Annotated in this window: 38 protein-coding genes and 1 riboswitch (2 of these 39 running past the window's edge); of the genes, 15 read left to right on the top strand and 23 right to left on the bottom strand. The window is 69.3% G+C overall.

Features of this window, described 5'->3' with window-relative positions:
- The 6 genes from A3OK_RS0118995 to A3OK_RS23075 form a co-directional block, all read right to left on the bottom strand.
- Positions 1-2,504 carry the 5' portion of a sensor histidine kinase KdpD gene (locus A3OK_RS0118995; protein ID WP_019906481.1) on the bottom strand. Its footprint begins 241 nt before the window's first position, so only the first 2,504 of its 2,745 coding nucleotides appear in the window; it begins with the start codon at positions 2,502-2,504; its stop codon lies off the left edge, out of view.
- 26 nt (positions 2,505-2,530) lie between these two features.
- On the bottom strand, positions 2,531-3,136 hold the full coding sequence (locus A3OK_RS0118990; RefSeq protein ID WP_019906480.1) for a K(+)-transporting ATPase subunit C: 606 nt from the start codon (positions 3,134-3,136) through the stop codon (positions 2,531-2,533).
- Positions 3,137-3,226: 90 nt separating this feature from the next.
- On the bottom strand, positions 3,227-5,338 hold the full coding sequence (kdpB, locus tag A3OK_RS0118985; RefSeq protein ID WP_019906479.1) for a potassium-transporting ATPase subunit KdpB: 2,112 nt from the start codon (positions 5,336-5,338) through the stop codon (positions 3,227-3,229).
- Between the two features lie 49 nt (positions 5,339-5,387).
- Entirely contained in the window at positions 5,388-5,573 is a 186-nt protein-coding gene (locus A3OK_RS23080; protein WP_019906478.1) for a hypothetical protein, read from the bottom strand.
- Positions 5,574-5,575: 2 nt separating this feature from the next.
- A complete protein-coding gene (kdpA, locus tag A3OK_RS0118975) occupies positions 5,576-7,291 on the bottom strand; it encodes a potassium-transporting ATPase subunit KdpA (RefSeq protein WP_019906477.1) in 1,716 nt (571 codons plus the stop codon).
- 26 nt (positions 7,292-7,317) lie between these two features.
- Positions 7,318-7,407: a K(+)-transporting ATPase subunit F gene (locus A3OK_RS23075; protein ID WP_019906476.1), complete on the bottom strand. Its 90-nt coding sequence runs from the start codon at positions 7,405-7,407 to the stop codon at positions 7,318-7,320.
- A 739-nt stretch (positions 7,408-8,146) separates the two neighbouring features.
- Between A3OK_RS23075 and A3OK_RS0118955 the strand changes: the two genes are divergently transcribed.
- Positions 8,147-8,557, top strand: coding sequence for a hypothetical protein (locus A3OK_RS0118955; RefSeq protein WP_019906474.1), 411 nt, complete (start codon positions 8,147-8,149; stop codon positions 8,555-8,557).
- 196 nt (positions 8,558-8,753) lie between these two features.
- Here A3OK_RS0118955 and A3OK_RS0118950 read toward each other — a convergent pair whose 3' ends face one another.
- On the bottom strand, positions 8,754-9,452 hold the full coding sequence (locus A3OK_RS0118950; RefSeq protein ID WP_019906473.1) for a GNAT family protein: 699 nt from the start codon (positions 9,450-9,452) through the stop codon (positions 8,754-8,756).
- Positions 9,449-10,102, bottom strand: a complete 654-nt coding sequence (locus tag A3OK_RS0118945) for an FMN-binding negative transcriptional regulator (protein ID WP_019906472.1) — start codon at positions 10,100-10,102, stop codon at positions 9,449-9,451. Before A3OK_RS0118945 ends, A3OK_RS0118950 begins: the two co-directional genes overlap by 4 nt.
- Positions 10,103-10,197: 95 nt before the next feature.
- On the opposite strand from A3OK_RS0118945, the gene A3OK_RS0118940 reads away from it, so the two are divergent.
- Positions 10,198-11,724, top strand: a complete 1,527-nt coding sequence (locus tag A3OK_RS0118940) for a PLP-dependent aminotransferase family protein (RefSeq protein WP_196805452.1) — start codon at positions 10,198-10,200, stop codon at positions 11,722-11,724.
- Positions 11,725-11,971: 247 nt separating this feature from the next.
- On the opposite strand, the gene A3OK_RS0118935 is transcribed toward A3OK_RS0118940, so the two are convergent.
- Together A3OK_RS0118935 and A3OK_RS0118930 are read right to left on the bottom strand one after the other, a co-directional pair.
- The gene (locus A3OK_RS0118935) at positions 11,972-13,117 is read right to left on the bottom strand and encodes an alpha-hydroxy acid oxidase (protein ID WP_019906470.1); all 1,146 of its coding nucleotides are present in this window, start codon (positions 13,115-13,117) and stop codon (positions 11,972-11,974) included.
- Between the two features lie 85 nt (positions 13,118-13,202).
- Positions 13,203-14,879 (bottom strand): L-lactate permease, encoded by a 1,677-nt coding sequence (locus A3OK_RS0118930; RefSeq protein WP_019906469.1) that lies wholly within the window; start codon positions 14,877-14,879, stop codon positions 13,203-13,205.
- A 259-nt stretch (positions 14,880-15,138) separates the two neighbouring features.
- Here A3OK_RS0118930 and A3OK_RS0118925 point away from each other — a divergent pair, with 259 nt between their 5' ends.
- The gene (locus A3OK_RS0118925) at positions 15,139-15,921 is read left to right on the top strand and encodes an FCD domain-containing protein (RefSeq protein WP_019906468.1); all 783 of its coding nucleotides are present in this window, start codon (positions 15,139-15,141) and stop codon (positions 15,919-15,921) included.
- A gap of 282 nt (positions 15,922-16,203) precedes the next feature.
- Here A3OK_RS0118925 and A3OK_RS0118915 read toward each other — a convergent pair whose 3' ends face one another.
- Positions 16,204-17,211, bottom strand: coding sequence for a helix-turn-helix domain-containing protein (locus A3OK_RS0118915; protein ID WP_245259385.1), 1,008 nt, complete (start codon positions 17,209-17,211; stop codon positions 16,204-16,206).
- Between the two features lie 266 nt (positions 17,212-17,477).
- The gene (locus A3OK_RS23070) at positions 17,478-20,321 is read right to left on the bottom strand and encodes a calcium-binding protein (RefSeq protein ID WP_019906466.1); all 2,844 of its coding nucleotides are present in this window, start codon (positions 20,319-20,321) and stop codon (positions 17,478-17,480) included.
- Between the two features lie 263 nt (positions 20,322-20,584).
- On the opposite strand from A3OK_RS23070, the gene A3OK_RS0118905 reads away from it, so the two are divergent.
- Entirely contained in the window at positions 20,585-21,031 is a 447-nt protein-coding gene (locus A3OK_RS0118905; RefSeq protein ID WP_019906465.1) for a cupin domain-containing protein, read from the top strand.
- Between the two features lie 9 nt (positions 21,032-21,040).
- On the opposite strand, the gene A3OK_RS0118900 is transcribed toward A3OK_RS0118905, so the two are convergent.
- From A3OK_RS0118900 to A3OK_RS0118870, 7 genes are all read right to left on the bottom strand, one after another.
- Positions 21,041-22,534, bottom strand: a complete 1,494-nt coding sequence (locus A3OK_RS0118900) for a PepSY domain-containing protein (RefSeq protein ID WP_019906464.1) — start codon at positions 22,532-22,534, stop codon at positions 21,041-21,043.
- Positions 22,528-24,729 (bottom strand): TonB-dependent siderophore receptor, encoded by a 2,202-nt coding sequence (locus tag A3OK_RS0118895; RefSeq protein ID WP_081631216.1) that lies wholly within the window; start codon positions 24,727-24,729, stop codon positions 22,528-22,530. The genes A3OK_RS0118900 and A3OK_RS0118895 overlap by 7 nt, the downstream gene beginning before the upstream one ends.
- A gap of 298 nt (positions 24,730-25,027) precedes the next feature.
- Positions 25,028-25,229, bottom strand: a riboswitch (cobalamin riboswitch).
- Positions 25,230-25,325: 96 nt separating this feature from the next.
- Complete coding sequence (locus A3OK_RS0118890) at positions 25,326-27,731, bottom strand: TonB-dependent siderophore receptor (RefSeq protein ID WP_245259384.1); 2,406 nt, start codon at positions 27,729-27,731, stop codon at positions 25,326-25,328.
- 251 nt (positions 27,732-27,982) lie between these two features.
- On the bottom strand, positions 27,983-30,001 hold the full coding sequence (fhuB, locus tag A3OK_RS0118885) for a Fe(3+)-hydroxamate ABC transporter permease FhuB (RefSeq protein WP_019906461.1): 2,019 nt from the start codon (positions 29,999-30,001) through the stop codon (positions 27,983-27,985).
- A complete protein-coding gene (locus A3OK_RS0118880; protein ID WP_019906460.1) occupies positions 29,994-30,923 on the bottom strand; it encodes an ABC transporter substrate-binding protein in 930 nt (309 codons plus the stop codon). Before A3OK_RS0118880 ends, fhuB begins: the two co-directional genes overlap by 8 nt.
- Positions 30,913-32,202, bottom strand: coding sequence for an MFS transporter (locus A3OK_RS0118875; protein WP_019906459.1), 1,290 nt, complete (start codon positions 32,200-32,202; stop codon positions 30,913-30,915). The genes A3OK_RS0118880 and A3OK_RS0118875 overlap by 11 nt, the downstream gene beginning before the upstream one ends.
- 41 nt (positions 32,203-32,243) lie before the next feature.
- Positions 32,244-33,311, bottom strand: coding sequence for a siderophore-interacting protein (locus tag A3OK_RS0118870; RefSeq protein WP_019906458.1), 1,068 nt, complete (start codon positions 33,309-33,311; stop codon positions 32,244-32,246).
- 619 nt (positions 33,312-33,930) lie between these two features.
- On the opposite strand from A3OK_RS0118870, the gene A3OK_RS0118865 reads away from it, so the two are divergent.
- Positions 33,931-34,710, top strand: a complete 780-nt coding sequence (locus A3OK_RS0118865; protein WP_019906457.1) for a GNAT family N-acetyltransferase — start codon at positions 33,931-33,933, stop codon at positions 34,708-34,710.
- Between the two features lie 77 nt (positions 34,711-34,787).
- Here A3OK_RS0118865 and A3OK_RS0118860 read toward each other — a convergent pair whose 3' ends face one another.
- Genes A3OK_RS0118860 through A3OK_RS0118850 form a run of 3 tightly spaced genes read right to left on the bottom strand, consistent with a single transcriptional unit; the run spans position 34,788 to position 48,891 of the window.
- A complete protein-coding gene (locus tag A3OK_RS0118860) occupies positions 34,788-38,900 on the bottom strand; it encodes a non-ribosomal peptide synthetase (RefSeq protein WP_019906456.1) in 4,113 nt (1,370 codons plus the stop codon).
- A complete protein-coding gene (locus A3OK_RS0118855) occupies positions 38,901-48,635 on the bottom strand; it encodes a non-ribosomal peptide synthetase (RefSeq protein ID WP_019906455.1) in 9,735 nt (3,244 codons plus the stop codon). It lies immediately after the preceding gene.
- 40 nt (positions 48,636-48,675) lie between these two features.
- A complete protein-coding gene (locus tag A3OK_RS0118850; protein ID WP_019906454.1) occupies positions 48,676-48,891 on the bottom strand; it encodes an MbtH family NRPS accessory protein in 216 nt (71 codons plus the stop codon).
- A gap of 197 nt (positions 48,892-49,088) precedes the next feature.
- Between A3OK_RS0118850 and A3OK_RS0118845 the strand changes: the two genes are divergently transcribed.
- From A3OK_RS0118845 to A3OK_RS0118815, 8 genes are all read left to right on the top strand, one after another.
- Entirely contained in the window at positions 49,089-50,471 is a 1,383-nt protein-coding gene (locus tag A3OK_RS0118845) for a lysine N(6)-hydroxylase/L-ornithine N(5)-oxygenase family protein (protein ID WP_019906453.1), read from the top strand.
- 54 nt (positions 50,472-50,525) lie between these two features.
- Complete coding sequence (locus A3OK_RS0118840) at positions 50,526-51,386, top strand: ATP-binding cassette domain-containing protein (protein WP_019906452.1); 861 nt, start codon at positions 50,526-50,528, stop codon at positions 51,384-51,386.
- 53 nt (positions 51,387-51,439) lie between these two features.
- Complete coding sequence (locus A3OK_RS0118835) at positions 51,440-51,652, top strand: hypothetical protein (RefSeq protein ID WP_019906451.1); 213 nt, start codon at positions 51,440-51,442, stop codon at positions 51,650-51,652.
- On the top strand, positions 51,649-51,849 hold the full coding sequence (locus A3OK_RS0118830; RefSeq protein ID WP_019906450.1) for a DUF3606 domain-containing protein: 201 nt from the start codon (positions 51,649-51,651) through the stop codon (positions 51,847-51,849). The genes A3OK_RS0118835 and A3OK_RS0118830 overlap by 4 nt, the downstream gene beginning before the upstream one ends.
- 264 nt (positions 51,850-52,113) lie before the next feature.
- Positions 52,114-52,620, top strand: coding sequence for a hypothetical protein (locus A3OK_RS24185; RefSeq protein WP_155912071.1), 507 nt, complete (start codon positions 52,114-52,116; stop codon positions 52,618-52,620).
- Between the two features lie 345 nt (positions 52,621-52,965).
- Positions 52,966-53,703, top strand: a complete 738-nt coding sequence (locus tag A3OK_RS23065; RefSeq protein WP_019906449.1) for a helix-turn-helix domain-containing protein — start codon at positions 52,966-52,968, stop codon at positions 53,701-53,703.
- A complete protein-coding gene (locus tag A3OK_RS0118820) occupies positions 53,636-54,913 on the top strand; it encodes a terminase family protein (RefSeq protein ID WP_051093050.1) in 1,278 nt (425 codons plus the stop codon). The genes A3OK_RS23065 and A3OK_RS0118820 overlap by 68 nt, the downstream gene beginning before the upstream one ends.
- A 67-nt stretch (positions 54,914-54,980) precedes the next feature.
- Entirely contained in the window at positions 54,981-56,159 is a 1,179-nt protein-coding gene (locus tag A3OK_RS0118815) for a phage portal protein (protein WP_019906447.1), read from the top strand.
- Between the two features lie 36 nt (positions 56,160-56,195).
- On the opposite strand, the gene A3OK_RS0118810 is transcribed toward A3OK_RS0118815, so the two are convergent.
- Positions 56,196-56,633 (bottom strand): DUF4440 domain-containing protein, encoded by a 438-nt coding sequence (locus A3OK_RS0118810; protein ID WP_051093049.1) that lies wholly within the window; start codon positions 56,631-56,633, stop codon positions 56,196-56,198.
- A gap of 196 nt (positions 56,634-56,829) precedes the next feature.
- On the opposite strand from A3OK_RS0118810, the gene A3OK_RS0118805 reads away from it, so the two are divergent.
- A complete protein-coding gene (locus A3OK_RS0118805; protein WP_019906445.1) occupies positions 56,830-57,363 on the top strand; it encodes an HK97 family phage prohead protease in 534 nt (177 codons plus the stop codon).
- On the top strand, positions 57,360-57,671 hold the 5' portion of the coding sequence (locus A3OK_RS0118800; protein WP_019906444.1) for a phage major capsid protein. It continues 996 nt past the right edge of the window; the window shows 312 of its 1,308 coding nt (coding positions 1-312); its start codon is at positions 57,360-57,362; its stop codon lies off the right edge, out of view. The genes A3OK_RS0118805 and A3OK_RS0118800 overlap by 4 nt, the downstream gene beginning before the upstream one ends.

Below are 57,671 nucleotides of genomic sequence, written 5' to 3'. Positions count from 1 at the left end.
TCCGGCGGCAGGCCCTCGCCCTCGTCGATCACCTGGAGACGGAGGCTGCCCCCCTCGGCCCTCGCGCGCAGCGTCACGGTGGAGCCGTCGGTGGCGTATTTCGCGGCGTTGTCGAGGAGGTTGACCAGGGCCTGCTCGAACAGGACCGGGTCGAGGCGCAAGGCCGGCAGGTCCGGCGCGATGTCCACCGCGACCCGGTGGCCGGACAGGATCTTCTCCATGCGCCGCAGGGCGGTATCGGCGATCTCGGCGACATCCTGAAGCCCGACATTCGGCGTCACCGCGCCGGCTTCGAGACGCGTCATGTCGAGGAGGTTGACGATGAAGCGGTTCAACCGCTCGGCCTCATCGATGATGGTGGCGGTGAGCTCGACCTTGGCGGGCGGGTCGAGGGCCTCGTCGAGGTCGCGCAGGGTGCTGGCCGAGCCGAGAATGGCGGCGAGCGGCGTGCGCAGGTCGTGCGAGATCGAGGTGAGCAGGGCCTGGCGCAGGCGGTCGGTCTCGGCGGCGCGCTCGGCCCGGTCGAGATCCTCCACGAGGCGGACGCGCTCGATGGCGAGGGCGCCCTGGTCCGACAGTGAATCGAGGAGGCGCCGGCCCTCGGGCGTGAGCAGCGGCCCGGTCCCGTCGGCGTCGAGGCCGATCACCGCGATGGTACCGCGCCCGGTGCGCATGGGCAGGAACAGCCGCCGCGCGCCGGGCAGGGTGTCGGCCCCCCTCCCCGCCGGCCGCTCGTTGTCGAAGGCCCATTGCGCGGCGGCGATGTCGGCCTCGTCGAGGAAATCCTCCGGCGGGTAGCCGGCGCGGACCGTCAGCGAGCCTGCCTCCGGCATCAGCAGCAGCACGCGGACCTTCAGCATCGCCGCCGCCTGGAAGGCCGTGGCCCAGAGCACGTCGTCGAGGGTGCCACAGGCGGCGAGCTTGCGGCTGAAGCCGTAGAGCCGCTCGGTGTCGCGGGCGCGGGCGCGCGACAGCACCGCTTCCTTGCGCGAGCGTGCGGCGAGGTTGGAGACCAGAACCGCCACCAGGGTGAACAGGCAGAAGGCGGCGATGTTGGTCGGGTCGGTGATGGTGAGGGTGTAGACCGGTGGCAGGAAGAAGAAGTTGTAGGCGAGCGAGGCCGCCACCACGGCGACGAGGGAGGGGCCGAGCCCGTAGCGCACCGCCACCGCGAGCACGGCGGTGAGGAGGACGAGATCGGCGTTCTCGACCCCGACGAAGGGCTGCAACGCGAGGCCGAAACCGAGGGCGACGGCGACGGCCGCGATGGCGGCGAGGATCGGCACGGGCTCGATCCGGCGGCGGGCCGGGGCCGTCCGCACGGTCTTCTCGGCGACGGGCTCCGCCGCCGCCGCCTCGCCGGCAATGACGTGGACGCTGATCGCGCCCGAGCGCCGCACCAGATCGTGCACCACCGAGCCGTTGACGATCTCGAACAGCCGCGAGCGGTCGGACTTGCCGACGACGACGTGGTTGGCATTGGCCGCGTGGGCATAGGCGAGGATGTCGTCGGCGACGCGCCGGCCGCCGGGGATGGTCACCGCCTCGCCGCCGAGCCGGTCGGCGAGGCGCAGGGTATCGGCGATGCGGTCGCGCGCGACCTCGCCGAGAAGGGCGCCGCGCGGGCCCTCCACGTTCAGGGCGATCCAGGGCGCGTGGAGCCGATCGGCCAGCCGCTTGGCGTAGCGCACGAGGCCGCTGCCGCGCGCATCCTCGCTGACGCAGACGAGGATGCGGTCGCCGGCCCCCCATGGCCCCGCGATGGCGTTCGCCCGCATGTGGCCGAGCAGTTCCTCGTCGACCCGGTCGGCGGTGCGCCGCAGGGCCAGTTCGCGCAGGGCCGTGAGGTTGCCGCGGGAGAAGTAGTGCCGCAGCGCCCGCTCGGCATGATGGGCGACGTAGACCTTGCCGTCCTTGAGGCGCTGGATCAGGTCGTCGGGATTGAGGTCGATCACCTCGATATCCTCGGCCCGTTCGAGGATGCCGTCGGGCACGGTCTCGCGCACGCGGATGCGGGTGATCTGCGCGACGACGTCGTTCAGGCTCTCCACGTGCTGGATGTTGAGAGTGGTGTCGACGTCGATCCCCGCCTCCAGCAGCTCCTCCACATCCTGGTAGCGCTTTGGGTGGCGGCTGCCGGGCGCGTTGGTGTGGGCGAGTTCGTCGACCAGGGCGAGGGCGGGGCGGCGGGCGAGGAGCGCGTCGAGATCCATCTCGCCGAGCTCGGTGCCGCGATGAACCACGCGGCGGCGGGGGATCGCCTCGAACCCGTCCACCAGGGCCTCGGTCTCGGCGCGGCCATGACTCTCGACGATGCCGATCACCACGTCGATGCCGGCCTTGCGCTTGGCCCGCGCCACGGTGAGCATCTCGTAGGTCTTGCCGACGCCGGGAGCGGCGCCGAGATAGACCTTCAGCCGCCCCCGGCCGCGCTCCTCGCGGCGCGCCGCCAGGAGCAGCGCCTCGGGCGACGGGCGATCCGGATCGCGGCGGAGATCGGACATCCGGGGGCGATCCTCATGCCGACGGTCTATTTCGACCCGAGATCGTCCAGGGCGAGGTTGAGCGCAAGCACGTTCACGCGGGGCTCGCCGAGAATGCCGGCGAGACGGCCCTGGATCGCGGTCTCGACCAGGGCGCGCAGGCGGGCCTCCGGCACGGCGCGGGCCCTGGCGACGCGCGGCACCTGGAACAGGGCGGCCTCGGGCGAGATGTCCGGGTCGAGGCCCGATCCGCTGGTGGTGACGAGATCGACGGGGACGGGCCGTTCTGGGTTCTCGACCTGCCTCGCATCGAGATCGACTTTCACGCGGGTCGCGAGGTCCGCGCTGGTCGGGCCGAGATTGGAGCCCGAAGAATTCGCCGCGTTGTAGGGCGCCGGCACGGTCTTGGCGGCATCGGCCGGGTCGGCGGCGGTGGTGGCGGAGGGCCGGCCCTGGAAATAGCGCTCGCTGGTGAAGGACTGGCCGATGAGGGCGGAGCCGACCGGGCGGCCGTCGCGGAGCACGATGCTTCCGGCAGCTTGGGTTGGGAAGATCACGGCCGCGAGGCCGGTCATCGCCAGGGGATAGGCGAGGCCGGTGAGGGCGGTGAGCGCGACGATGAGGACGAGGGCGGGACGAAGCTGGGTGAGCATGGGATTCTCGCGTGGTGGCGGGGAGTGGGTTCGGGCTCCCCTGTCCCGGACGCCCGGAGCGTCGGCGGACGGTTCGGCTGCCTCTCGCTCTCAGGCGAGGTGCAGGGCGGTGACGGCGAGATCGATGGCCTTGATGCCGAGGAACGGGACGACGAGGCCACCGAGGCCGTAGACGAGCAGGTTGCGGCGCAGGAGCGCCCCGGCCCCAACCGCCCGGTAGGTGACGCCGCGCAGGGCGAGCGGGATCAAGGCGACGATGATGAGCGCGTTGAAGATGATCGCCGACAGGATCGCGCTCTGGGGCGAAGCGAGGCCCATCACGTTGAGCGCCTGGAGCTGCGGATAGAGCCCGAGGAACATCGCCGGGATGATGGCGAAGTACTTCGCCACGTCGTTGGCGATGGAGAAGGTGGTCAGCGCGCCCCTGGTCATCAGGAGCTGCTTGCCGATGCCGACGATCTCGATGAGCTTGGTCGGGTCGGAATCGAGATCGACCATGTTGCCGGCCTCGCGGGCGGCCACCGTGCCGGTATTCATGGCGACACCGACATCCGCCTGGGCGAGGGCCGGCGCGTCGTTGGTGCCGTCGCCGCACATGGCGACGAGCTTGCCCTGCGCCTGTTCCTTGCGGATCAGCGCCAGCTTGTCCTCCGGGGTCGCCTGCGCCAGGAAATCGTCGACGCCCGCCTCCGCCGCGATGGCGGCGGCGGTCATCGGGTTGTCGCCGGTGATCATGACGGTGCGGATGCCCATCCGGCGCAGTTCCGCGAAGCGTTCGCGGATGCCGCCCTTCACGATGTCCTTCAGAGTGATCACGCCGAGCAGCCGGCCGTCGCGGGCGACGGCGAGCGGCGTGCCGCCGGCCTTGGCGATCTCCTCGGCGATGGACCGGACCTCGCGCATCTCCGGGGACTCGGTGGATGGCTCGTAGGCGATGGCGGCGTTCGAGCCGCGGCTCGCCATGGGCGGCTGCCCGACGCTGGCCACAATCGACTCGACCGCGCCCTTGCGGATCGACGAGCCGTCGAGATCGACGCCGCTCATACGCGACTGCGCGGTGAAGGGGACGAAGGTGGCGGCGAGGCTCGCCATGTCGCGGGCGCGGATTCCGTATTTCTCTTTGGCGAGGACCACGATGGAGCGGCCCTCGGGAGTCTCGTCGGCCAGCGAGGCGAGCTGGGCGGCATCGGCCAGATCCTGCGCCGAGACGCCGCGCACCGGGCGGAACTCGGTGGCCTGGCGGTTGCCCAGTGTGATCGTCCCGGTCTTGTCGAGAAGGAGCGTGTCGACGTCGCCCGCCGCCTCCACCGCCCGGCCCGACATCGCCAGCACGTTGAAGCGCACGAGCCGGTCCATCCCGGCGATGCCGATGGCCGAGAGCAGCGCGCCGATCGTGGTCGGGATCAGCGTCACGAACAGGGCGACGAGGACGATGAGCGGGATCGCGCCGCCGGCATAGGAAGCGAAGCTCGGAATCGAGGCCACGGCGAAGACGAAGATCAGCGTCAGGCCAGCGAGCAGGATGTTGAGCGCGATCTCGTTCGGCGTCTTGGCGCGCGAGGCGCCTTCCACCAGGGCGATCATGCGATCGACGAAGGTCGAGCCGCTGGCGGCCGAGATCCGCACGGTGATCCGGTCGGACAGGACCTGGGTGCCGCCGGTGACGGCCGAGCGGTCGCCGCCGGATTCGCGGATGACGGGGGCGGATTCGCCGGTGATCGCGGCCTCGTTGACGGAGGCGATGCCGGCGATGACTTCGCCGTCCGAGGGGATGATCTCGCCGGTCTCGACCAGCACCACGTCGCCGACCCGGAGATCGGTGGCCGGCACGATCTCGTAATCCGGGTTGTTGCTCTGCAGGTCGTTGCCGGCGCGCAGGCGCTTGGCGCCGGTCTCGGTGCGGGTGCGCCGCAGGCTCGCGGCCTGGGCCTTGCCCCGCCCTTCGGCCAGGGCCTCGGCGAAGTTGGCGAAGACCAGGGTGAACCAGAGCCAGAGGATGATCTGGCCGGAAAAGGCCAGATCCGGGGCGCCGGTGGCGAGGTCGCGGGCGAACAGGATCGTGGTCAGGATCGCGACCACCTCGACCACGAACATGACCGGGTTGCGGATCATCGCGCGCGGATCGAGCTTCTTGACGCTGCCGACGAGCGCCGGCCCGACGAGGGCGGCGCTGAACAGGCTGGAGGAGGAGGGGCGGGTCATGGGAGACTCTGAGGTCGGAGGAGTGGCGATGGGCGGCCGGTGGGCGCGGTCACCCCGTCGCGGCACGCTCGACGAGGATGAGCGCGGCGGAGAGGGCGAGCAGCCCGAGGAGGAGGACGCCGCCGATGGCGAGCACGATGTCCGAGGCGCGGGCCTCCCCGGCCGGGACGCGGCTCGCGGCGCGGGGTCGGGGCCGATGGCGGCCGACCATCCGCGGCGGCATGGCGTGGCGCATCGCTAGCCTCCCGCCCCGAAGGTCTGGCCGGCGGCGCCCGCCAGATGTTCGACGATCGGCCCGAGGGCGAGGGCCGGGAAGAAGGTCAGGCCGCCGACGATGAGGATCACCCCGACCAGCAGCCCGACGAACAGGATTCCGTGGGTGGGGAAGGTGCCGGCGGAGGCCGGCAGCGTCTTCTTGGCCGCCAGCGACCCGGCGATGGCCAGCGCCGGCACGATGACGAAGAACCGGCCGAACAGCATGCCGATGCCGAGGGTGGTGTTGTAGAAGGCGGTGTTGGCCGTGAGGCCGCCGAAGGCCGAGCCGTTATTGGCCGCCGCCGAGGTGTAGGCGTAGAGGATCTCGGAGAATCCGTGCGGGCCGGCATTGGCGGGCCCCGCGAGGCCGGAGGCCACCACGGTCGCCAGAGCGGTGAAGCCGAGCATCATCAGCGGCAGGCACAGGATGGCGAGCATCGCCATCTTGACCTCGCGCCCCTCGATCTTCTTGCCGAGATATTCCGGCGTGCGCCCGACCATGAGGCCGGCCACGAAGATCGTGACGATGACGAAGACCAGCATGCCGTAGAGCCCGGCGCCGACGCCGCCGACGATGACCTCGCCGAGCTCCATGTTGATGAGCGGGATCATGCCGCCGAGCGCCGTGAAGGAATCGTGCATGGCGTTGACCGCGCCGCAGGAGGCGGCGGTGGTGACCACCGCGAACAGGGACGACGCGACGATGCCGAAGCGGACCTCCTTGCCCTCCATGTTGCCGCCGGCGAGATGCAGGGCGTTCAGCACCGGGCTGCCGGCGCTTTCGGCGACATAGACCACGGCGATTCCGGAGAGGAACAGCGCCCCCATCGCGCCGAGGATCGCCCAGCCCTGGCGCTCGTCGCCGACCATGCGGCCGAAGACGTTGGTGAGCGCCGCGCCGATGGCGAAGATCGACACCATCTGGACGAAGTTCGAGAGCGCGGTGGGGTTCTCGAACGGATGCGCGGCATTGGCGTTGAAGAACCCGCCGCCATTGGTGCCGAGCATCTTGATCGCCACCTGGCTCGCCACCGGCCCGAGCGCCAGGGTCTGCCTGCCGCCTTCGAGGGTCGTCACCTCGAGAGAGGGGGCGAGCGTCTGCGGGATGCCCTGTAAGACCAGGAACAGGGTGTAGACGATGCAGAGCGGCAGCAGCACGTAGAGCGTGGTCCGCGTGAGATCGACCCAGAACGACCCCACCGTCCTGGCCGAGGCGCGGGAGAAGCCGCGCACCAGGGCGATGGACAGGGCGATGCCGGTGGCCGCCGAGAGGAAGTTCTGGTGCGTCAGCCCCAGCATCTGCGTGAGATACGACAACGTCGTCTCGCCGCCGTAGGACTGCCAGTTGGTGTTGGTGATGAAGCTCACCGCCGTGTTGAAGGCGAGATCGGGCGCCACCGCCCCCTGCCCGGCCGGGTTGAGCGGCAGCACATCCTGGACGCGCAGGAGCCCGTAGAGGGCGAGGAAGCCGAACACGTGGAACAGCAGCATCGCGCCGGCATAGGCGAGCCAATGCTGTTCCTGGGCGCGGTCGATCCCGGCGAGGCGATAGAGCCCGCGTTCCATGGGCGCGATGACGGGCGACAGGAACGTGCGCTCGCCCGAGAAGACGCGGGTCATGTAGCCGCCGAGGGGCTTCACCAGCGCCAGCACGACCGCGCCGAAGAGCGCGATCTGGATCCAACCGTTGAGACTCATGATTGTGGCTCCTTCAGAACCGCCGGTCAGAACCGTTCCGGGCGGACGAGGGCGTAGGTGAGGTAGGCGAGCAACCCGAGGGTCACGAGGCCGCCGAGGGCGAGATCGAGGGTCATCGGAGCCCCCTCAGAGCCGGTCGCACAGGGCGGCGTAGCCCGCGCTCAGGGCGAAGAAGGCGAGGCCTCCGGCGAGGAACAGGATGTCGGGCATGGGACGGGCGGTCTCCGGGCATCGCGCCGGCCAAGCCCCGCCTCCCGCAACGGGAACGGCGCCCGCGACGGCGTCTCCGCCGCGGGGTATCGGGCCTGCCGACGAGCGATCCTCGCCGGGATGCGCGGAGGAATGCGAGTGAGGACGCCGGCCGATTTTATAAGGATGTCATCAAGATCGGCAGGCCGCCTGCGCACGAATGGTGTCGAGAAAAACTGGCGCGGCGCGGTTCAGCGATAGACGCCGACCGGTCTCGTCCCGATCGAAGACCCCTGACTGGCCGATCCGAGACTCCGCAATGCCGAGGGCATAGGGGCATCAGGCCAGTCTGTACTTGTGCACTATTGAACGGCGCTGTCCGAATCGAGATTTTTTATATTTCCGCCGATAGCCGTATCGAACGGCTCCTCCCGGTCGGTCATGGCCAAGTCGATCTTGGCCATGTCGATCTTAGATTCACAATCGGGAACCCTTCCTACAATGGATGGCAGATAAATTCCCGCGTCACACAGCCTATAGGGCAACTCTTGCCGATCATCGGGAATTTATTTCCGACCGACGATCGACAAACATCAATAATGGTAAGACAAATCCCATGATAATTGGCACACTCATTGCTTTCCTCCTTTAAAAGGAGGTTCCGTCATGAAGATCGACACGATTTCAAGCAGACTGGACATCAAGTGGCTCAGCGACGCTGGGTCGGCGGTGAAGGTCTCGAGTGACGTCACCAGAGCATTCAGGGAGCCCATAGATCTCCCGCCGGTCGGCAAAGTCAGGGCCGACAACGACCCATCCAAGTTGTATGCGACCATCCAGAAAGACGGAAACGTGATTGCGACTTTTTATACGAGCGGCTTGATGGTCACGCCAAACAACGTTTCTTTGCCGCAGAATTTTGTCGTCGACGGTAGCGGTCTTTCTCTGGCGGACTCGCGCATACGACAGATTCTCGATCTGCACGGTGGCGAGGTGCAATACACACACGCCCAGCAAGCCCGGAGAAACACGATGAACGCGGCGACCCTGTTTGCGGCACATCTTGCAGGGCAATAGGCTGATGAGCGGACCTTTCGAAAGTCCCTCTCCGAACGCGGCGGCGGCATGATGGCCCGATGCCGTCGGCATCGCGGAGGCTCCGATGTCGGCCAGGGGGCTTCGATCGGGAGGAGCGCTTCCGCGTCCGCGCGACAACGGCGACACGTCACAGGCCTGAGAGAGGTGACGCGCTGGCGTGCCAACGCAAACCGGCTTAGCCGCGCAGGGCGGAAAGGGAACGGCGCTGGCGGCCCTCGTCGTCGAAATTTCCGGGCGCGAGCCAGGCCTCGAACGCATCCCGCAGGCGGGGCCATTCCGTGTCGATCACCGAGAACCACGCCGTGTCGCGCGAGCGGCCCTTGGTGACGATGGCGTTGCGGAAGATGCCCTCGAAGGTGAAGCCGTAGCGGAGCGCCGCCGCGCGGGAGGGCGCGTTGAGGCTGTCGCATTTCCACTCGTAGCGGCGATAGCCGAGGGCGAAGGCGCGGCCCATCATCAGCGCCATCGCCTCGGTGCCGGCCGGATGTCGGGCGAGCCCCGAACCGAACTGGATATGCCCGACCTCGATGCAGCCATGGGCCGGCTCGATCCTGAGATAGGCCGCCACGCCGAGCGCGCGCCCGGTCACGGCATCGAGGATGGCGTGGTGCATCGGGTCGCGGCTCCCGGCGATCTCCGCCAGTCTGGCGCGATACAGCGCCTCGTCCGCCGGCGGCTCCCCCGGCAGGTAGGTCCAGCGCGCCGGATCCTGCGCCAGGGCGGCGAAGAGGTCGCCGGTATGGCGCTCGGCATCGAGCGGCACGATCCGGCAGAACCGGCCCTGCATCGTGTCGCGCGGCGGGATCGGCGGCGGGGTCCAGGCCGCGACGACCGGGCCGACCGGCTGGCCGTACTCGTTCACACGCCCGCTCATGCCCGCTGTCCCATCCCGTCGACGAGATCCGCCATCGCATCCGCTCCACCCGCCTCCCGGCGCAGCCCGGCCGCGACGCCGGCCCGGTCCGCCTCCGAGCGGTTCTGGCTGACCTTCCATTTGCCGCTGAGCCGCGCAATCGGAATCTCGATGCCGACGATCCCCCGGATCTGGGCCGTGGTGTAGGCCGGCGGCGCGTCCGCCACCGACCAGGGCGCCTCCCGCCCCGCCTCTCGCAACCGAGTCAGGTCGTCGATCTGGCGCCGCAGCCAGGCCTCGTCCTCGATCACGCGCGGGCGCCCCCACACCTGGACGGTGGCGTAGTTCCAGGTCGGCACCACCTTCCCCGTCTCCCGCTTCGTCGCGTACCAGGACGGCGTGACGTAGCGGTCCGGCCCCTGGAACACGACGAGGCATTCGGACAGCCCGTCGAGATCGCGCCAGTGAGAGTTGGCGCGGGCGAGATGAGCCCGGAGCGTGCCGACCGAACCCGTGCCTTCGGGGCCGTCACGCTGATCGAGGACGAAGGGAACCGGGTTCGCGATCAGCCCGCCGACACCGGCGCTCACCAGCAGGCCGAGCGGGAAGGCGCGGATCAGCGCGGCCTGCGCCTCGATATCGTCGGTCCGGAAATGCGGTGGCTCGTACAATGCGGGTCCTTGACGGTTTCGCGGTTCTCACGCCCTCTGTCGCCGAGAAGCGGATCATGCGGAAGGTCCGGTTTTCCAAAACCGACTGGACCAGTATGACCACGCGCCGGCGTCGCCCCGCACTGCCGCTCCAGCTCGACCTCGCCCCGTCGCAGGCAGGCCCGCTCCGTCGATTGGATGCGAGCCTGCATGGCCGGGTGCGCGAGGCGTTACGCGACGCGATCCTGGCGGGACGGCTGCCGCCGGGGCAGCGCCTGCCCTCGTCGCGCGGCCTCGCCGAGGATCTCGGCTGCGCGCGGGGCACGATCCTCCTCGCCATCGAGCAGCTCGTCGCCGAAGGCTATCTCACCACGCGTCCCGGCTCCGGTACCCGCGTCGCCGAGACCCTGCCCGACGACCTGTCCGTGCCGCGCAGCCCGGCGAGCCGCACGGCGCCCTCCCCCGCGACGCCGGTGCTCTCGCGCCGTGGGGCGGCCCTGGCCTCGACCTGCGGCGAGGAGAGCGACGAACCGATCCCCGATGCCTTCGCCCTCGGCCGGCCCGCCCGCGACGCCTTCCCGTTCGAGACCTGGGCGCGCCTGCTCCAGGCCGAGTGGCGCGCCGGCCCTCCCGCGCAGATCCATCCCCTCGGCGACCCGCGCCTGCGCCGGGCCCTGGCGGCCTACCTCTCGGCCGGGCGCGGGGTCGCGTGCAGCGAAGAGGCGGTGATCGTCACGGCCAGCATCCGCCAGAGCCTGCGCCTGCTGGCGGAGCTCCTGCTGGAGCCCGGCGAGGCGGCCTATCTGGAGGAGCCGGGCTTTCCCGGCCTCGGCCACGCCCTGCGCAGCGCCGGCCTGCGCACGGTCCCGGTGCCCTGCGACGCGGCGGGGTTCTCGATCGCGCGGGCGCGAAACCTGGAACCGGGCGCGCGGCTCGCGGTGGTGACACCGGCCCAGGGCCATCCGCTCGGCGCGACCATGAGCCTGGAGAACCGCCTCGCCCTGCTCGCCTGGGCGGAGGCGCGGGACGGCTGGATCGTCGAGGACGATTACGACGGCGAGTACCGCTATGCCGGCCGGCCACTCTCACCCCTCCACGCCCTCGATCGGGCCGGGCGCGTCCTCTATGTCGGCAGCGTCTCGAAGGTGCTCATGCCGGCCCTGCAGATGAGTTACCTCGTCCTCCCGGAAACCCTGGTGGCGCCCGTGCGCCGCGCCCTGACCGGCGGCGGCGGGCTCGCCTCGATCATCGGACAGGGCGCCCTCGCCCGCTTCATCGCGGAGGGTCATTTCAGCGCGCATCTGCGCCGGACGCGCCGCCTCTACGGCCAGAGGCAGGCGGCCCTGGTGGCGGCCGCGCGCGATCTCCTCGGCGATCGCATGGAGGTTCCGCCGCGCGACGGCGGCATGCATCTGGTGGCGCGCCCCGTGGCCGGAACCCGGTTCGACGACGGCCGCGCGGTGGAGGCCTGCGCCCGCGCCGGCCTCGCGACCACGGCGCTCTCGCCGCATTTTTCGGATCGATCGCTCGCCGAACAGGGCCTCCTCCTCGGCTACGCCTCCGTCCCGGAGCGCGCCATCGTGCCGGCCGTGCGGCGGATGGCGGAGGCGTTGCGGGGGATGGATGATGCCGGACCGCGATGAGCATGGCTCATCGAGAGGGCCCGCGAAACGAGAGCGCAGGCACACTTCGCCACCCTCTCATCGCGGCGCTTGGACGGTGAGAGGAACTTCGACGGACGAACCTCGCGTGCCGCCATCGGGCCGGGAATCCGACGATAGGGACCCGTCCTGAACGCCCGGTCGGGTGACATGCGCACATTCAATTTTCTTGGCCTTGGAGCCTGAAGTCGACGTTCCATCGTCGGCTTCAGGCGCAAGGATGCCAAGTTCAGAGAAATCGCAGATTGTTGCGCGTCAGCTGATCGATGGACGCGCATCCCATCAGTCGCATGTCCCGTTCGATCTCGGACTGCATCATCTGAAGCGCGCGCTCGACCCCGGCCTGACCGGCCGCGGCGAGCGGGAACAGATAGTAGCGGCCGAGGCCGACGGCCTTCGCACCGAGGGACAACGCCTTCAGCACATGGGTGCCCCGCTGGACGCCGCCATCCATGATCACGTCGATCCGGTCGCCGACCGCGTCGACGATCTCGGCGAGCTGGTCGAAGGCCGTACGTGACCCGTCGAGCTGCCGGCCGCCGTGGTTGGACAGGATGATGCCTGTGCAGCCGATCTCGACCGCGCGCTTGGCATCCTCCACGGACATCACGCCCTTCAGGCAGAACTGGCCGCCCCATTCCCGCACCATCGCGGCGACGTCGTCCCACGACAGGCTGGGATCGAGCATCTCGGTGAAGTAGCGGCTGATGGACAGCGCGCCGCCGCCCATATCGACATGCCCGTCGAGCTGCGGCAGCTTGAAGCTCTCGTGGGTCATGTAATTGATCCCCCAGGCCGGCTTCATCGCGAATTGCAGCATGCCCCCCAGGGTGAGCCGGAATGGAATGGAGAAGCCCGTACGCTTGTCGCGCTCGCGGTTGCCGCCCGTGATGCTGTCGACGGTGAGCATCATCACCTCGATGCCCGCCTGCTTGGCGCGTTGCATCATCGCGCGGTTCAGGCCGCGATCCTTGTGGAAGTAGAACTGGTAGACCTGCGGGCCGCTGCTGATGCGGCGCGCCTCCTCCAGACTCACCGTCCCGAGCGAGGACACGCCGAACATCGTGCCGAACTTGCCCGCTGCGGCGGCGACGGCCCGCTCCCCCTGGTGGTGGAACAGGCGCTGCAGGGCGGTGGGCGAACAGTAGACGGGCATGGCGAGCCTCTGGCCCATGACCGTCACCGACATGTCGATCTCTTTAACGCCGCGCAGGACGTTCGGTACGAGCTGGCACGTCTCGAAGGCGGTCGTGTTGCGCCGCTGGGTCACTTCATCGTCGGCGCCCCCGTCGATGTAGTCGAAGATCGGTCCCGGCAGGCGCCTCTGCGCCATGCGGCGAAAATCGTGGAAGCTGTGGCAATCTTTGAGTCGCATCGTGCGTCTCCACGGGTGCGCGGCGCCGGAGCCGAGAGGAACAAGAGAGGCGGGGCCGCCGGAGCGGCCCCGGGTTTAGCAGGGTCTAGGGCGTCAGTGTCGGCACGGTCGCGACCGGGACCATCGCGGTGAAGGGAGGCACATAGGCCTGCAGCATCACGAGAACGCCGACGAGACAGGCGAGCGCGATGGAATGGAAGAAAACGTAGCGCAGGATCTTGGCCTCGCCGCCGTACCATTGCGTGGCGGTGGAGGCGACGACGATGGACTGGGCGTCGATCATCTTGCCCATGACGCCACCGGACGAATTGGACGCGGCCATCAGGGTCGGCGACAGACCGAGTTGCTCGGCCGTGATCTTCTGCAAGCCACCGAACAGCACGTTCGATGCCGTATCCGATCCCGTAAGGGCAACACCGAGCCAACCCAGCATCGCGCCGAAGAACGGGTAGATCCAGCCGGTCTGCGCGAAAGCCAGACCCAGCGTCGCGTCGGTCCCCGAGTACTTGGTCACGTAGCCCAGCGCCAGCATCGCCGAGATCGTGAGCAGGGAGTAGCGCACGATATAGGCCGTGCGGCCGTACTCACGCAGCAGCTTGAGCGGGCCGAAGCCGAGGATCAGGCCCCCGAGGATGGCCGACAACAGGATGCCCGTGCCCGTCGCGGAGAGAAGGTTGAGAGTGTAGATCGCGGTCTCACCGTGCACCTTGGCGACGACCGGGGGCATCTTGAAGACGAGCCCGTGGAGGTACGGCACCGGCATCCGCCAGACCCACAGGGCGTCGAGCCAGGCGCGGAACTGCGGTGTCCCCCAGGCAAAGACAAACACCGAGAGGATCAGCCAGGGCAGCCAGGCTTTGAAGACCGTGCCGGCGCTATGGGTGTGCCGGGCCGCAGGGGCCGTTGAGGCCGCTGGCTGCGCACCGCCATCGGTCCCGCTCCAGATCCGCGCCGGTTTCCAGACGCGCAGGAAGCCCGCCAGAGCCGCCATCGAGCAGATCGCCGCGACCACGTCCACGAGCCAGGGACCGTGGAAGTTCGAGACGAGGTACTGAGGCACTGCGAAGGCGAGGCCGGCGACGAGCAGTGCCGGCCAGACTTCCAGCATTCCCTTGCGTCCGGCGAACGCCCAGATCAGCCAGAACGGAACGAGGAGCGAGAAGAACGGGAGTTGGCGCCCGATCATGCCGGAGAGTTCGAGCAGGTCGAGCCCCGTCACCGCCGCAAGGGCGATGACGGGCGCGCCGAGGGCGCCATAGGCCACGGGCGCGGTATTGGCGATCAGAGAAAGACCCGCCGCAGCCAGGGGCGTGAATCCGAGACCCATCAGCATCGCGGCGGTCACGGCGACCGGCGTTCCGAAGCCGGCCGCACCCTCGAAGAAGGCCCCGAAAGAGAACGCGATGAAGAGGAGCTGGAGCCGTCGATCCGGCGTGATCCCGGCGATCGAGTCGCGCAGAATGTCGAACTGTCCGGTCCGCTCCGTGAGACGATAGAGGAAGATGACGTTGAGGATGATCCAGCCGATCGGCAGGAGGCCAAAGGCTGCGCCATAGGCGGCCGTCGCCCCGGCCATCTGGGCAGGCATCCCGAACCCGAGGACCGCCACCGCCAGCGCCACGCCGAGACCGAGCAGTGCGGCCGTGTGCGCTTTCAGATGGGCGAGGCCGATCCCGCCGAGCAGCACGACGATTGGCAGGGACGCGAGCGCCGTCGACCAGAGCGTGTTTCCGAATGGGTCGTAGACTTGGTTCCAACTCACGGCGTCACTCCTCTCGAATAATGGACATGATCCGCGCTGCCCTCCGGACAGCCTCCTACGGTGTCCGGTGCGCGTGGCGTACGCGCACCGGACGGAGGCTGTCTGGATCAAGCCTGCTGCGAGCTCTGGATTTTTGATTAGACCAAGAGCAAGCGGTTGGTAAAATGTTTTTACCAACTCAGTCAACTGGCAATATGGTTTGCCCGAACTATATTCAAGAGGCCGGAGATGCGTAGACTGGGGCCGGTCGGAGCGAGAGATGGATCAGGACGCGATCAAGGGTGAAAGCGTTGCCGAGAGCACCGCTCGCCATTTGAAGGATCTGATCCTCGAGGGTGCCCTCAACCCCGGGGATTTCCTCCTGCCGGAGCGCGATCTAGCGCTTCAGCTGAGCGTCTCGCGCCCGACCTTGCGGCAGGGCATCAAGATTCTGGAGGAGGAGGGGCTCCTCGTCTCCACACCCAACGGGCGCTCCGTGGCGGCCCTAGGGCGCGAGATCACCGATCCCCTGATCGCCCTGATCGCTTCCCACGCAGATGTGGTCGACGATTATCTGGAATTCAGGGCGACGACCGAGCGGATGGCCGCGCGTCTCGCGGCGGAGCGGGCGAATGCGGTGGATCGCGAACGGCTGACCGAGTGCATGGACCGGATCGACCGCGCTCACGACGACGGCGTGCAACGCGACGAAGCCGACGCGGATGTCGACCTCCACATTGCGGTCTACGAGGCGAGCCACAACCTCGTCGTCCTGCATACCATGCGGGCCTTATCCGGCATGCTGCGCCAGGGTGTCATCGAGAACCGTGAGAAGCTGTTTAAACGACCCGAGACGCGCGACCGCCTTCGCGCACAACATCGCGCCATCTATGAAAGCGTCATCGCCGGAAACGTGGATGAAGCGGGAAAGGCCGCAGAATTACACATCCACTATACGCATCAGGCCCTGAAAGAAATCAAGGAATCGGAGGCTCGACTTCAGGTTTCACTTCGGCGCCTGAATGGTGGGAGCGTTTCCAGCGGTAGAAAGTCCAAAATTTGAACACCATGCTCAGTGAAATCATGCATCTTCGATGCGATTCACGAGTGTCATATCAAAGCGGTGATGGGGCGCCCGACGGCGAACGGCGGCTCGACCCAACTCCCAGTCGCGGTCGACGCCGACCCGCTTGGCGCCCCCGCGAGCCAGGACGAGCGATGAGCCAAGACGAGCGATGAGCCAGGGCACGACGCCCACCCCCACCGCCGCTCACGCGGCGTTCGACGATCTCCGGGGTCCGACGATCGTCCGTTTCGAGTAGGGAGCGCATTCCGGCGACGACCGTCACCGCGTTTCGCGCAGCCACCTCCAGACGTGTTGCACCGTCCCCTGACCGCTGATCCGCTGGACCACCCGACGCTCGCCACGCCAAGCCTGGGGTTGGACGCCGTAGCGGTTGCGGAAGCTGCGGCTGAGCTGCGAGGCACTGCTGAAGGCGAAGACGTTGGCCAACCCGCCGAGGGTGCGCGTCTCCATGGGATCGGCAAGAGCGTCGCGCACCGCCCTCAGCCGCTCGCCCTGGACGAAATGCATCACGCCCCCCTCCGGCTCGAACAGCCGGTAGAGCGTCGCGCGCGAGACCCGCATCTGCCCGGCGATGAACTCGGGTGACAGATCGGGCCGCGACAGGTTCCCTTGCACGATGGTCCGGGCCAGCGCGCGCAGCCCCCCGTCGAGTTCGCGGCCTTCCAGCACGTCCGAGGCCTGCGAGGTGTCGAGCAGGCGGCGCAGAAAGCCGACGAATTCATGGGCGAGAGCCGGGGCCGCGTCGGCGCGTGTGGTCGGCAATCGGCGATAGATGTCGAGAATGCGCGCGGCCAATAGCCGGTTGCGGGCCGCATCGAAGAGCAGGCCGCGATCCTCGAGCGACAGCCCGTGGAGGCGGGTGGTGGGGACGGCGAGGCCGATCACATCGGTTCGGTCGAGCCTGCCATCGAGCAGGTGACGGCGGCCGATGAAGGTGACGGTGCCAGGCGAGGCCGAGACCGGCTTGCCGGCGACCGTGCCCTGGAAACGGCCGGACCGGTAGAGTTGGACCATGTAGTGGTCGGGACCGGCCTCGACACGTCGGCGGTCGCGCTGGAGCCGCTGGGTCGAGAGCAGCGAGCGCTGGGTGACGAGGTCACCGACCTGGTAGGCGATGTTGGTGCCGAAAGGCAGTGGGGCGGATGGCGTGGTCGGACTGACCTCGTACATCGGCGCCAGGAGAGTGCGCCATCGCTCGAAGGCTTCGCCGGGGGGCGAGGCCGACGTCGTCAGGTGGAAGTACGGAAGGCCCGCATCAGCCGTCATGTCGCTCGCATCCAACGGGCCTGATCGTCCGCCATCCAGTCTGCTCGGCAGAGCACGTTAGCGATGCGGCCCTAGGGAGAACAAGCCGATCGAGCGGGTGCGGTCCGGGCTGTACACAACCACCGCGAACACGATGGAAGGCCGCGATCAGCCGTCACGCGCTTGGATGCCGCCCATGCCGACGAGGGGCGATTCCAGGCGAGAGCCTCGATCGTTCGGGAAACTTTGGCCGAACCGGGATGGTTCGGCCAAGACGTGGTGCGGGCTTACGCCATCAGGAAGTCGAGGTGAGTCAGAGCCACCTTGTCGTGGTTGTCGATAACGGCGAACTGGATCGCCTTGGCGGCGGTGCCGCTGCCATCAGCATCGTAGGACAGGGTGCCCGTCGCCTTGTCGTAGAGAATGCGGTCATCGGCATCGATTTTCGCGCCTGCCACGCTGAGATCCTTGAACGCCGTCGCAGCGAGCTGGCTTTTCGAGAGCGCTGTGAAGACGGGCTTCGAGAGTTGGATCGTATCGTCCAAGGAGAAGTCGGTGATGTGGTCGATGTTGCCGGAGCCGAGCTTGGTGGAGAACACGAACGTGTCCTTGCCGGCCAGTCCCGTGAGCGTATCCGCCCCGAGACCGCCGTCGAGATGGTTGGCGCCGGTATTGCCCTTGAGGTCGTTGGCGAGCGAGTTCCCGGTTCCACTGAGGTTGCCGGTGCCCGTGAGCGTCAGGTTCTCCACGTAGGAGCCTGCCAGCGAGTAGGATACCGAGGCCTTGACGAGGTCGGTGCCTGTGCCGCCGCTCGCCTCGATGGCTTTGTCGCCGGCGTTGTCGACGATGTAGGTGTCCGAGCCGGCCCCGCCGATCATGGTGTCGGCGCCGGCCTTCCCGTCGAGCAGGTTCGCGCCGCCATTGCCCGTGAGGACGTTGGCGAGTGAGTTCCCGGTGGCGTTGAGATTGGCGCTCCCGGTGAGCGTCAGGTTCTCCACGTAGGAGCCCCCCAGCGAGAAGGACACCGAGGCCTTGACGAGATCGGTGCCGGCGGCGCCGCTCAGTTCGACGGCCGTGTCGCCGGCATTGTCGACGATGTAGGTGTCCGAGCCCGCCCCGCCGACCATGGTGTCGGCGCCCGCCTTCCCGTCCAGGACGTTGGCGGCGGCATTGCCGGTGAGCGTGTTGGCGAGAGCGTTGCCCGTCGCATCGATCGCGGCGCCGCCGAGAAGCAGCAGGGTCTCGACATTGGCCGCGAGCGTATAGCTGACGGTGCTGCGCACGCCGTCGGCGCCCTTGCCGGATGCCTCGACGATCAGGTCTCCGGCATTGTCGACCACGTAGGTGTCGTTGCCGGCCCCACCGCTCAGGGTGTCGGCGCCGCGACCGCCATCGAGGACGTTGTTGCCGCCGTTGCCGGTCAGATCGTTGGCGAACTCGTTGCCGGTCAGGTTGAGGTTCCGCGTGCCGGTGGAGAGCGCGAGCTTCAGGAACTCGATCTCCTGGCCGGCGGCGAGCGTGTAGCTGATCTCCGTCTTGACCACGTCGCGGCCCTCGCCCTTCGCCTCGAAGACGAGATCGCCGCTGTTATCGACGAAGTAGGTGTCGCTGCCGGTTCCGCCATACAGGCGGTCGGCCCCCTGGTGACCGTCGATGACATCGTTGCCGGCCAGGCCTCGGATCGTGTTCTTTCCGACGCTGCCCGTCAGGGTATCGCCGAAGCGGCTGCCTTCGAGGTTCTCGATCCGCAGGAGCCGGTCCTTGCCGAAGCCGGTCTCCTGCCAATCCTTCAGGTCGAGCGAAACCTTGACCCCGGCGGTCGCCGAGACGTAGCTCGCCGTGTCGATACCCGTGCCGCCATCGAACCGGTCGTTGCCGGCACCACCGTCGAGCCAGTCGTTGCCCGAGCCGCCGACCATGATGTCGTCGCCGCCCTTGCCCAGAAGCCGATCATTGCCGTCGTGAGGCGCGTCTTCGTACAGGTCCGGCGTTCCACCGCCGCCGCGAAGGGTGTCGTTGCCGCCGCTGCCGATGATCGTGTCGTTGCCCGCTCGGCCTTCCAGCGTGTGGGGCGCGGTGAAGCCCGGCCATTGTTCGAACGTCTCGGGAACATTCGGGTCGGCTTGGATGGTCCCGTCGACCGTTCCGGGCTTGTCGATCACCCACTGACCGCTCGTGAGCTGCTTCAGCGTGTCGACGGCCGTCTCCAGCTCCGTCATGTGGGCATCGCGGTAAATGAAGTTTTCTAAACGGGCTTTCGTATCACCCTGAAGATCCGTTCCAAGCGCGTACTTGTTAAAGAAGTCGCTAAAAGCAACCTGATCATTTATTGTAATGTTATTATAAAATGCATTCCCCGAAATGTCATCGCCTATATAAGATCCAAGGGTCAGGATTTTCTCGAGCTGATTAGCCTGGTCTTGCGTCAATTTCTCCACGGCCGCAATTCTTTGTGGCGCTACTTTGTTTCCCTCGTCATCGACGATCCAAGCATAAAAAATAGCGGCCCCGGAAACGTGAAGCACCAACTCGGTTTTGTAATTAATGAGATCCGGGAGCTGCGACTTATACGAAGAGACGGATTTTTCCAGTACTGCGATAGCGTCGGAGAGTTCATCTTTGGCGTCTCCAGACGTTGCTCCATCGCTGGTCTCGCGGATGACGTTCACCCGTGTCGTGAAGGCTGCCAACAGCGACGGTATGATCAAGGCGACGTCCGCCGTCGGGTTTTCGGCAAAGATCTGCGCCCTCGTCAGCGCATCGGTCGATTCCTTGATGGCGATGAGCCTTGAGCCCTCGTCACCTTTGAGCATGTAATCATTCAGAAAATTTTGGGCATTTCTGGCGCTGGTTTTGATATCCGTCAGAGCAAGGTTGTGCACCTCATCGGTGACCAGACCGATCTCTTCGAGGATCTGTACTCCCTGCTGGTATAGCTCATCCAGCTTGCCGTTCATTTCATTGAGCAGATCCAGGCTTGGGTCACCGTTGAAGACGCCGAACACTTCAAGAAGCTCATCGGGAATTTCGACCCCGGGAATCATGCCGATCAGATTGAGGGCTGTTCCCGTGAGCGCGAAGGCATCATTGAAATAGCCAACCCCTTTGATCCCCGATTTCGCGCCGGCCATTGTGGTTCCCCCCACAGTCAAGAATTTGAACGTGCCTAGCTCATTCCTCGATCAATTTGTACGCGCGGACGCTACTCACGCGCCCGAAACACTTGGCGCTGCGTCTCATCGCCTTTCGTGTTGCTCTCATGCCGCCGTCGGGTCTGCGCCAGGATCGGCGTGATCGGGCCGGTCGACGCGGGCGCCGCTGGTTTTGGGGGCCGCCGGAAAACCGGTTACGGTACGGTATCGGAAGCAGAGCCCCCCGCGAGCCAGGACGAGCGATGAGCCAGGACACGACACCCACCTCCACCGCTGCGCACGCGGTGTTCGACGTCGCCGCCGCCGTGGCGACCCTGCCCGAGGCCTGTACCACCATGGTGGCCGACCACCGGTTCGTCGATCAGCCGGCGGCGAGCGCCCGCGTGTTCCGGGTCTATGCGCCGACCCCGCCGCATAGCCACGCCTCCTGCGACGAGTATCTCTACGTGCTCTCCGGCCGCTGCATGATGAAGTTCGCCGACGAGCCGGCGGTGGAGGTCGGGCCGGGCAAGCTGGTGATGTTCCAGCGCGGGGTGGTGCATTCGGTGCCGGAGATCCTGGAACAGCCGATGGTGTTCCTCTCCGTCGACACGCCCCGCCGCGAGCCGCGCGACATCCGCTTCGTCTCGGACGGGACCGGCACGCCCGACAGCTTCATGCGGCAGTCGCAGCAGGCCCAGCAGCAATAGGGCAAGTCCCTATTCGGAAGAGGCTGGTTCCTCCTCTCCCCGCCGGGCGGAGAGAGGGAAATGCGCGCCCACCTTCGAGCGCAGGCGCCGCCAACCGATGAAGAGCCCCGTGATCACCAAGGCTGCGGCGAGAAGGTTGAGCAGCCACAGGGCGGCGTCTCGCGACGGCGGGTGGCCGACGAGCACCGGCAGGNNGAGCCGGTGCAGGGCCGTGAACAGCCAGCGGTTGGCGCGGCCCGACCGGTCGAGGCGGTTCAGGATCTCGCCGCTGCGCGGATCGACATGCAGCCACGTCGCAGCCGGATCGGCAAAGCGCAACCGCAGGACAGGGAGTGTCCCGCTCGTGAGCGGTGACCAGTAGAGGTCGTGCGCTTCCAGGCGCTCGACGCCCTCCAACCTCGCCCCCGCCATCGCCTCGCTCGCGGCGGCGAGGATCCGCGCCGTGTCGGGGGCCGCTTCGACCGCGTCCGCGCCGGTGCCGGAGAGGCCCATCGCGACCCAGCCCCCGCCGATGCGGATGAAACGCAGGCCGAGCGGCGCCCGTGAGCTGATCGCGCGAAGGCCGGCGGTATCGAGCCCGATCGGCGCCGGCGGTCCGGCATAGGCCTCGCGCAGGTCGGCGGGCGGTGCGAGGGAGGCGAACCAGCGGTTCGGGTTCATCGAGAGCCAGCCGCTGACGATGAAGGTGGTGAGCCCGATCCCGCCGACGAGCCCGGCGAAATGGTGCCAGCGCGCCATCCCGCGATAGGGCGTAACGCGCCCCCTGGCGTAGCGGTGCCGCAGGCGCAGGCGCCAGAAGCCGAGGACGAGCCCGGTGAGCGCCGTGCCCGCGGCGATGCCGGAAACCCACAGCACCACGTCGCGCCACAACACGGCGCGGGCGCGAAGCGGCGTGAGATAGACCCAGTGGGTGACGGCCCCGACCCAGTTCCATCCGCGCTCGAACCGCGTCGTGTCGAGGGCGATCTCGCCCGTCGCCCGCGAGACGTAGAGCTCGGTTCCGGCCGCGTCGTTCAGCGCGACCTTGTGGAACGGCCGCAGGGGATCGTAGCGCGCCGTCACCGTCCATTGGTCGCGCCAGACCCGCGTCACCGATGCGCCGGGGCCGGCACCGGCGAGGCGCCGGGCCGCCTCCTCGTCGACGGGCCCCGCCACGGCGCCTTTCCGCGCGGAGAGGGTGATGCGCCGGCCGTCCGGGGCCGACATCCGGTAGACCGGCACGTCGCCCCGCATCTCGAGATCGAGGCTGCGGGGCATCCGTGTTTCGCCCGACGCGGCCAGGGCCTCGTCCGGCGAGACCGCGACCTCCTCCCAGGCCATCGGGCGCAGCCGGGCGAGGCGTTCGGCCTCCGTCAGGCTCGGGAACGGCACGTAGAGCATCACCAGCCCGGAGCCGATCCACAGGGCGAAGAGCAGCCCGGTGGCGATGCCGAGCCAACGATGGCCGAGGATCAGCCATCGCTTCACCGGTTTGACGAGGCTCGATTTGACGAGGCTCACCATGCGACGCTGTAGGCGACCTCGAACGAGCGCGGTCGCCCGAGCAGCCAGTTGGTGCCGATCCCGTCTACGGCGTTGCCGCTGATCGCGTAAGTCTTGTCGAACAGGTTGTAGACGCGAAGGCTCAGGCGCGAGGCCGGGGTGACCTGATGGTCGAGGCCGAGATGGGCCAGGGTATAGTCGGGCCGCGGCGCGGTGTTGGCGAAATCGCTGAAGACCCGGCCGACATTCTGCAGCCCGATCCGGGCCTCCCAATCGCGGGTGAAAGCCCAATTGAGCCAGACATTGGCGACGCGCTGGGGCACGTCGACGGGCTGGTTGCCGGCATAGGAGACGGAGCCCTGCCGGAACTCGTCGTATTGCGCGTGGAGCAGGGCGAGGTTGGCGTCGATGCGCCAGCCATCGGGCAGGCGCAGGGCAAGCGCGCCCTCGACCCCGTGCGAGGATTGTTGGCCCACCTGCGTCGAGACCGTGGGCTGGCCCGGCACCGCCGAGATCAGGTTGTCCTTGACGATGCGGTAGCCGGCGACCGTCCATTCGAGGGCGCCGCCGAGGGCGAGGCCCTTGGCCCCGACCTCGACCTGCTCGCCGGTGGAGAGATCGAACCCGGATAGCGACTGCGACAGGCTGATGAGGCTGCCGACCGGATCGGTGGCGGTGGCGTATTGCACGTAGAGCGCCGAGTCCGGCGTCGGGTTGTAGACGAGGCCGAAGCGGTAGCTCAGCGCCTCGAACGAGCGCTCGAAGGTCGCCCCGGTGACGAGGTTGCGGCGATGCAGGGTCGGCGCATCGAACCGCACGCCGGTGAGGAAGGAGAGCTGCTCGCTCAGGATCAGCCGGTTCTCGGCAAAGACCGACGCCTGATTGGTGCTGGTGGCGTAGGCCGGACTCGCCCGGCCATTCGCCGGGAAAGTGCCCGGATCGAAATTGAACGGGTCGACACTGGTGACGAGGCTGCCGCCCGCGCTGGAGAAGTTGTTGGTGTGGCGGAAATCGACGTGGTTGACGTCGAATCCCACCGCGAATTCATTGCGGAAGCCGAACAGGCTGCCCTTGAACGCCGCGTCGAAGCGGTTCCCGACCTGTTCCTGCTGGTGGTAGATCTCGAGGTAATCCGAGCGGTCGATGAGCCCGGTGGAACGGTTGAAGCTGTATTGCTCGACATCGAGCCAATGGCGCCGGCTCTGCAGCCGGTAGGCGGTGTTGCGGATGGTGATGTCGGCGCTGGGCGTCCACTCGGCCTTGAGCTGGGTCCAGTTATCGGCCCAGGTCACCTTGGCGCCGTCGACATTGTAGTTGTTGTAGCGCAGGGCCTGGACGATCTTGCCGTTCACCAGGGGCGTACCCCAGTAGCGGGCCGGTTCCTGATAACCGAGATCGTGGCTCAGGGTGACGGCGAGATCCGGGTTGAGCTGGAACAGCAGCGCGCCCGAGACCGCGAGGTTGCGGAAGTCGCCATTCTGGTTCAGCCAGCCGCCATCGCGGTTGCCGCTGACATTGAGGCGGTAGGCGACCGCGTCGCCGATGGGACCGCCGAGATCAAGGGCGAGGCGCGCGAGCCCGTCCGACCCGGTGGCGACGCGGGCGGCGTGGATCGGGGTGAAGCTCGGCTTCTTCGAGACCACGTTGACCACGCCGCCGATGGCGCCGTCGCCGTAGAGCACGGAGGCCGGGCCGCGCAGAACCTCGATCCGCTCCACGTTCCAGGTGTCGAACGGGAAGGTCACGGTGCCGGCGCCGACGAACAGGCGGGTGCCATCGTAGAGCTGCTGGATCGAGTTCGGGCCGGCAAAGCCGCGGCTGGAGAAGGCGCCGTTGCCATTGCCCGGCGAGGCGATGGTGGTGATGCCGGTGGCGTTCTGCGTCACCGCCTCGACGACCGTGTTCTGGCCCCGGATGCGGGCGGTCTCGCCGCTGATCACGTCGAGGCTGGCGGGGGTCTCCAGCGGCGTCAGGCCGAGGCGGCTGGCGCTGCGGGACGGCGTGGACAGGTTGAGCCCAACGGGGCTCGCCCGCGTCAGGCTCACCCCCGTTCCCTCGACCGAAAGCTGGTCGAGGGTGACGGCATCCTGCCCGCGCGCCGCGCCGGCCAGCATGGTCGAGGTCGCGAGGGAGAGCAGCAGCGCGGCGCCCTGCCGGCGCGAAGCGGAGGGTAGCCGGATTGCTGGACGCGAAGGAGGGACAACGAGTGACGTCATGGTCGTTCTTGAAAACCGGATTGGGCGCTGGCCGGCGGCCACCATCCCTCTCGCGAAATCGTATGTTATAACGTTACATTATACCATTCACTAGGGAGTCGACGCGCGCGGGACCGGACGGTCTCGGGCTGCGGCGGCGCGGGATGGCGTCTGCAGCGGAAGGAACAGGGACGATCGGGCATCGAGAGCTGACGGCGGGCGCGGAACGGCGCAGTGGCACGTCACCGCGAACGAAGCCGATCCATGCCCGAGAGCATGCTCCGACACCCCACCAGGACACCCCGCCCGATGCGTTTCGCGTGTGACCACGACTGACGGCAGGTCTCCTGGCTCGCGGGTCGCGGCCCTCTCATCGTCTTCCCAGATGCCGGAGCACCCAGTGACGTGTTGATGATGGGCTCGCCGCTTACAGTTGCGGGGGCAGCCGCGGCATCGGAGCGAACTCCTCACCGCATTCCCTTTTGATCCTCCGGGGAGGAACCGTCACGGTCACGCTAGGCGACCGCGGAGAGCCGCGTCAACGACACCGGGGCAACACGGCACAAGAAAAACCCCGGATCTTTCGATCCGGGGCGAAGACGTCGATGCGGGTCGGCCTACCAGCGATAAGTGACCGAGCCGGTGATGCGGCGGCCGTCGCCGTAATTGCAGCCGACATACGTTCCGAGACTCGCGCAGGTGCCGACATAGACCCGGTCGGCCAGGTTGTTGGCCGCGACCTGGAAGCGCCAGCCTTCGTAGGAATACCGGATCGACGCATCCATCAGGAAGTAATCCGGCACGCGGATCGTGTTGGCGGCGTCGGCGAAGGTGTCGCCGACGTAGCGGACACCGAAGCCGAAGCCGAAGCCGCGGAACGGCCCCGTCTGGACGGTGTAATCAGCCCAGTTCGAGATGACGTATTCCGGGACCTGGATCGGCCGGTTTCCGACGGCGCTGCCGATCCCCGAGGGCGGCGTATCCTTGGTCACCTTCGCATTGAGGGCAGTGGCGGAGCTGATGAGGCGGAAGCCTTCCGCGAGCTCGATCGTGGCTTCGGCCTCGATGCCCTTCACCGCGATCTCGCCGGTCTGGTAATAGGCCTGCTGCAGCGGATCGGTCGAATCGAAGGTCAGGGCATTGGTCTTCTTGGTGTCGAACACCGAGACGAGCAGGGTGCTGTTGGACCCCGGCGCCTGATACTTCACGCCGCCCTCGATGGTCTCACCGATCTCGGGCTTTGCGGGCGAAATCGAGTAGGTGCCGGGAATGGCGGCACCGAGGGCGCTCGGCGTGCTCGTCTGAATGTAGAACGGCAGGACATTGAACGAGCGGGCGGCGGCGACGTAGGGCGTCAGGCCGTTATCGAAAAGGTACGAGAGGCCCACGCGACCGCTGTAGGATTCCGCATTCTGGTTCACGCCGAAATTGGTCGGGATCCCGTTGGCGATGCCGTTGGCGTTCAGGAAGGTTCGCACGGCGTCGATCGCCGGGTTCTGCACGTCGGTCGTCGTCTTCACCCAGTCGTAGCGGGCATTGGCGCTCAACAGGAAGCCGTTGGCGAACTTGACCTGATCCTGGGCGTAGATGCCGGTCTGCTCCTGCGACAGGTTGCTCAACAGCGTCCTGCGGAGTGGCCCGATGGCGGATCCGTAGCTCGGGTTCAGCACGTCGATCGGACCGACCAGCGTCGTCCCAGGGCCGCCGAAGAGGAAGTTGGGATCGAAGAACGACTGCGTCGGGCCGCCGAACTGGTCGCTCTTGTGCTTGATGTTGCTGTAGTCGACCCCGAGAAGGGCAGTGTTCTTGAACCAGTCGAACACGTGCTCGTGCTGGATCTGGGTGTCGACGGTGAAGACGCCGTAATCCTCGCGCCAGATCTGGGCCGAGCGGTTCAGCAGCGAGGGCGAAGCCAAATTGTTCAGCCCGGTCGGGTAGACGCTGTTGTAGTCGGTGCTGGCATGGGCGTAGCGCAGGTTCTGGCGCACGGTCCATGCGTCGTCGAAGCGGTGCGAGAACTCGTAGCCGGCCATGGCGCGCTCGGCCTTGAAGCGGCTGAAATCGGGCTCGCCGAGGAAACGGTCGCGCAGGTTCGCCTTCAACGGGTTCGAGCCGTTGGTGTAGTATTGCGGGATCAGGCGGTACTTATCGCCGGTCGTGTCCTTCTGGTAGCTGCCGAGCAGGGTCAGGCTGGTATCGGCGGAGGGCCGGATCGTCACGGCCGGCGCGATGTAGACACGGTCGAGATCAACGTAGTCGGACTGGGTGCCGCCGTTCCGCAGGAACCCGGTGATCCGGTAGAGGATCGTCTTCTCGGGGTTGGCCGGGCCGCTCAGGTCGAAGCCGAACTGCTTGCGGTTATAGGTGCCGTAGGAGCCGAAGATTTCGCGCAGCGGCACGTCGAGGGGCTTCTTGCTGACGAAGTTCACGAGGCCGCCCGGATCGTTCAGGCCGTAGAGACCCGAGGTCGGCCCGCGCAGGACGTCGATGCGCTCGATCCCGTAGGGCTCCTGCGGGAAGCCGGAGAAGCTAGTGATGGGAAGGCGCAGGCCGTCGCGATAGACGCCGCGGATGGTCTGGTCGAAGCCGCGGATGATGAGCTGGTCGAAACGCCCGTCATCGCCCTGGGGGGACGCGTAGACGCCGGCGGTGTAGGCGAGCGAGTCGGCTAGGCTCTGCGCGCCGCGATCCTCGAGCTGCTTCTGCGTCACCACCGAGATCGATTGCGGGATCTCGCGCAGGTTGGCGGTGGATTTCGTGCCGGTGGCGCTCCGGGAGACGATGTAGGAATTGGCCGCGGTCACGCTGTCGCTGGTGCTTCCCACACCGCTGCCCGAGCCCTGCACCGACAGCGTGTCGAGCTGGACCGAGGCGCTGCCCGCGCCCTGCGCGAGGGCCGCGCCGCTCCACAGGGCGGGGGACATGGCGAGCATCGCCACGGTCGAGACGCCGGCGAGGGACCGCGCGCCCTGACGGGTCTTGCGCGAGAACTTGCCGGAGGAGAACGGCATGGCATCAGACATAGAGAAGACCTTGGTCATCGAAAATAAAGCGCAGATGTGAGCTTGAAAGAGCGAGTCATCTCTGTTGCCGCATCGCTTGGAACGATTCAAAAACAAAGATCGCGTTTCGCCAAGACAAATCCACAGCGCGTCTTTGTCAGCAAGACGAAGTTGTACTGCGAATGCGAAAGTTCTGGTTGCGTTGCCCCAGGAACACATTCGTTCTTTGGAATAATTCGAGTCCAAAGGGTCTTACGGGTGCCCGGATACGCTCAGCGGCGGGCGAGCAGCCACATCAGGAACGGTCCGCCGACGAGGGTCGCCACCAATCCGGCGGGAAGCTGGTAGGGGAAGAACGCCATCCGCCCCACGAAATCCGCCGCGACCATGATCAGCGCCCCGACGATCGCGGCGCCGGCGAGTTGCGGCGCCGCGCGGGTGAGGCCCAACAGTCGCGCCACCTGCGGCCCGACGAGGCCGACGAAGCTCAACGGTCCCGCCACCAGGGTGGCGGCGGCGGTGAGGATCGCCGCCAGGGCGAGGATGACGAGGCGGCTGCGGCGCAGGCCGAGGCCGAGCGAGCGGGCGCTCGGGTCGCCGAGCGGAAGCAGGTCGAGCCAGCGGGTCGTCGCGGGAAGGCAGGCGGCCCCGAGGACGAGGACGGCCATGGCGGCCACGGCATCCTCGGGCGCCACCCGCGCCGTGGAGCCCGCCGTCCACCCGAGCAGCATCACCACGGAGGGATCGCCGCTGATCATCAGGATGGTGAGGAGGGCGCCGAAGCCGGTGGTGAGGCCGATGCCGGCCAGCAGCATCTGCTCGGGCGCGGTGTCGGCACGCCGGCCGAGGCTCGCGATCGCCGCGAGGGTCGCGAGCGCCCCGAGGCTGCCGGCGCCGAGCAGAGCCATCCGGTCCGGCGTGCCGAGGACGATCGTGACGGCGATGAGGCCGAGGGCCGCGCCGGAGCTGATCCCGAGCACTTCGGGGCTCGCCAGCGGATTGCCGGTGAGGCGCTGCAGCAGAGTGCCGGCGATGGCCAGCATCGCGCCGGCCGCGAGCGAGGCGGCGACGCGCGGCAGGCGCCAGGGGAGCAAATCTTCGAGACCGGCGCCGACGCTCCAATGCCAGCCGGCCATGTCGCGGCCGAGAACCAGCGCGATGGCGACGAGGACGGCCAGCGCCGCCGCTCCCGCCAGGATCAGGCGCCAGGGCCGCGCGCGGCGGTAGGAGGCGCCGTCATCCTGGTGATGCGGCGAGCCGACGCCGCGCAGGCGCGGCAGCAGCCAGAGCAGCATCGGCACGCCGACGAGGGCGGCGAGCGCCCCGGTCGGCACCTGTGCCACCGGGGCGAGCGCCAGGACCACGGAATCGGTGAGCCAGATCAGGGCGCCGCCGAGAAGAGGCGCGGCGATGAGCCGGTCGCGCAAGGTGCGCGTGCCGGTGAGCCGGACCAGGATCGGCGCGGCGAACCCGACGAAGCCGATGACGCCCACCCCCGCCACCACGAACCCGCCGAGCGCCACGGCCACCGCCACGGCGAGGAACCGGACCCGGCCGAGGGAAAGCCCGAGGCTCCGCGTATTCGCCTCGTCGAGGTCGAGCAGCGCGAGCGGCCGCACCATCAGCGCCACCAGGATCGCGGCCACCGCGAGGCGGGGCGCGAGATAGGCCGGCGCGCTCCAATCGTTCATGGCGAGCGAGCCCGCCCCCCAGACGAACAGGCCGAACAGCCGCTCCTGGTGCAGGATGACGAGGAGGGTCTGGATCGCCCCGCAATAGAGCTCGACCACGAGGCCGGCCAGCAGCAGCCCGAGGGGCGCGAAGCCCTTGGCGCGGCCGAGCGCGAAGACGGCGAGCACCGCCAGGGCGGAGCCCGAGAGCGCCACCGCCTCGCGGCCCTGGGAGAACAGGCCGGGCGCGAACAGGGACGCCAGCGCCAGAGCGAGCTGCGCCCCGGCCGAGATGCCGAGCGTCGAGGGCGAGGCGAGCGGATTGCGCAGAACCTGCTGCAGCACCGTGCCCGACAGGGCGAGGGCAGCGCCGGCGAGCCACGCGGTGACGATGCGCGGCAGCACGCTCTCATGCAGGATGACCTGGGCGATGTCGGTCCAGTCGGGATTCCACAGCGCCTTCAGCGCCGGGCCGAGCGGCATGTCGGCCGTGAGCGTGCGCAGGGTGAGCAGCGCCGCGACGAGGGCGACCGCGCCGATGAGGAGCGCCGTCCCGCCGATCCGCGACCGGCGCGGCGCGAGGGCGGACAGGCCGGGTTCGGCCAGCTTCACCTCAGCCACCGGGACAATCCCGCTTCGAGAGCCCGGCCATCAGTTCGGCGAAGCGCGCGATGGCCGGGAGGCCGCCGTAGAACCAGACCGGGGCCACCACGTCGACCTGGTGGTCGCGCACCGCCGGAAGCGTCCGCCACAGCCGGCTGCCGGCGAGCGCCTTGGCCGCGTCGGATCGGATCGGCCCGATATGGACCATGCGCGCCTCCGCCGAACCGGTCGCGAGCTGCTCGATCCCCACCGCCGTGAAGCCGGAGGCGTTGCTGGCACCGGTCCAGGCATTCTCGATATGCAGGCGGTCGAGCACGGTCTGGAACAGGCTGGTGCGGCCGTAGACCACGACGTTGCGGTGGTCGACGATCCAGACGAGGTAGGTCGGATGCCGCGCGGCCGGGCAGGCGCTCGCCGCCGCCTCGGTGAGAACCGCCTCGGTCCGCGCCTCCAGGGCCTTGGCCTGCTCGACCCGGCCGAGGCGCAGGGCGATGCGCATGGTCTCCGCCTTCGCCCGCTCGTAGGGATCGCCGGCCGCATTGGCGATCGAGACCGCCTCCGTCGGAGCGATGCGCGACAGGAAGCTGCCCTGCGTCGCCACCTGGATCGGGTTGCCGAGGATCAGGTCCGGTTTCAGGCTCGCCAGCAATTCGAGGTTCGGCTCCACCACGAGGCCGAGATCGACCACGCCGTCGGGGAGGGCCGGCGACACCACGGTTCGGTTGTAATTCTCGGGCTGCGTCACCGCGATCGGCACGATGCCGAGGCCGAGGAGCAGCTCCACGGCGCTCCAGTCGAGGGCGGCGACGCGCGGCTGCGCGGGCATCGCCTGCGCGCGGACCTCTTCCTGCGCAGGGATGTCCTCGGCCCCTGCGGGAAGGGCGGCCAGGATGAGGAGGAGGCAGGCCGCCGGTCCGGCGGCAGCCCTCCTAGCGCGCATCGACCGCGGCCAGGGCGAGATCGTCCGCGATGACCTTCGTCTCCGGTGCCAGGCTGGCGCCTCTGAGGGCGGGCGTGAGCGCGGCGATGGCGGCGGTGGCGGCGAGGCACAGGCCGCCGCCGGCCACCATGGCGATCCGGGCGGAGGCGAGATGGGCCGTGGTCCCCGCCTGCATGCCGCCGAGGGCGGGGCCGATGGATTCCTCCAGGACCCACAGGCTCGAGACGCGGCCGAGCATCGCATCCGGTGTCGCGCGCTGGATCAGGGCCGCGCGCAGGATGCCGGCGAGGCTCGCCGCGGCGCCGAGGGCGGCGAGGCAGATCAGGGCGGGGATCATGCCGTCGCTGAAGCCCAGCGCGATGCAGGCGCAGGCCCAGATCGCCACGCAGGCGACGAGCCAGCGCCCGGCGAACGGGCTCGCTCCGGCCCGGCCCGAGCCGAGGGCGCCGACGAGCGCGCCGACCGAGGGGGCGGCATAGAGCAGGCCGATACTGTCCGGCCCCTCGCCGAGACCGTGGGTCGCGAGTTCGGGCAGCAGCACGTAGGGCACGGCGAGGACCAGCGCGACGAGATCGATCAGGAGCAGGCTCAGCACCAGGGGCGAGCGGGCGATGTAGCGCAGGCCGCCCATGAAGCCGTCCTCGTCGGCGGCGAGCGCGGTGACCGGCGTCCCGGCGGCCTGTTCGGCGATCGGCGGCAGGGCGGGCAGGAACGCGAGGACGACCGGCGTGATCCCGGAGATGACGGCCACGGTGCCGTAGCAGGCGACGAGCCCCGCGCCGGCGGTGATGGCGCCCGCCAGGAACGGCCCGGCGATGGCCCCGACCTGCGCCGCGACGGCGGTGAGCGCGGCGGCGCCCGACAGGTGCTCGCGCCCGACCAGCGCCGGGGTCGCGGCCATGATCGCCGGCATGCCGAAGCCGAAGGTGGAGCCGCCGACCACGGCCGCGGCATAGATCGGCCAGACCATCGGCTGGTCGAGGCCGGCATTGGCCATGAGGATCAGGATGGTGAGAAGATGCGCGGTGCGCGACCAGACCATGACCGCGCGGCGGTCGTAGCGGTCGGCGAGCCAGCCGCCGACGATGAGCGCCAGCGCCATCGGCGCGGCCACGGCGGCGTTGAGCAGCGCGACCTGCAGCGACGAGGAGGTCAGCGCGTACATCTGCAGGCTCACGGCGACGCCGAGCACCCCGAAGGCGAGGAACGAGGCCGCCCGCGCCGCATAGAGCAGCCGGAACCCACGGCTCGCGCGCAGGGGAGACAGGTCGAGCATCATGGGATCATGCCGCCTCTGATGACGCTCTGTCCGGTCACGCCTCAATCCTCGTCCTTGGCGTCTTCGTCCGCGCCACGCCGCCAATAGGCCACGGCGAGATGCTGGTCACGGGTCAGACCGCAGGTCTTGCGCCAATGCGCCCGCAGCGCCTTGAACGCATCGAATTCGGACGCTGCCCAGGCAAAGACCCTGCGATCGCGGGGAAACGGGATCGCCCGGACCGCATCCGCCAGCAGCGTGGTCGTGCCGGGCGGGGCGCCGTTGCGATGAAGCCAGCGCAGTTCCAGCCCTTCGGGCCGGTCGAGATCTTGCTCGTCGGCCGGCCCGTCGACCTCGATCACCGCGATCCCGGCCACGTGGCGCGGCAACCGCCCGAGGATGCGGCCGACGGCCGGCAGCCCGGTCTCGTCGGCGGCGAGGCAGTACCAGTCCGCCTCTCCGGCGCTGCGGCCGCCGGGGCCGAGCAGCCCGACCGCGTCGCCGACCTCGGCGCGCTTGGCGAAGGAGGCGCCGGGACCGGCATCGTGATGCATGACGAAATCGATGTCGATCTCGCCGGCCGCCACGTCGATGCGGCGGATCGTGTAGGTCCGCATCGAGGGCGCACCCTCGCCCTGCGGCCAGACCGGAATGCCGTCGATACCCGGAACCGGCCATTGCGGCACGTGACCCGCCGGCGGGATGATGAGGTGCACGTGCATGTCGAACGCATCGTAGCGCGCGAGATCCCGGCCGACGAAGGTGATCCGGCGCATATGCGGCGTGAGATCGACGACGCGCCGCACGCTGATCTCGCGCAGGCTCGGCAGCGTGCGGTCCTCGCAGCCGTCCCCGGTCCAGACGATGGACGCGTCCGTGGCGCCGGGCATCTCCTGGAGATGCGAGGCGAGCATGAATTTGACGACGGCCAGCGAGGTCTCGTCGGTCGCCTCCGCCTTCAGGGCGAGCCCGCCCTCCGCGGCCACCAGGGTGCCGGTTCCGACATCGAAATCGACCCGGCCGCGTCCCGGCTCGTGGAACACCGGGATGTCGTGTTCGAGAAAGTGCTCGCACAGGTCCGCGATGTAGCGGCCGGCATCGTCGAGACGCACCTGCGCTTCGGAAGCCATGGGAATCCCGGAAGTCATGTCAGTCCCGGAAGTCACGGAAGCCGAGGAAGTCACGGAAGCAATGGGGGTCACGAACGATGCTCCACGGTGGCGGGTCGGTATGGGGCCGAGCCTCGGATTTGCTGCAGGCAATAGACCAAGACGAAATTGGAGACAACGCGTGCAAGTTCTAATTTATTCACCGCACTTCGCCGTATAGTACAGAAAAATTTCCATTCATGATGGCATTCATGAATAGCGATATTCGAACATTGCCTTCGATCGAGCCTCTGATCGCTCGATGAGCCGGCCATGGCCCTCTGTTCATCTCGCCCTGATCGCGGCGCCCCGGACAGGAGACCCGACGCGACGAGCCGCATCCGGTGCCGTCCGTCGAAGACGGACACGCGCGGCCATCGCGCACAGATCCTGCTCATCGAGCGCATCGGACTGCATCTCCTCGCTCGGACAAAGATTCGTTCCGGATTTTGACGATCTGATCTGGAATGATTCCGTCTTTCTCGGTGTCATATCGACAGACAGAAACACCACCCCATATCCTCGTCTGTCCAAGGCGCGACATCTCGGGTGAAACCGGGGCATCAGGTCTTGGCTTTGTCGTGACGAGACGGGAGAAAGCATGGCCGATATCGATTTTCGAGAGTTGCTCGATGCCCATTGCCTGATGCAGTCGGGCTGCTACGTCTCGGACATCGAAATCGCCCCCGATGGCGGACGCTATCTCTGGTCGAGCGCCATCCCGGAGCCGGGATTCAATGTCGGCGTCGAGACCACCGACCTCGGCTGGGTGCGCGAGACCTCCGCGAAGCGCGGTCGGCTGCCGGCCCTCCTCGTCACCGAGGACCAGGCGGGCGAATTCGCGACCCATCCCGACCTGCAGGCGGCCTTCCCGACGCGCTGGATGATCCGCGATTGCAGTCAGGCGCAGGCGCCGTCCCTGCCGGAAGGGCTGGCCCTCGCGGAGGACGAGACGGCGGCGCCCGGCGAGGGCTACCTGTCGGTCTGCCGCGGCCTCTACGACGACGCGGGCGTGAATGCGATCGCCGAGGCCGTGTTCCTGCCGGTGCTGCGGGAGGCCCGGCCGGTCGATGGCGTCGAGGCGCACCACCTGACCCTCAGCGAGGAAGGCGTCCCGGTGGCCTGCGCCTCCCTCTACCGCTCGGGGCGCCTCGCCGGTCTCTACAATGTCGGCAGTCTCGCGACCCGTCGCGGACGCGGTCTCGGCGCCCTGGTCACGCGGGCGGCGATTGAGACGGCGAGGCGGGCGGGCGCAGGGACGGTCCTGCTTCAATGCGTGGCGGGCGGCCATGTCGAGCGGCTCTATTCCGGCCTCGGCTTCACCCATGCGGCGAGCCCGACGCTGATGGTGTTCTCGCCCGGTCCCGCCTCGGTGCGATGACGGGAGTGCGGCGGTGCCGACGCTCTCCTCTCCCCGCGGGCGGGGAGCGGCGTGAGGCAGCGATGGGCCCGATCGACTCATAGCGAGGCCGCGAAACTGTCGTGGAATGCGGGGGAATCCACGATCTCGCGATGGGTCACGCCGGGGATCACGGTGACCTGCTCGACCCGGCGCGAGTAGCGACCCCAATCGACGTGGTTGAGGCCGCGCTCCACCGACCGGCCGGCGAGCCAGACGCGGATCGGGCAATCGAAGCCCCGGGCCTTGTAGCGGCGATAGAGCAGCGTGTTGTCGACGAAGGTCCAGAGTTCGTATTCCTTGCTGCCGACACCCGGCCCGTCGAGGGGCAGCGGATCGGGGGCCGCCGCCACATAGGCGAGGAACTGCTCGGTCAGTTCCGGGTCCATGCGCCGGAACAGATCCTCCCAATCGGCCCGCATCGGCGAGCGTTCGAGCCAGGCCGCGACGCCGTCCTGAAGGCGGCGGCGACGCTCCGGAATCAGCACCGGCAGGGCGCCGACGGCGAAGCTCACGTCGATGTCGCAGACGTCGAGCATGCCGACGAAGGTGAGGTCGATGCGGGAGTCCAGCATCCGGGCCGCCTCGTAGGCGAGCACCCCGCCCCAGGACCAGCCGAGCATCGCGCAGGGTCGCCCGGCGCTCTCCTTCTCGATGATCTCCGCGTAGCGGGCGGCGATGTCCTCCACCGAGACCACGCTCTTGCGCGCATCGGTGAGCGAATAGCAGACGAAGCCGGTGACCGGCTGGTCCGGCCCGAGGCGGCGCACCAGCGGCGCGTATTCGCGCGTGTTCACCATCAGGCCGGGGAAGCAATACAGCATCGGCCGCTCGCCGGTCGCGCGCAGGCGCACCACCTGCGCGGTGCCGACCGCGTCGGCGATGAGCGCCGCCGCCAGGGTCTCGACGCTCTGGTTGTTGAAGATGTCGGCGATGGTCGGGCTGCGGTCCGGGAAGGCCGCGCCGAGGGCGGTGAGCACGCGCAGGGCGGTGAGCGAGTTCGCCCCGGCCTCAAAGAAGTTTCGATCGGGCGGGATGGCGGGGAGGCCGAGGGCCTCGGCCCAGATCGCGGCGACGATGGTCTCGGTGGGATCGAGCGGGCGCAGCGCCCCGCCCGTCGCCTCCGCCAGCGGCTCGGGCTCCGGCAGGGCGGCGCGGTCGAGCTTGCCGTTGGGCGTCAGCGGCAGGCGCGCCAGCGCCACGATCCGGCTCGGCACCATGTAATCCGGCAGCCGACGGGCCAGATCCGCACGGATCGCGGACGGGTCGAGCGCCGCCCCGGGCGCCGCCACCGCATAGGCCACCAGCATCGGCCCGGCCGGACCCCGGCGCAGGCTCGCCGCCGCCCCCGCGACGGTCTCCTGCGCCAGCAGCGCCGCCTCGACCTCGCCGAGTTCGATCCGGAACCCGCGCAGCTTCACCTGCGCGTCGGCCCGGCCGAGATAGTCCACCGTGCCGTCCGCCCGCCAGCGCGCCAGATCCCCGGTCCGGTAGAGCCGCCCGCCGGGCCGGCCCGACAACTCCGGGAACGGATCGGGGATGAACCGGTCCGCGCTCTGGCCCGGCTGGCCGAGATAGCCGCGCGCCAGACCGTCGCCGCCGAGATGCAGTTCCCCGGTGACCCCCACCGGCACCGGCTGCAGCGCCGCGTCGAGGATGTAGGCCCGGCGCTCGCCCACCGCCCGGCCGATCGGGGCATAGGCCCCCTCCACCGCGGCCCCGGCCTGCGCCCGCCAGACCAGCGGCGAGATCACCGTCTCGGTCGGGCCGTAGCCGTTGATCAGCAGCGTCGGATCGAGGGCACGGCCGATCAGCGCGAAGCTCTCGCGCGACAAAGCCTCGCCGCCGAAAGCGTAGGAGCGCCGCGTCGGGCGCGGGCCGGTTGCCGCCTCGAGGGCGAGCTGGTGCATGTAGGCGGTGGGGAAGCCCGCATGGGTGACGCCGTGACGCTCCATCGCGTCCAGCGCCTCGCGCGGGGTCCACAGCCCGTCCGGCTTGAGCACGACGCAGCCGCCGAAGGCCAGCGGCACCATCCAGCGCTCCTGCGCCCCGTCGAAGCTCATCGACAGGACGTGGAGCTCGCGGGTGTGGTGGCTGGTGCCGTAGACAGCGCCGGTGGCGCGCACGTGCCGCGCCAGGGGGCCGTGTGCCACGGCGACGCCCTTCGGGGCTCCGGTCGAGCCCGAAGTGTAGATGACGTAGGCGAGCTGGTCCGGATGGGGGATGCGGGCCGGGGCGCTCGCGGGCTCGGACGACAGGTCGAGGGTATCGAGGTCGAGTCTCGCGAGATCGCCCCGTCCGGCCTCGTCCGCCAAACCGTCGAGGGCCGTGCCCTGGGTGAGCAGCAGGCGGGCCCCGGCATCGCGCAGCAGGGCGGCGAGGCGCGGCCGCGGCTGGGCGGGGTCGAGGGGCAGGAAGGCGCCGCCGGCCCGGAGGATGGCGAGGAAGGCGGCGATCTGGTCGGGTCCGCGTGGCAGGGCGACGGCGACCACGGTCTCGGGGCCAATGCCGTCGCGGATCAGGCGATGGGCGAGGCGGTTGGCGGCCCGGTCGAGTTCGCCGAACGAAGTGGTGCGGGGACCGCAGATCACCGCCGGGGCGTCGGGATCGGCGAGAGCCGCCGCGCCGATCAGACCCGGCACCAGCGCATCCGACAGCGGCATCCCGTCCGCATACGGCGCCGACAAAGCCGCCAGCGCCGACGCGCTCACAAGGGGAAGCGTGTCGACGCGGCGACTCGCATCCTCCACCGCCCCGCGCAGCAGGGTGAGGAAGCCGTCGCGCATCCGCTCCATGGTCTCCCGCTGGAACAGATCGCTCGCGTAGCCGAAGGAGCCGCGCAACGCCCCGCCGGCCGCCGTCACCGTCTCCAGCACGAGATCGAACTGGACGTTGCCGGTTCCCCGTCCGAAGGGCGAGACGACGAGGCCGCCGACCTCGAACCGGGCCGGCCCCTCGACGCGGTGACTGTGCATCACCTGGACGACGGGGGTGTGGCTCACGGTCCGCCGGGTCTGGAGCGCCTCCACCAGCCGCTCGAAGGGCAGATCCTGATGCCCCTGCGCATCCACCATGGCGTCGCGCACGGCGCGCACGTGATCGAGGACGGTCGCGCCCGGATCGACCAGCACCCGGATCGCCAGCGTGTTCACGAACAGGCCGACCAGCCCCTCCGTCTCGGGACGGTTGCGGTTGGCGACGGGGATGCCGATGCGCAGGTCGGCCTCGCCGGTATAGCGCCGGAGCACCAGGGCCAGGATGGCGAAGAGGACCATGGCGGTGGTGGCGCCGGCCTGCCGTGCCAGGGCTTCGAGCCGGGCCGCGACATCGGCATCGAACGCGATATCGACGGCCGCTCCACGGAAGCTCTGCACCGCCGGGCGCGGCCGGTCCGCCGGCAACGGGATCACGGTCTCCGTCGCCCCGAGGCGTTCGCGCCACCAACCGAGCTGGCGGTCGAGCTCGCCCGCTTCCAGCCAATCGCGCTGCCAGCGGGCGTAATCGGCATAGGCGATGGGGAGCGGCGGCAGGCCGGCGGCCTCGCCCTCCGCATAGACCCGCATCAGATCGGCGAGCAGGATCTCCACCGAGCGGCCGTCGGCGACGAGGTGGTGCAGGGTCAGGAGGAGAACGTGGCGCTCGGCCTCCATTCGGACCAGCACGGCCCGGAGCAGTGGCGGACGAGCCAGATCGAAGGGCCGCCGCGCCTCCTCGCGGGACAGCGCGGCGAGGCGTTCCTCACGCGAAGCCGCGTCGTCGAACGAGACCTGCCGCAGATGTCCCACGACGAGGCTTTCCGTGACGGCCTCCACGCGGTCGTTCTCGCCCGTCCTGAACCCCGTCCGCAGGGCCGGATGCCGCTGCACCAGGGCGTCGAAGGCCCGCACCAGGGCATCGCCGTCGAGCGGCCCGACGAGGTCGAGCCCGCCCGCGATATGGAGCAGGGCCGCATCGCCCCCCATCCGCCCGATGAGCCACAGACGCTCTTGCGCGTAGGACAGGGGTGCGACCGTCTCGGCGCCGTGATCCTCGTCGCCGGCCACGATCGGCAGGCGCGAGAAATCGATGCCGCGCGAGGCCAGGGCTTCGAGGAAGAGCCGGCGCTTGTCGGCGGGAAGCCGGCCGAAGCGGCGGCTGAGATCGGCAGCTTGATCGGGAACTCGGGCTGTCACTCAGGCCTCCAGATCGGCGAGGAGGGCGTCCATGTCGGACAGGTCGTCGGCCTCGTCCCGGCCATCGCCCGCCCTGTCTCCCGCCCCTTCGGCTGCCGTCACGGCGAGGGCGTAGGCGCGGAGCGTCGGCGCTTCGAACAGGGCGCGGATCGGCACGGTGACGCCGAGACGCTGCTTCACGCGCATGGCGAGCTGCGCGGCGGTGAGGGAATGGCCGCCGAGGCCGAAGAAGTCGTCGTCACGTCCGACCGCGTCGACCTCCAGCACCTCGCACCAGATGGAAGCCAGGGCGGTCTCGGTCGCGCCCTCCGGGGCGGCCGAACCCTGCGACGGCGCCAGCGGTGCGGGCAGTGCGCGCAGGTCGAGCTTGCCGTTCGGCGTCAGAGGCAGGGACGGGACGGCGACGATATGAGCCGGCACCATGTGGCTCGGTAGCCGGCGAAGGAGAGCGTCGCGCAGGGTCGCGTCCGGTACGCCCTCCCCGGTGACATAGGCGACCAGCTGGGTGTCGCCGGCCGTCCCGCGCAGCACGATCGCGGCATCGACGATCCCGGCCTGCGCCCGCAGGGCGGCGGCGATCTCGCCGGTCTCGATGCGGAACCCGCGCAGCTTCACCTGCCCGTCGGCGCGCCCGAGATAGGCCAGCGTCCCGTCCGGCCGTCGCACGGCGAGATCGCCGCTGCGGTAGAGGCGTCCGCCCGGCGGCCCGAACGGGTCCGGCACGAAGCGCTCGGCGGTCAGGGAGGGCCGTCCGAGATAGCCCTGCGCCAGACCGGCGCCGCCGACATGAAGCTCGCCCGCCACCCCATCGGGGACCGGATCGAGGGACGCGTCGAGCAGGTGCAGGGTGAGGTCGGGCAGCGCCTCGCCGATGGGACTATCGGCCCCCGCTGCATCGACGGCGACGAGGGGCCGGTAGGTCACGTGAACCGTCGTCTCGGTGATGCCGTACATGTTCACGAGGCGCGGGGCGGCATCGCCGAAATGCGCGAACCACGGTTTTAGCCCAGCGACATCGAGGGCTTCCCCGCCGAACACGACGTGGCGCAAGGCGAGGCCCCTGGGCCGGGCGAGAGCGGCCTGCATCAATGGCCGGAAGGCGGACGGCGTCTGGTTCAGCACCGTGACGCCCTCGCGGACGAGAAGGTCGAGGAACGCATCCGCCGCTCTCGCCACGTCGCGCGGCACCACGACGAGGCGTCCGCCGTGGCAGAGCGCGCCGAAGATCTCCCAGACCGAGAAGTCGAACCCGTAGGCGTGAAACAGGGTCCAGACATCGTCCTGGGCAAAGCCGAAATCGGCCTGGGTGGTGGTCAGGAGCCGCGCCGCGTTGGCGTGGGTGACGACGACGCCCTTCGGCTGGCCGGTGGAGCCCGACGTGTAGATCACATAGGCCGGCTGCTCCGGGTGAGGGGCGGGAGGCAGGGGCGTGTCCCCGTCCTCCGTCACTCCTCCGCCGTCGAGCAGGATCGGCTCGGGGCCGCCCTCCGGCAGGCCGGCGGCGAGACCCGCCATGGCGAGCACGTGCCGGGCACCGGAATCGGCGAGCATGAAGCCCAGGCGATCGACCGGATAGCTCGGATCGAGCGGAACGTAGCCGGCTCCACTCTTCAGGATCGCCAGGATCCCGACGACGAGGGAGATCGAGCGCTCGGCGCAGAGACCGACGAGATCGCCCGGCCGCACGCCGTCACGGACGAGACGTCGGGCGACCTGCGCGGCCCGCGCCTCGATCTCGGCATAGGTCGCCGTCCCACCCTCGCAGGTGACGGCGACCGCGTCGGGGCGACGCCTCGCCTGCTCGGCAATCCTGATGTGGATCGCCGGCGCGACGGGTGAGGGTCGGAGCGCGGCGGCTCGGTTTCGTGCCCGGGCGAACTCCTCCGGCATCACCAGCGTGAGCGCGTCCAGGGGCTCGCCGGGCGCGTCCATCAGCGCGTCGAGGACATGCAGCAGATGTGCGGCGAGGCGATGAACCTCGTCGGCGGCGATCCGGGCCCGATCGACGCTCCAGGTGAGGCGCGGGCTGCCGTCGAGGAGCAGCGACAGGGTCAAGGGGACGTCGGTGGCCTCCAGCGTCGACACCGGGCCGAATTCCAGCCCGCCGAGGCTGCGGTCCCGGACGACGGCGTCGAGGGGATAATTCTCGACGACGAGGAGGCTGTCGAAGAGCGGCTGCCCGCTCCGCCCGGCCCAGGCCTGGATCTCGGCGAGGGCGGCGAGATCGTTGTCGCGCAAGGCGGCCGCCTCGCCTTGCAGCCGGCGCAGCCAATCCGAGACCGATAGGTGCCGGGCGAGGGTGACGCAGCGCGGCACCGTGTTGATGAACAGGCCGAGCACCTCGTGCATCCCGCCGTCTTCCGGCGGCCGGCCCGATCCGGTGATTCCGAACGCCACGGTCGAGCGCCCGGTGAACCGGCCCAGGGTCAGCGCCCATGCCGCCTCGAACACCGTGTTCAGCGTCACCGTCTCGCGTCGGGCGAAAGCCTGGAGACGGTCCGCGCGGGTCTCGCCGAGCGCCGTGTCGATGGCGATGTGCCCGCTCGCTCCCGCCGCGCCGGACAAGGCCGGAGCGATCAGGCTCGGCTCGTCGAGCGGTGCCAGGGCCTCGCGCCAGAACCGCTCGTCGGCTCCGCGGTCGACCCGCGACAGCCGGATGAGATGGTCGCGGAACAACCGGGACGGCGGCGCGATCGTCTCGCCGGCATAGTGGCGCAGCACCTCGGAGATCAGGCGGGCATTGCTCCATCCGTCGAGGAGGAGATGGTGACAGGTCCAGATCAGCTGGTGCCGGTCCTGGCCGAGCGCGACGATGAGCAGGCGCATCAGCGGCGGGCGGGAGAGGTCGAAGCCCCTGGCTCGCTCGGCCTGCGCGATCGTGTCGAGATCCGCGTCGACCGCGTCCGACAGGTCGAGGCACGTCACCGGCAGGTCCGCCGAGGCGTGGACGCACTGGAGCGGAGCGTCGAGGTCGCCGGTCCAGAGGACGCTCGTGCGCAGGATCGGGTGGCGCGCGACGGCCGCCCGCCAGGCCGCCGCGAAACGCTCGGGATCGAGGCCGCGAAGGGTGACGCCGAGCTGGTTGACGTAGAGGCCGGACTCAGGCGCGGCGAGCGCATGGAACAGGATGCCGCCCTGGGTCGGGGTCAGCGGGTAGACGTCCTCCGCGTTCCGCAGGTCGAGGCCGTCGATACTATCCTGGGTCAGTGCGGCGAGGGGGAAGTCCGAGGGCGTCGCGCCCCCGGCTGAAGGGTCAAGGCCGTGCGCGGCGAGGCCGCCGAGTTCGCGTCTCAGGGCGTCCGCGAGGCGATCGATGGCGGAGGCCTCGAAGCGCGCGCCGCCATAGCCGAGCCGCAGGGTGAGCGCGCCGTTCCGCAGGAAGCTGTCGACGACGAGTTCGGACCCCAAGGGAGCGGCGGGATCCGCCGACAGCCGCATCGCCTCGGCATCGAGGCTGAACAGGGCGCCGGCATCGATGTCGCCGACATCGCCGAGATGGTTGAAGGTGAGGTCCGGCCAGGACAGGGCGGAGAGGCGCGCCTGCTCGGATGGTGTGCCGAGGCTGCGCAGGACGGAGAAGCCCGCCCCGTCTCCGGGAACGCCGCGCACCGCTTCCTTCGTCGACTTCAGATCGCGCGGGAGATCGCCCGAGAGCGTGAGATGGACGGGAACCAGGGTGGTGAACCAGCCGATGGTCCGGTCGAGGGGGAGGCTCGCGGCCTCACCGTCGCGGCCATGACGCTCCAGCGTCACGCCCAGTCTCCCCTGCCCCGCCCATGCGGCCACGGCGCGGGCGAGGCCGGACAGAATCACCTCGTCGAGCCGCATCCGATAGGCTTTGCGCAGGCGATCGAGGCCGGCCACGGCCGAGGCGTCGAGGGTCAGATTGGTCGCCCGGGCGTGACGCTGATCGCGCGCTGCGTCGGGATGGTCGACGGGGAGCCGGGCGACCGGGCCGGAGAGGGCCGCCGCCCAGGCCTCGCCCTGGCCGCCGATCTCATCCGCGTGATCCCGCAGGCGATGGGCCCAGGCCCGGAACGGCGTCGCGGGCGCGAGCCCCGCTGCGTCGCCGCGATAGAGCCGGTCGAGATCGGAGACGAGGATGCGCCACGAGACGGCATCCACCACCAGATGGTGGGCGGTGAGAAGCAGGCGCTGGCGCCCGCCGGGCAGGGTCGCGAGAACCGCCGCGAAGACACGCCCGTCGGTGAGATCGAGGCTGCGCTCGGCGACGAGGAAGCAGGCCCGCGCCTCGTCGTCGCTCTCCACCGCGACCGTCGAGAGCGGCTCGGGGAGGCGGTCGGGCGAGACCGGCTCCTGAATCCAGGCCCCGTTCGCATCCCGGCCGAACGCGTAGCGCAGCGCTTCGTGATGGGCGACGAGCGCCGTCAGCGCCGCGCCGAGGCGAGTGGCGTCGAGGGTGCCGCGCGCATCGAGTTCGAGGGACTGGTTCCAATGGTCCCGGCGCGGCATCGCTTGTTCGAAGAACCAGTGCTGGATCGGAGTGAGCGGAGCGGGGCCTTCCGGCACGGCAACCGTCGTCGCCGTAGCATCGAGCGGCGCGATGGCGCGAGCGAGCGCCGCGACGGTCTGATGCTCGAAGATCTGGCGCGGCGTCGCGGCAAAGCCGGCCTCGCGCAGACGGGCGACGATCTGGAGGCTGAGGATCGAGTCGCCGCCGGCCTCGAAGAAGTTTCGATCCGGCGGGATGGCGGGGAGGCCGAGGGCTTCGGCCCAGATCGCGGCGACGATGGTCTCGGTGGGATCGAGCGGGCGCAGCGCCCCGCCTCCCGTCTCCGCCGGCGGCTCGGGCTCCGGCAGGGCGGCGCGGTCGAGCTTGCCGTTGGGCGTTAGCGGAAGACGGTCCAGCGCCACGATCCGGCTCGGCACCATGTAATCCGGCAGCCGACGGGCCAGATCCGCCCGGATCGCGGACGGGTCGAGCGCCGCCCCGGGCGCCGCCACCGCATAAGCCACCAGCATCGGCCCGGCCGGTCCCCGGCGCAGGCTCGCCGCCGCCCCCGCCACCGTCTCCTGCGCCAGCAGCGCCGCCTCGACCTCGCCGAGTTCGATCCGGAACCCGCGCAGCTTCACCTGCGCGTCGGCCCGGCCGAGATATTCCACCGTGCCGTCCGCCCGCCAGCGCGCCAGGTCCCCGGTCCGATACAGACGCCCGCCGGGCCGGCCCGACAGCTCAGGGAACGGATCGGGGATGAACCGGTCCGCACTCTGGCCCGGCTGGCCGAGATAGCCGCGCGCCAGACCGTCGCCGCCCAGATGCAGTTCCCCGGTGACCCCCACCGGCACCGGCTGCAGCGCCGCGTCGAGGATGTAGGCCCGGCGCTCGCCCACCGCCCGGCCGATCGGGGCATAGGCCCCCTCCACCGCGGCCCCGGCCTGCGCCCGCCAGACCAGCGGCGAGATCACCGTCTCGGTCGGGCCGTAGCCGTTGATCAGCAGCGTCGGATCGAGCGCACGGCCGATCAGCGCGAAGCTCTCGCGCGACAAAGCCTCGCCGCCGAAAGCGTAGGAGCGCCGCGTCGGGCGCGGGCCGGTTGCCGCCTCGAGGGCGAGCTGGTGCATGTAGGCGGTGGGGAAGCCCGCATGGGTGACGCCGTGACGCTCCATCGCGTCGAGGGCCTCGCGCGGGGTCCACAGCCCGTCCGGCTTGAGCACGACGCAGCCGCCGAAGGCCAGCGGCACCATCCAGCGCTCCTGCGCCCCGTCGAAGCTCATCGACAGGACGTGGAGCTCGCGGGTGTGGCGGCTGGTGCCGTAGACGGCGCCGGTGGCGCGCACGTGCCGGGCAAGGGGGCCGTGCGCCACGGCGACGCCCTTCGGGGCGCCGGTCGAGCCCGAGGTGTAGATGACGTAGGCGAGCTGGTCCGGATGGGGGATGCGGGACGGGGCGCTCGCGGGCTCGGACGACAGGTCGAGGGTATCGAGGTCGAGACTGGTGAGATCGCCCAGCCCGGCCTCGTTCGCCAAACCGTCGAGGGCCGTGCCCTGGGTGAGGAGCAGGCGGGCCCCGGCATCGCGCAGCAGGGCGGCGAGGCGAGGCCGCGGCTGGGCGGGGTCGAGGGGCAGGAAGGCGCCGCCGGCCCGGAGGATGGCGAGGAAGGCGGCGATCTGGTCGGGGCCGCGCGACAGGGCGACCGCGACCACGGTCTCGGGGCCGACGCTAGCGCGGATCAGGCGATGGGCGAGGCGGTTGGCGGCCCGGTCGAGTTCGCCGAACGAGGTGGTGCGGGGACCGCAGATCACCGCCGGGGCGTCGGGATCGGCGAAAGCCGCCTCGCCGATCAGCTCCGGCACAAGCGCATCCGACAGCGGCATCCCGTCCGGATACGGCGCCGACAAAGCCGCCAGCGCCGACGCGCTCACAAGGGGAAGCGTGTCGACGCGATCGGCCGGAATGCCGGTGAGGCCGTCGAGAAGGGCGAGGTAACCCCGCTCGAACCCGGCGATGGCGGCCTTGTCGAACAGGGCCTCGGAATAAGCGAAGGTGGCCGACAGGCTCCCGCCCGTCTCCGCCACTTCCAGCACGAGGTCGTAGGCCGGGGTGCCGGTATCGCGGCCGAACGCCTCCAGCGTCAGGCCGGCGGCCTCGCCGAACGCGCCGAGCGCCGCCGGCTGCTGACTGATCATCACGCGGGCGAGCGGCGCCCGGCCCGGAATGCGCTCCGGCTGAAGCGCCTCCACCAGTCGCTCGAAGGGCAGGTCCTGATGCGCCAGCGCGTCGGTGAGCGCCGTCCATGTCCGGCTCACGACATCGCAGCCGGGCAAGGCCGGATCGATGGTCAGGGGCAGAACCAGCGTATTCACGAACACGCCGACGAGATGCTCGACGCCCGGCAGGTGGCGACCCGCCACCGGCATCGCGATGCGCAGGGCCCGGCTGTCGCCGTAGCGGTGGAGGAACAGGGCGAAGGCGCTGAGCAGGATCGCGAAGGGCGACGTGCCGGTCTCGCCCGCGAGGGCCGCGACCCGGCGGCTCGTGTCCTCGCCGATCGGGAATCCATGCCGGTGAACGCGATCGGGGATTCCTGCAGTTCTGCGCCGGTCGGTGAGGGACAGGTCGGGTTCGGCATCGCCGAGGCGTTCGCGCCACCAGGCGAGATCGGCCTGCATCGCCTCGGCGCGTGTGGCGCTCGCCTGCCAGGCGGCGAGATCGGCGGGCTGGATCGTGAGCGGGGCCAGATCGGCCGGCCGGCCCTCGGTCTCCGCCCGGTACAGAGCCGGCCATTCGCGCAGGATCACCGCCATGGACCAGCCATCTGAGACGATGTGGTGCAGGGTGACGAGGAGGACGTGATGGACCTCCTCGAGCCGGACCAGGGCGAAGCGCGCGAGGGCTCCGCCGGCGCGCGTAAGGGGCCGCTCGGCCTCCTCTCGGCAGAGGTCGGTGAACCGCCCGTCGCGGGAATCCGCGGGGACGCCCGTCAGGTCGATGTCGGCTAAGGGTAATATGTAGCCGGCTTCTATTTTCTGCTCGGCGCGGCCATCGGGTTGGCGTTGCAGATGCGTGCGGAAGGCGTCGTGCCGTGCGACCAGGGCATCGAGGCTGCGCTTAAGGGCGCTCCGGTCGAGGGATCCGCGCAGGTGAATCCCACCGGCGATGTGGTGACACTCGTCGTCGCCGAACTCGGCCTCGAACCAGAGGCGCTCCTGCGCCGGCGACAGGGGCAAGGCCGCCTCGCGTGAGGCCGGCGGGATGAAGATGGCTTTGGTGCCGGCCGCGATCTCGGCGCCCACCGCGTCGGCGAAGGCTCCGAGCCTTGGATGAGCGAACAGGGTCTGCGGCGGGATCGCGACGCCGAGGGAGGTGCGAAGCTCCGTGAGCATGCGAATGGCCCCGATCGAATTGCCGCCCAGCGCGAAGAAATGGCTGTCGCGGGTCAGATCCCGGCGGTCGAGAAGGGCGGACCAGATCGCTGCGACGCGCCCGTCGAGCGCGCTCATGGGAGAGGTTCGGGCGAGCGTCGGTGCCGCCTCGGCATCGACGCGGCGGCCATCCTCCACCACCGCATAGGCGTCGAGGGTGCCGGCCTCCCAGCCGCGCCGCGCGGCACCGCGCTGGATCTTCCCGCTCGAGGTACGCGGCAGGCCGCCGGGATTGAGGAGAACGACGACGCGAGCGGTCTCGAGGAAGGCGTCGGCGACGGCCTCGGATACCAGGGCGGCGAGCGCCTCGGGCGCGGCGAGCTTCTGGACGGTCCGAGAGATCTCCACCGCGACGCCGATGCCCTCGCTTCCGTCACGGTCGATGGAGAAGGCGGCGATGCGCCCCTGGCGCAGGATGTCGACATTCCGTTCGACGACCCGCTCCACGTCCTGCGGGTAGACGTTCTGGCCGCGCAGGATGATGAGGTCCTTCTCGCGGCCAACGAGGAAGAGACGGCCTCGGAGCAGGAAGCCGAGGTCTCCGGTCCTTAGGCTCCGGACTCCGTGCCGCTCGACGAAGGCGGCCGCCGTCGCCTCCGGGTTGCGCCAATAGCCCTGGGCGAGGCTGGGGCCGGACACCACCACCTCGCCGATTTGGCCCTCCGGCAGGCTGGCCCCGTCCGGACCGGCGATGTGAAGGGGATGATCCGGCTGCGCGAAGCCGCAATCCACCAGTCGCGTGCCCGCCGCCGCCGCCGCGGCACGGCCTTCGGCGAGGATGGCGGGATCGAGGTCGAGGGAGCGCATGCCCTCGCCCCGCTCGCCGGCGGTGAGGAACAACGTCGCCTCCGCCAGGCCGTAGGACGGCCTCAGCGCGCGGATGTCGAAACCGGCGGGAGCGACATGCGCGGCGAAATCCGCCATGGTCGAGGCGCGGACCATCTCGGAGCCCGAGAAGGCGATCTGCCAGCTCGACAGGTCGAGCCGCGCGACGGTCTCGGCATCGACCCTGTCCTGACACAGGCGGAACGCGAAATCGGGACCGCCGCTCACCGTCCCACGATAGCGGTGGATGGCTTCCAGCCAGCGCGCCGGGCGGCCGAGGAAGTGCTTGGGCGACATCAGGACGCCCAGGATGCCCGTGTAGATCGGCTGCAGCATGCCGCCGATCAGACCCATGTCGTGATAGAGCGGCAGCCAGCTCACCATGACGTCGTCGGGGCGAAACCCGAACCCGTTCCGGATCAGGAGCTCGTTGGCCACGAGGTTGGCGTGACTGACGATCACGCCCTTCGGTGCCGCCGTCGAGCCCGACGTGTATTGCAGGAAGGCCACCGTCTCCGGGGACGGCGCGGTCTCGATCCAGCCGAAATCCTCTGAGCCGATATCCTCCACCGGCACGACCGCGCCGGGACGGGCCGATGCGGCGAGCATCGCCTGGACGGAATCCGCGTCGCCGCGATGGACGAGGACGATGGCCGGCTCGGCATCCCCGATGATGGCGGCGATACGCGCCTGGTGCTGCGCCCGGCGCGGCTCGGGCGGGAAGACCGGGACGGCGATTAGCCCGGCATAGAGGCAGCCGAAGAACCCCGCGACGTAGTCGAGCCCGGTATCGAGCAGCAGGCAGACCCGGTCGCCGGGGCTCGCCGACCGCCGCAGCCGCGCGGCGATGGCCCGCGCCCGCGCGTGGAGGTCCGCATAGGTGACGGTGACCTCGCCCAGGGACGGGTCGTCCAGGAACTGGAGGGCCGGGACGGTGCCGTGCGTCTCCGCGAGCCAGCGCAGGTGGCTGACGAGGTCGGATGCGGGCGGAACCGCCAGCGGCGCGCGCGGAAGACCGTCGGTCATCGGATGTCCTGGGGATGTCATCGAAACGGGGGCGCGATGGTCAGGCGCGGGCTTCGCCGTCGAGGGCGCGGCGCAGGCTCAGGGGCCGCATGTCGGTCCAGACCGTCTCGATATGGGCGAGGCAGGCGGCACGGGGACCGGAGAAGCCGATGGCGCTCCACCCGGCCGGAACCGGGCGGTGGGCGGGCCAGACCGAGTATTGCTCCTCGCCGTTGATCACGACGAGGAACGTCGCTTCGCTGTCGTCGATAGCCATGGCGTCGTGCTCCGCGAATGGGCCGGTGTCGAAGCTCAAGACGGTGGCGGCGCGCCGAAATTTAGCGGTGGCGCACAGTTTTTCGCGGCGGCTCCTAAATCCGTCCCCCGCCCGAACGTCCCTTTGCCTGACGGCTGCCGGCGGAACGCGCGTTTGCCCGGCGCGACTCGGCCCGGCACAGGAATGGAGGTTCGGTGATGACGGAATCCTACGACCCCTCGGAGACCTCCTTCCCCTCGCGCGGACTGTTCCGGGACGAGGCCCCGATGCGCGGGGACGAGGACGACGCCCCGGTCTACGATGCGCTCGGCGTCGGCTTCGGGCCGTCGAACCTGTCGCTCGCCATCGCCCTCGACGAAGCTGGACGGCGCAGGGGGCACCAGCCGCGCGTGCGCTTCCTCGAGCGCCAAGGCGAGTTCGTCTGGCATGGCGGGATGCTGCTGCCCGATAGCGGCATGCAGATCTCCTTCCTGAAGGACCTCGTCACCCTGCGCGACCCGACGAGCCCCTACACCTTCGTCAACTACCTCCACGTCCATGGAAGGCTGATCGACTACATCAACCGCAAGTCGTTCTTCCCCAGCCGGATCGAGTTCAACGCCTATCTGCGCTGGGTCGCCGGGCATTTCGCCGATCGCTGCGACTACGGCGACACGGTGCTGGCCGTGGAGCCGGAGGGACGCGGCGACGCCATCCGCCACCTCCTCGTCCATTCGCGCACGGCCGATGGCCGCGAGCAGAGGAGGCGGACCCGCGCCGTCATCCTCGCGACGGGCGGCGAGCCGCGCATCCTGCCGGTCTTCGACAAGCTGCAGGGGAGCGCCCGGATCTTCCATTCCTCGCGCTACCTGTCGCGGATCGACGGCGTTCCGTTGCCAACCGATTCCGCGCGCCGGCCGCGCATCGCCGTCATCGGCGCCGGGCAGACCGCGGCCGAGCTCTTCCTCGACCTCCAGAGCCGCATCCCGAATGCGGACGTCTCGATGATCTTCCGCGGCCAGGCGCTGAAGCCCGCCGACGACAGCCCGTTCGTCAACGAGATCTTCAACCCGGACTTCACCGACTTCGTCTACGGCCAGCCCGAGACCCATCGCCGGGCCATCATCGACGAGTTCCGCGGCACCAACTACTCGGTGATCGACACCGACCTGCTGACGCGGATCTTCGACCTCCTCTACCAGCAGAAGGTCTGCGGCGCGCATCGCCATGCCCTGAGGCCGAGGACCACCGTCGTCGGGGCCGTGGAGGAAGCCGGCGCGGTCGTCCTCGAAACCCTGGATGCCGCCACCGGCCTCACCGCGCGGGAGCCCTACGACGCCGTGATCCTGGCCACGGGCTATCGCCGCGACCGCCTCGAGACCATCATGCCGGCACTCACCCCGCACCTCACCGACGGCACCATCGGGCGCGATTACCGCCTCGCCACCCGCCCCGGCTTCGAGGCCGCCATCTACCTCCAGGGATTCAGCGAGCCGACCCACGGCCTGAGCGATACCCTCTTGTCGATCCTGGTCATGCGAGGGCATGAGATCGCGCAATCGCTCCTCGCCGACCGGCAGAGGGCCAGTGCGCGGGCCTGACGCGGCCCTCGCTCGAGCGGCATGGCGAATGGTGCAACGTCGAACGGGCGAACGATGTCCTTGAGTCGAGCCGAATCCCGGAGCCGAGCCGAATCCCGGAGCCGAGCCGATGCGGGACCAGCACGGGATGCCGGCTCGGACGAGGCGGTCTACAGCCTCGATCGCGTCGCGTTCTCTGTGCCCGGACGCGTGCTGCTGCAGCCGCTGAGCCTGACCATCCCAGCCGGACGGGTCATCGGCCTCATCGGCCATAACGGATCGGGCAAATCGACCCTGATCAAGCTGCTCGGCCGCCAGCAGGCCCCGAGCGCCGGACGCATCCTGTTCCGGGGCGCGCCGATCGGGCATCTCGGCGACCGGGCCTTCGCCCGCGAGGTCGCCTACCTGCCGCAGACGACGCCGCAGGCGCCGGGCATGCTGGTCCGGGAACTCGTCGCCCTGGGCCGCTATCCCTGGCACGGCGCGCTCGGCCGGATGGGCTCGGCCGACCGCGACGCCGTCGCCGAGGCGATGCGACTCACCACGGTGACGCCCTTCGCCGAGCGCATGGTCGACAGCCTCTCCGGCGGCGAGCGCCAGCGCGTCTGGCTCGCCATGCTGGTGGCGCAGAAGGCCCGCTGCCTCCTCCTCGACGAGCCCATCGCCGCCCTCGATGTCGCCCACCAGATCGAGGTGCTCTCCCTCGTCCGCCAGCTCTCGCAGGAGCGCGGCCTCACCGTCATCGTCGTCCTGCACGACGTGAACATGGCGGCGCGGACCTGCGACGACCTCATCGCCCTACATGGCGGACGCCTGATCGCGCGCGGCACGCCCGCCGAGATCGTGACGCCGGCGGGGCTGGAGGCGATCTACGGCGTGCGCATGGGGGTCTTCCCCCACCCCCGGACCGGCATGGCCCTGAGCTACCTCGACTGACCCGAACCCGCCCCGCGTCTCATGCGTTGGCCCGGACCAGCAGGGAGCCACGCATGTCCGAGACGACGAGAACGCCCGAACCGGCCGGGACGAACGAGAACCCGGCCGCGTCCTCCGACGACCGGCGACAGGACGGGACGTCCGGCGAGCCGGAGCGCAACGGCGCCGCCACCGGCCCCAAGGACGGCGTGACCGGCGCGGTTCGGGAAGTTCCGGAGGAGCCGGGCGACCGCCCCGGCACCGAAGCCGAGGAGGGCCGGAGATGAGCGCGCAGGATTCCACGCCCGAGGCGCTCGTGACGGTGACGCTGACGGAGCCCAGGGACAAGGCCTATTGGGCGCGCTACTTCCAGACCCCGAGCGAAGAGGTCGAAGCCGCGGTGGCGGAAGTCGGCCACGATCCCGCCAAGGTGGCGGAACGGCTGGGCAAGTCCTGGCCGTTCGAGGGCAGCGGGATCGTTTGAGATGGGATGGGCTGCCCTGGGGGCGGCCATCGGATGCGGGCTGGTGCGTGGACGGGTGTCTGTCCGCGATCCGTTGCGGAAGGTCGGAAGGGCCCGGTCCAGGCTAAAGTCCTCCGACTGGGACGGGTGGTTTCCTGCCCGTCCGGTTCTGGACGGCAGATGCATCGAAGTGGATATAGCTGCGGGGCCACTCACGATCCTTTGCAGACCTTCAGCAATGATGGCTAGATATTGTGCACGACGCGCGACCAATCCGTTCCCCCCATGCCGGATCAAACCCCAACTGGCATTGTATTCTCTCCGTGGCCTACGGATGTCGAGAGCGACGACTTATGGCTTGGAAGATTGAGTTTTGATGTCGGGACCCCGCTAGTTATCTTTGCAAAAGACAATATCAGCTACTCTTTGCCGTCCACGAACCCAAACCACGACCACAGCTTAGAAGCAGATTTCGTTTCAACAGACAAGAAAGCCGTAATACGATTTGCATTCCAGGGCGTAATTGCATTCCGCATGCTGGATGAGAACGGCCTTTTGGAATTATGGGAAGCTTCGAATTCTGATCCTCGTTCAGCTAAAACAACTTTCAGAGCGCGGGGGCACAAATGGTCGGATGAGAGTTTCCTTGTTTTCATGGCAGGAGGTTCTGAACAGCGTTCAAGTTATTTCATCGCAACAGAAGCGCACTGCCTTGAGGTCGTTTGTGATGCGGAACCTAGCGTGACAAATATCGGTCCGGCACTTGTCTCGCACGCTGAACCGAAGGACTGATACCCACCCCGAGCCGAAATTGCCGGACGGCCGACGAATGACCGCTTGTTGGAAGCGCCTATGGCGAACCAAGCGACCGGGTCGGGTCGCATGCGGAACGTCCGCTCCGGGCTGGGCAGCCAAGGTCTGGTGTTCACGCGCCCCTGCCGTAGAGCGGGCCGGCGATATCTGGTCAGCCGAGGACCAAAGATGCGGCCGCCATCCGCGAACATCATCGCAACCATTGCCGCCCTCCAGATCGAAATAAGATACAATTCGTAAAATAGGAATTTATGATTGACACCGTGACGCTCCTCGGGTATCGATAAGGCACGCTCAAGAAGTGTGACGAGAGGGGACGGGGACATGGACCTTCCCTCCGAGGAACACCGGGCCGTCGCGGAGCTGATGCGGCAGACCGGGATGAGCGCGATCGAGATCGCGCGCCGAACCGGGGTCCCCTCGAGGCGGATCAGCGACTGGAACCGCCGCTACGGCTGGCGCGAGACGGCGAGCGTCGCGAAGCGCCGGCTCGATCCCGGGACCTGGGCGCCTGCGAGGCGGCTCGCGGTCGAACGGATCCATGCGATACCGGAGGTCGAGGCCGCCACCCTTGCGGTGGCGCTCGGCGGCACCGTCCACGGCGCTGCGAGCCTGTTCCGCACCTGCGGCTTTCCGCCGAAGCGGCGAGTCCGTCCGGGCGTGCCGTCGCCGCCGGACGACGCGCCGGGATCGGCCGCGATGTCGACGGTGGAGCTGGACCACGCCCTGCGCGACCATATCGGGCGCCAGATCGCGCGGTTCGACGAGGCCCTGTCGGCCGACCCGCCGCCGGCCCTCGATTCCGCGAGGGTGCTGCGCGACCTCGGCGGTCTGAAACGGCTGCTCGACGACCTCTTCAGCGATGAACGGGAGCGGATCCATGCGACGTCCCGCAGCCCGGCCGGGCACGACGACGATGGCGCGGCCGCCGACCTGCCGGCCCTGCGCGCGGCAATCGCGGCGCGCTATGCGGCAGGCCTCGGCGAGCGGCCGGATGCCGGGATTCCTGGCGAGCCTGCCGCCGCACCTGATCCGGGCGCTGGCCTCGGACTGGCTCCATAACGCCCGCGACGACCAGCTGCCCCCCTGTCCCGCGCGGGAGGATTGGACGACCTGGGCGGTGATCGGCGGGCGCGGCTCGGGCAAGACCCGCACCGGGGCCGAATGGGTGCGGGCGCTGGCCACCGGCGACCCCGCCTTCTGCGCCGAGGCGGTGGGCCGTATCGCCCTCGTCGGCGAGACCTATGCCGATGTCCGCGACGTGATGATCGAGGGGCCGTCCGGGTTGCTGTCGCTGTCGGGAGCACGGCCGCACTGGGCGCCCTCGCGGCGGCGGCTGGAATGGGCCAACGGCGCCGTGGCCCTGGCCTTCTCGGCAGAGGAGCCCGACAGCCTGCGCGGGCCGCAATTCGGCGCCGCCTGGTCCGACGAGATCGCCAAATGGCGTCGGCCGGACGCCGCCTACGACATGATCCAGTTCGGCCTGCGCCTCGGCGCCCGGCCGCGCAACCTCGTCACCACGACGCCCCGGCCGATCCCGCTGATCCGCCGCATCCTCGCCGACCCGCTCACCGTGGTGAGCCGGTCGCGCACCGCCGACAACGCGGTCAACCTCGCGCCGTCCTTCCTCGACGCGGTGGTGGGACGCTATTCCGGCACGCGGCTCGGACGCCAGGAACTCGACGGCGAGCTGATCGAGGACCGCCCCGATGCGCTCTGGACGCGGGAAGCGATCGAGGCGTCGCGGATCGACCGGGCGCCGGAGCTCGGGCGGATCGTCGTGGCGGTGGACCCGCCCGCCTCCTCGAAGGCCGGCGCCGACGCCTGCGGGATCGTCGCCGTGGGGCTCGCCTCCAACGGGAACGCCTACGTCCTCGCCGACGCCACATTGAGCCGGGCGAGCCCGCAGGCCTGGGCCGGCGCGGCGCTGGCGCTCTACCATCGCCTGGAGGCGGACAGCCTCGTGGTCGAGGTCAACCAGGGCGGCGAGATGGCGATCGCCGTCATCGCCGAGTTGGACGCGTCGGTGCCGGTGATCCCGGTGCGGGCGACGCGCGGCAAGTACCTGCGGGCCGAGCCGGTCTCGGTCCTCTATGTGCAGGGCCGCGTCCACCATGTCGGCAGCCTGCCGGCCCTGGAAGACGAGCTCTGCGATTTCGGGCCGAACGGCCTCTCCAGCGGCGCCTCGCCCGACCGCCTCGACGCCCTCGTCTGGGCCCTGACCCACCTGATGCTGGCCACACGGGCCGAGCCGCGGATCAGGCGGATGTGAGCGGCGTCTGCCGCGCGTCCCTCCCCCCCTTTGCGGGGGAGGGTTGTTCCCCGTCGAGGACATTCCCATGCCGAACCTCTTCACCCGCCTCGCGCGGGCCGCCTTTCCCGTGCCCGAGACCAAGGCGGCCCCCGTCTCGGGGCTCGGCATCGCCTTCTATGGCGAGGGTCGGGCGGTCTGGACCGCGCGGGATTACGGGGCGCTGGCGCGGGAGGGCTTCCAGCGCAACGCCATCGTTCACCGCGCAGTGCGGCTGGTGGCGGAGGCCGCGGCCTCCCTGCCGCTGGTGCTGACGGACCGGCCGGAGCCGCATCCGCTCACCGCGCTCCTCGCCCGGCCGAATGCCCGCGAGGGCGGAGCGCGCCTCCTTGAAACGCTCTACGGCCATCTGATGGTCTCCGGGAACGCCTATCTGGAGGCGGTGAGCCTCGACGGCGCCCCGCGCGAACTCCACGCCCTGCGCCCGGACCGGATGCGAGTGGTGGAAGGCCCGGACGGATGGCCGATCGCCTATGATTACGCGGTCGGCGGCCGGACCCTGCGCCACGACCAGCTCCGCGAGGGCGTGCCGCCGATCCTGCACCTCACCCTGTTCCACCCGGCCGACGACCATTACGGGCTCTCGCCGATGGAGGCGGCGGCGGTCGCCCTCGACATCCACAACGCCGCCGGGGCCTGGAACAAGGCGCTCCTCGACAATGCCGCCAGACCCTCCGGCGCGCTGGTCTATGCCACCTCCAACGGCGCCAGCTTGAGCGACGCGCAGTTCACCCGCCTGAAAGGCGAGCTGGAGGCCAATTATCAGGGCGCGGCCAATGCCGGCCGGCCGCTGCTGCTGGAGGGCGGCCTCGACTGGAAGCCGCTCTCGCTCTCGCCGAAGGACATGGATTTCGTCGAGGCGAAGGCCGCCGCCGCCCGCGAGATCGCCCTCGCCTTCGGCGTGCCGCCGCTGCTGCTGGGCCTCTCCGGCGACAACACCCATGCCAATTACGCCGAGGCCAACCGCGCCTTCTATCGCCAGACCGTGATCCCGCTGGCGCGCCGCACCGCCGAGAGCCTCGCCCAATGGCTGGAACCCGCCTTCGGCCCCGCCCGGCTGGAGCCCGATCTCGACGCGATCGAGGCCCTGGCGCCGGAGCGGGAATCACTCTGGCGCCGGGTCCAGGCAGCCGATTTCCTCACCGAGGAGGAGAAGCGCGAGGCCGTGGGTTATGGGTCGACGCGAATGTCCCTCCCGGATTCCTGATCGGCTCCGGATCTTCGGTCAGTTCCGGATCTTCGGTCAGTTCCAAGTGTGGAGCACCGTGCGCCACTCGTTGCCCTTCCGCTCGAACACGTTGACCCAGTTGCCCTCGAACGCCTTCTTCGCACCGCCCTCGCCGGGGCCGGACATGGCCCAGCGCCCGGTGACGACGAGCAGGTCGCCCTTCATCTGCGCCGTCTGGACCTTGGTCTTGTGGTCGTCGAAGCCCTTGGCTTTCAAACCCGCGAAGAACGTGCCGATGCCGTCGGCGCCGGACACGGCCGCGCCCTTCGGGACCACCATGGCATCGGCGACGTAGAGGCCCTTGAGGCCGTCCATGTCACCCGCATTGTAGGTCTGGTCCCACCGCGTCGCCGCGCCCTGGGCTTCGGCGGTGGGATCGGCCGCGAATGCGACGATGGGCGCGATCAGGCACAGCAGGACGGATACGCCGCACAGCTTGCGATTCACTCTCATGATGAACTCCGATTCGCGATTCACAGACAATCGACGAGCAAGTGTGCCACGGTTATTTGAATACGGAAGCAATTTATTGACCGCCAAGCCACGGTAACTGCCGGTACCGACTTTCGACTGCGACGATTATTCGCTGCCCTGCCTTGCCGAGATCCGCATCTTTCGCAGCGACCAGCCCACCACCCCGGAGACTTCCATGGACGGCCATTTCACCGGCTATGCCAGCCTGTTCGGCGTGCCCGATCTCGGCAACGACATCGTGTCGGCGGGCGCCTTCGCGACGAGCCTCGGGCAGCGCGGAGCGGCCGGCGTGCGGATGCTGTTCCAGCACGATCCGGCCGAGCCGATCGGGCGCTGGCTCTCCCTGCGGGAGGATGCGCGCGGCCTGCGCGTCGAGGGGCTCATCAACCTCGCCGTCCAGCGCGGACGCGAGGTCGACGCGCTGATGCGCGAGGGCGGCCTCGACGGGCTCTCCATCGGCTTTCGCACCCTGCGATCGAGTCCGCAGCGCGGCGGCCTGCGCCGCCTCATGGCGGTCGATCTCTGGGAGATTTCCCTCGTCACCTTTCCGCTCCTGCCCGGCGCCCGTGCCGCCGTGCCGGACGGGACGGCGACGCCCCTCGCCATCGAGCTGCGCGCCCTGGCGCGCCGGCTCGCCCCGCGCGGATCGCCCTCCACCCGGCCGGTGGCCGCTCTTCCCTCCTTCACCCAGCACACGAGGTTCGCATGACCGTCCACGTTTCGCCGAACACCGCGACCGCAGCCCCGGAGACGAAGGCCGATCCGAACTTCCCCCTTGAGAACAAGGCGGCGCGCGCCGCCTCCGACGCCGAGGTCGGCGCGGTCATGGGCGAGCTCTCGCGCGCCTTCGAGGCCTTCAAGGAGACCAATGACGGGCGGCTCGCCGAGCTCGAAGGCCGCCGCTCGGGCGACGTCCTCACCGAGGAGAAGCTCGCGCGTATCGATGCGGCCCTCGACACGGCGCGGACCCGCCTCGACCGCCTGACCCTCGACGGTCGCCGTCCGCCCCTGGGCGGT

It is taken from the genome of Methylobacterium sp. 77, assembly GCF_000372825.1.
In the GTDB taxonomy this organism is placed as follows: Bacteria; Pseudomonadota; Alphaproteobacteria; order Rhizobiales; family Beijerinckiaceae; genus Methylobacterium.
The sequence above is the reverse complement of the archived record's forward strand: the minus strand, read 5'-3'. Positions and strand labels throughout refer to the sequence as shown.

Coding starts and splice junctions, on each gene's coding strand:
- A3OK_RS0118935 (WP_019906470.1), bottom strand. CDS start 13,117: ATGCGACTCAAAGATTGCCACAGCTTCCACGATTTTCGCCGCATGGCG.
- A3OK_RS0118925 (WP_019906468.1), top strand. CDS start 15,139: ATGGATCAGGACGCGATCAAGGGTGAAAGCGTTGCCGAGAGCACCGCT.
- A3OK_RS0118835 (WP_019906451.1), top strand. CDS start 51,440: ATGTCCGAGACGACGAGAACGCCCGAACCGGCCGGGACGAACGAGAAC.
- A3OK_RS0118870 (WP_019906458.1), bottom strand. CDS start 33,311: ATGGCTTCCGAAGCGCAGGTGCGTCTCGACGATGCCGGCCGCTACATC.
- A3OK_RS0118905 (WP_019906465.1), top strand. CDS start 20,585: ATGAGCCAGGACACGACACCCACCTCCACCGCTGCGCACGCGGTGTTC.
- A3OK_RS0118865 (WP_019906457.1), top strand. CDS start 33,931: ATGGCCGATATCGATTTTCGAGAGTTGCTCGATGCCCATTGCCTGATG.
- A3OK_RS24185 (WP_155912071.1), top strand. CDS start 52,114: ATGCCGGATCAAACCCCAACTGGCATTGTATTCTCTCCGTGGCCTACG.
- A3OK_RS0118895 (WP_081631216.1), bottom strand. CDS start 24,729: ATGACGTCACTCGTTGTCCCTCCTTCGCGTCCAGCAATCCGGCTACCC.
- kdpB (WP_019906479.1), bottom strand. CDS start 5,338: ATGACCCGCCCCTCCTCCTCCAGCCTGTTCAGCGCCGCCCTCGTCGGG.
- A3OK_RS0118940 (WP_196805452.1), top strand. CDS start 10,198: ATGACCACGCGCCGGCGTCGCCCCGCACTGCCGCTCCAGCTCGACCTC.
- A3OK_RS23070 (WP_019906466.1), bottom strand. CDS start 20,321: ATGGCCGGCGCGAAATCGGGGATCAAAGGGGTTGGCTATTTCAATGAT.
- A3OK_RS0118855 (WP_019906455.1), bottom strand. CDS start 48,635: ATGACCGACGGTCTTCCGCGCGCGCCGCTGGCGGTTCCGCCCGCATCC.
- A3OK_RS23075 (WP_019906476.1), bottom strand. CDS start 7,407: ATGACCCTCGATCTCGCCCTCGGCGGCCTCGTGACCCTCGGGTTGCTC.
- A3OK_RS0118830 (WP_019906450.1), top strand. CDS start 51,649: ATGAGCGCGCAGGATTCCACGCCCGAGGCGCTCGTGACGGTGACGCTG.
- A3OK_RS0118810 (WP_051093049.1), bottom strand. CDS start 56,633: ATGAGAGTGAATCGCAAGCTGTGCGGCGTATCCGTCCTGCTGTGCCTG.
- A3OK_RS0118805 (WP_019906445.1), top strand. CDS start 56,830: ATGGACGGCCATTTCACCGGCTATGCCAGCCTGTTCGGCGTGCCCGAT.
- A3OK_RS0118890 (WP_245259384.1), bottom strand. CDS start 27,731: ATGTCTGATGCCATGCCGTTCTCCTCCGGCAAGTTCTCGCGCAAGACC.
- A3OK_RS0118880 (WP_019906460.1), bottom strand. CDS start 30,923: ATGCGCGCTAGGAGGGCTGCCGCCGGACCGGCGGCCTGCCTCCTCCTC.
- A3OK_RS23065 (WP_019906449.1), top strand. CDS start 52,966: ATGGACCTTCCCTCCGAGGAACACCGGGCCGTCGCGGAGCTGATGCGG.
- A3OK_RS0118915 (WP_245259385.1), bottom strand. CDS start 17,211: ATGACGGCTGATGCGGGCCTTCCGTACTTCCACCTGACGACGTCGGCC.
- A3OK_RS0118875 (WP_019906459.1), bottom strand. CDS start 32,202: ATGATGCTCGACCTGTCTCCCCTGCGCGCGAGCCGTGGGTTCCGGCTG.
- A3OK_RS0118955 (WP_019906474.1), top strand. CDS start 8,147: ATGAAGATCGACACGATTTCAAGCAGACTGGACATCAAGTGGCTCAGC.
- A3OK_RS0118990 (WP_019906480.1), bottom strand. CDS start 3,136: ATGCTCACCCAGCTTCGTCCCGCCCTCGTCCTCATCGTCGCGCTCACC.
- A3OK_RS0118950 (WP_019906473.1), bottom strand. CDS start 9,452: ATGAGCGGGCGTGTGAACGAGTACGGCCAGCCGGTCGGCCCGGTCGTC.
- A3OK_RS0118850 (WP_019906454.1), bottom strand. CDS start 48,891: ATGGCTATCGACGACAGCGAAGCGACGTTCCTCGTCGTGATCAACGGC.
- A3OK_RS0118815 (WP_019906447.1), top strand. CDS start 54,981: ATGCCGAACCTCTTCACCCGCCTCGCGCGGGCCGCCTTTCCCGTGCCC.
- A3OK_RS0118845 (WP_019906453.1), top strand. CDS start 49,089: ATGACGGAATCCTACGACCCCTCGGAGACCTCCTTCCCCTCGCGCGGA.
- A3OK_RS0118820 (WP_051093050.1), top strand. CDS start 53,636: ATGCCGGGATTCCTGGCGAGCCTGCCGCCGCACCTGATCCGGGCGCTG.
- A3OK_RS23080 (WP_019906478.1), bottom strand. CDS start 5,573: ATGCGCCACGCCATGCCGCCGCGGATGGTCGGCCGCCATCGGCCCCGA.
- kdpA (WP_019906477.1), bottom strand. CDS start 7,291: ATGAGTCTCAACGGTTGGATCCAGATCGCGCTCTTCGGCGCGGTCGTG.
- A3OK_RS0118840 (WP_019906452.1), top strand. CDS start 50,526: ATGTCCTTGAGTCGAGCCGAATCCCGGAGCCGAGCCGAATCCCGGAGC.